General features: G+C 68.2%; 52 protein-coding genes and 1 tRNA gene (2 of these 53 cut by a window edge). 37 read left to right on the top strand and 16 right to left on the bottom strand.

Features of this window, described 5'->3' with window-relative positions; genetic code table 11:
* From ACVCL3_RS08670 to ACVCL3_RS08640, 7 genes are all read left to right on the top strand, one after another.
* A protein-coding gene (locus ACVCL3_RS08670) for an esterase/lipase family protein (protein WP_447101009.1) crosses the window boundary here: on the top strand, positions 1-667 show its 3' portion. Its footprint begins 833 nt before the window's first position; 667 of the gene's 1,500 nt are visible here — the last part of the coding sequence; its start codon lies beyond the left edge, outside the window; its stop codon occupies positions 665-667.
* A 60-nt stretch (positions 668-727) separates the two neighbouring features.
* Positions 728-1,711, top strand: a complete 984-nt coding sequence (gene dusA, locus ACVCL3_RS08665; protein ID WP_447101008.1) for a tRNA dihydrouridine(20/20a) synthase DusA — start codon at positions 728-730, stop codon at positions 1,709-1,711.
* Between the two features lie 81 nt (positions 1,712-1,792).
* Positions 1,793-2,104 (top strand): PepSY domain-containing protein, encoded by a 312-nt coding sequence (locus tag ACVCL3_RS08660; protein ID WP_298851460.1) that lies wholly within the window; start codon positions 1,793-1,795, stop codon positions 2,102-2,104.
* Between the two features lies 1 nt (position 2,105).
* Positions 2,106-2,798, top strand: a complete 693-nt coding sequence (locus ACVCL3_RS08655; RefSeq protein ID WP_136259750.1) for a response regulator transcription factor — start codon at positions 2,106-2,108, stop codon at positions 2,796-2,798.
* Positions 2,764-4,185, top strand: a complete 1,422-nt coding sequence (locus ACVCL3_RS08650; protein WP_395121329.1) for an ATP-binding protein — start codon at positions 2,764-2,766, stop codon at positions 4,183-4,185. Before ACVCL3_RS08655 ends, ACVCL3_RS08650 begins: the two co-directional genes overlap by 35 nt.
* Positions 4,186-4,293: 108 nt before the next feature.
* On the top strand, positions 4,294-4,686 hold the full coding sequence (locus ACVCL3_RS08645) for a hypothetical protein (protein WP_447101007.1): 393 nt from the start codon (positions 4,294-4,296) through the stop codon (positions 4,684-4,686).
* Positions 4,687-4,772: 86 nt separating this feature from the next.
* A complete protein-coding gene (locus ACVCL3_RS08640; RefSeq protein ID WP_447101511.1) occupies positions 4,773-7,511 on the top strand; it encodes a zeta toxin family protein in 2,739 nt (912 codons plus the stop codon).
* A 79-nt stretch (positions 7,512-7,590) separates the two neighbouring features.
* Here the strand turns inward: ACVCL3_RS08640 and ACVCL3_RS08635 are convergent, their stop codons facing one another.
* Together ACVCL3_RS08635 and ACVCL3_RS08630 are read right to left on the bottom strand one after the other, a co-directional pair.
* A complete protein-coding gene (locus tag ACVCL3_RS08635; protein WP_447097352.1) occupies positions 7,591-8,376 on the bottom strand; it encodes a M90 family metallopeptidase in 786 nt (261 codons plus the stop codon).
* Between the two features lie 12 nt (positions 8,377-8,388).
* A complete protein-coding gene (locus tag ACVCL3_RS08630) occupies positions 8,389-8,706 on the bottom strand; it encodes a hypothetical protein (RefSeq protein ID WP_447097351.1) in 318 nt (105 codons plus the stop codon).
* A gap of 197 nt (positions 8,707-8,903) precedes the next feature.
* Here ACVCL3_RS08630 and ACVCL3_RS08625 point away from each other — a divergent pair, with 197 nt between their 5' ends.
* The 12 genes from ACVCL3_RS08625 (at position 8,904) to ACVCL3_RS08570 (ending at position 19,044) form a co-directional block, all read left to right on the top strand.
* A complete protein-coding gene (locus tag ACVCL3_RS08625; protein WP_395116216.1) occupies positions 8,904-9,884 on the top strand; it encodes a biotin--[acetyl-CoA-carboxylase] ligase in 981 nt (326 codons plus the stop codon).
* Positions 9,881-10,642 (top strand): type III pantothenate kinase, encoded by a 762-nt coding sequence (locus tag ACVCL3_RS08620; protein ID WP_447101006.1) that lies wholly within the window; start codon positions 9,881-9,883, stop codon positions 10,640-10,642. The genes ACVCL3_RS08625 and ACVCL3_RS08620 overlap by 4 nt, the downstream gene beginning before the upstream one ends.
* Positions 10,643-10,674: 32 nt before the next feature.
* Complete coding sequence (locus tag ACVCL3_RS08615) at positions 10,675-11,334, top strand: SPOR domain-containing protein (RefSeq protein ID WP_447101005.1); 660 nt, start codon at positions 10,675-10,677, stop codon at positions 11,332-11,334.
* A 37-nt stretch (positions 11,335-11,371) separates the two neighbouring features.
* Positions 11,372-11,447, top strand: a tRNA-Thr gene (locus tag ACVCL3_RS08610).
* Positions 11,448-11,614: 167 nt separating this feature from the next.
* The gene (locus tag ACVCL3_RS08605; RefSeq protein ID WP_395116221.1) at positions 11,615-11,857 is read left to right on the top strand and encodes a hypothetical protein; all 243 of its coding nucleotides are present in this window, start codon (positions 11,615-11,617) and stop codon (positions 11,855-11,857) included.
* A 91-nt stretch (positions 11,858-11,948) separates the two neighbouring features.
* Positions 11,949-12,158 carry a hypothetical protein gene (locus tag ACVCL3_RS08600; RefSeq protein WP_447101004.1) on the top strand — a complete coding sequence of 70 codons (210 nt, stop codon included), beginning with the start codon at positions 11,949-11,951 and terminating at the stop codon, positions 12,156-12,158.
* Between the two features lie 487 nt (positions 12,159-12,645).
* On the top strand, positions 12,646-13,560 hold the full coding sequence (gene rocF / locus ACVCL3_RS08595) for an arginase (RefSeq protein WP_447097347.1): 915 nt from the start codon (positions 12,646-12,648) through the stop codon (positions 13,558-13,560).
* 106 nt (positions 13,561-13,666) lie between these two features.
* On the top strand, positions 13,667-15,028 hold the full coding sequence (locus ACVCL3_RS08590) for a tryptophan--tRNA ligase (protein ID WP_447097346.1): 1,362 nt from the start codon (positions 13,667-13,669) through the stop codon (positions 15,026-15,028).
* 57 nt (positions 15,029-15,085) lie between these two features.
* A complete protein-coding gene (locus ACVCL3_RS08585) occupies positions 15,086-15,409 on the top strand; it encodes a hypothetical protein (protein WP_447097345.1) in 324 nt (107 codons plus the stop codon).
* Between the two features lie 162 nt (positions 15,410-15,571).
* The gene (locus ACVCL3_RS08580) at positions 15,572-17,800 is read left to right on the top strand and encodes a DUF5916 domain-containing protein (RefSeq protein ID WP_447101003.1); all 2,229 of its coding nucleotides are present in this window, start codon (positions 15,572-15,574) and stop codon (positions 17,798-17,800) included.
* A 78-nt stretch (positions 17,801-17,878) separates the two neighbouring features.
* Complete coding sequence (locus tag ACVCL3_RS08575; protein ID WP_447097343.1) at positions 17,879-18,397, top strand: YgjP-like metallopeptidase domain-containing protein; 519 nt, start codon at positions 17,879-17,881, stop codon at positions 18,395-18,397.
* Positions 18,398-18,399: 2 nt separating this feature from the next.
* Positions 18,400-19,044 (top strand): DUF6348 family protein, encoded by a 645-nt coding sequence (locus ACVCL3_RS08570; protein ID WP_447101510.1) that lies wholly within the window; start codon positions 18,400-18,402, stop codon positions 19,042-19,044.
* Between the two features lie 88 nt (positions 19,045-19,132).
* On the opposite strand, the gene ACVCL3_RS08565 is transcribed toward ACVCL3_RS08570, so the two are convergent.
* From ACVCL3_RS08565 to pdhA, 4 genes are all read right to left on the bottom strand, one after another.
* Complete coding sequence (locus tag ACVCL3_RS08565; RefSeq protein WP_447101002.1) at positions 19,133-19,906, bottom strand: DUF2306 domain-containing protein; 774 nt, start codon at positions 19,904-19,906, stop codon at positions 19,133-19,135.
* A 471-nt stretch (positions 19,907-20,377) separates the two neighbouring features.
* On the bottom strand, positions 20,378-21,778 hold the full coding sequence (locus ACVCL3_RS08560) for a dihydrolipoamide acetyltransferase family protein (protein ID WP_395116243.1): 1,401 nt from the start codon (positions 21,776-21,778) through the stop codon (positions 20,378-20,380).
* Between the two features lie 111 nt (positions 21,779-21,889).
* Entirely contained in the window at positions 21,890-22,870 is a 981-nt protein-coding gene (locus tag ACVCL3_RS08555; protein ID WP_447097340.1) for an alpha-ketoacid dehydrogenase subunit beta, read from the bottom strand.
* Between the two features lie 3 nt (positions 22,871-22,873).
* Positions 22,874-23,959, bottom strand: coding sequence for a pyruvate dehydrogenase (acetyl-transferring) E1 component subunit alpha (gene pdhA, locus ACVCL3_RS08550; protein ID WP_395116247.1), 1,086 nt, complete (start codon positions 23,957-23,959; stop codon positions 22,874-22,876).
* Positions 23,960-24,291: 332 nt separating this feature from the next.
* Here pdhA and ACVCL3_RS08545 point away from each other — a divergent pair, with 332 nt between their 5' ends.
* Positions 24,292-25,140 carry a tryptophan 2,3-dioxygenase gene (locus tag ACVCL3_RS08545; RefSeq protein ID WP_395116249.1) on the top strand — a complete coding sequence of 283 codons (849 nt, stop codon included), beginning with the start codon at positions 24,292-24,294 and terminating at the stop codon, positions 25,138-25,140.
* Between the two features lie 14 nt (positions 25,141-25,154).
* Here ACVCL3_RS08545 and ACVCL3_RS08540 read toward each other — a convergent pair whose 3' ends face one another.
* Positions 25,155-25,862 carry an ArsR/SmtB family transcription factor gene (locus ACVCL3_RS08540; RefSeq protein ID WP_395116251.1) on the bottom strand — a complete coding sequence of 236 codons (708 nt, stop codon included), beginning with the start codon at positions 25,860-25,862 and terminating at the stop codon, positions 25,155-25,157.
* Positions 25,863-26,039: 177 nt separating this feature from the next.
* Between ACVCL3_RS08540 and ACVCL3_RS08535 the strand changes: the two genes are divergently transcribed.
* Together ACVCL3_RS08535 and ACVCL3_RS08530 are read left to right on the top strand one after the other, a co-directional pair.
* Complete coding sequence (locus tag ACVCL3_RS08535) at positions 26,040-27,542, top strand: peptide MFS transporter (protein ID WP_395116253.1); 1,503 nt, start codon at positions 26,040-26,042, stop codon at positions 27,540-27,542.
* 184 nt (positions 27,543-27,726) lie between these two features.
* The gene (locus ACVCL3_RS08530; RefSeq protein ID WP_447101001.1) at positions 27,727-29,235 is read left to right on the top strand and encodes a peptide MFS transporter; all 1,509 of its coding nucleotides are present in this window, start codon (positions 27,727-27,729) and stop codon (positions 29,233-29,235) included.
* A gap of 97 nt (positions 29,236-29,332) precedes the next feature.
* On the opposite strand, the gene ACVCL3_RS08525 is transcribed toward ACVCL3_RS08530, so the two are convergent.
* Entirely contained in the window at positions 29,333-29,794 is a 462-nt protein-coding gene (locus ACVCL3_RS08525; protein WP_395116257.1) for a MarR family winged helix-turn-helix transcriptional regulator, read from the bottom strand.
* A 107-nt stretch (positions 29,795-29,901) separates the two neighbouring features.
* Here ACVCL3_RS08525 and hppD point away from each other — a divergent pair, with 107 nt between their 5' ends.
* The 6 genes from hppD to ACVCL3_RS08495 all read left to right on the top strand — a co-directional run bounded on the left by hppD (position 29,902) and on the right by ACVCL3_RS08495 (position 36,373).
* Positions 29,902-30,996: a 4-hydroxyphenylpyruvate dioxygenase gene (gene hppD, locus ACVCL3_RS08520; RefSeq protein WP_447101000.1), complete on the top strand. Its 1,095-nt coding sequence runs from the start codon at positions 29,902-29,904 to the stop codon at positions 30,994-30,996.
* Positions 30,997-31,143: 147 nt separating this feature from the next.
* A complete protein-coding gene (locus ACVCL3_RS08515; protein ID WP_447100999.1) occupies positions 31,144-31,440 on the top strand; it encodes a GIY-YIG nuclease family protein in 297 nt (98 codons plus the stop codon).
* Between the two features lie 109 nt (positions 31,441-31,549).
* Positions 31,550-32,878 carry a homogentisate 1,2-dioxygenase gene (hmgA, locus tag ACVCL3_RS08510; RefSeq protein ID WP_395116263.1) on the top strand — a complete coding sequence of 443 codons (1,329 nt, stop codon included), beginning with the start codon at positions 31,550-31,552 and terminating at the stop codon, positions 32,876-32,878.
* 37 nt (positions 32,879-32,915) lie between these two features.
* Complete coding sequence (locus tag ACVCL3_RS08505; RefSeq protein WP_447097335.1) at positions 32,916-33,902, top strand: fumarylacetoacetate hydrolase family protein; 987 nt, start codon at positions 32,916-32,918, stop codon at positions 33,900-33,902.
* Between the two features lie 273 nt (positions 33,903-34,175).
* Entirely contained in the window at positions 34,176-35,576 is a 1,401-nt protein-coding gene (gene hemN, locus ACVCL3_RS08500) for an oxygen-independent coproporphyrinogen III oxidase (protein WP_395116267.1), read from the top strand.
* Positions 35,577-35,611: 35 nt separating this feature from the next.
* Positions 35,612-36,373, top strand: a complete 762-nt coding sequence (locus ACVCL3_RS08495; RefSeq protein WP_395116269.1) for a helix-turn-helix domain-containing protein — start codon at positions 35,612-35,614, stop codon at positions 36,371-36,373.
* A gap of 56 nt (positions 36,374-36,429) precedes the next feature.
* Here the strand turns inward: ACVCL3_RS08495 and ACVCL3_RS08490 are convergent, their stop codons facing one another.
* From ACVCL3_RS08490 to ACVCL3_RS08480, 3 genes are read right to left on the bottom strand one after another with little or no spacing between them, the layout of a single operon-like run.
* Positions 36,430-37,191, bottom strand: a complete 762-nt coding sequence (locus ACVCL3_RS08490) for a glycosyltransferase family 2 protein (protein ID WP_395116271.1) — start codon at positions 37,189-37,191, stop codon at positions 36,430-36,432.
* Positions 37,188-37,979, bottom strand: a complete 792-nt coding sequence (locus ACVCL3_RS08485; RefSeq protein ID WP_447100998.1) for a beta-ketoacyl synthase chain length factor — start codon at positions 37,977-37,979, stop codon at positions 37,188-37,190. The genes ACVCL3_RS08490 and ACVCL3_RS08485 overlap by 4 nt, the downstream gene beginning before the upstream one ends.
* On the bottom strand, positions 37,976-39,169 hold the full coding sequence (locus ACVCL3_RS08480; protein ID WP_395116275.1) for a beta-ketoacyl-[acyl-carrier-protein] synthase family protein: 1,194 nt from the start codon (positions 39,167-39,169) through the stop codon (positions 37,976-37,978). Before ACVCL3_RS08480 ends, ACVCL3_RS08485 begins: the two co-directional genes overlap by 4 nt.
* Before the next feature lie 154 nt (positions 39,170-39,323).
* Between ACVCL3_RS08480 and ACVCL3_RS08475 the strand changes: the two genes are divergently transcribed.
* Positions 39,324-40,007 (top strand): YdcF family protein, encoded by a 684-nt coding sequence (locus tag ACVCL3_RS08475; RefSeq protein WP_395116277.1) that lies wholly within the window; start codon positions 39,324-39,326, stop codon positions 40,005-40,007.
* Positions 40,008-40,102: 95 nt separating this feature from the next.
* The gene (hemF, locus tag ACVCL3_RS08470; protein ID WP_447100997.1) at positions 40,103-41,005 is read left to right on the top strand and encodes an oxygen-dependent coproporphyrinogen oxidase; all 903 of its coding nucleotides are present in this window, start codon (positions 40,103-40,105) and stop codon (positions 41,003-41,005) included.
* Between the two features lie 87 nt (positions 41,006-41,092).
* Here the strand turns inward: hemF and ACVCL3_RS08465 are convergent, their stop codons facing one another.
* Positions 41,093-41,749: a hypothetical protein gene (locus ACVCL3_RS08465; RefSeq protein ID WP_447097333.1), complete on the bottom strand. Its 657-nt coding sequence runs from the start codon at positions 41,747-41,749 to the stop codon at positions 41,093-41,095.
* A 142-nt stretch (positions 41,750-41,891) separates the two neighbouring features.
* Here ACVCL3_RS08465 and gpmA point away from each other — a divergent pair, with 142 nt between their 5' ends.
* Together gpmA and ACVCL3_RS08455 are read left to right on the top strand one after the other, a co-directional pair.
* Positions 41,892-42,635, top strand: a complete 744-nt coding sequence (gpmA, locus tag ACVCL3_RS08460; RefSeq protein WP_395116283.1) for a 2,3-diphosphoglycerate-dependent phosphoglycerate mutase — start codon at positions 41,892-41,894, stop codon at positions 42,633-42,635.
* Positions 42,636-42,732: 97 nt separating this feature from the next.
* On the top strand, positions 42,733-43,293 hold the full coding sequence (locus ACVCL3_RS08455) for a DUF1453 domain-containing protein (protein WP_447100996.1): 561 nt from the start codon (positions 42,733-42,735) through the stop codon (positions 43,291-43,293).
* A 19-nt stretch (positions 43,294-43,312) separates the two neighbouring features.
* Here the strand turns inward: ACVCL3_RS08455 and ACVCL3_RS08450 are convergent, their stop codons facing one another.
* The 3 genes from ACVCL3_RS08450 to ACVCL3_RS08440 all read right to left on the bottom strand — a co-directional run bounded on the left by ACVCL3_RS08450 (position 43,313) and on the right by ACVCL3_RS08440 (position 46,541).
* On the bottom strand, positions 43,313-44,629 hold the full coding sequence (locus ACVCL3_RS08450; RefSeq protein WP_447097331.1) for an amidohydrolase: 1,317 nt from the start codon (positions 44,627-44,629) through the stop codon (positions 43,313-43,315).
* A 95-nt stretch (positions 44,630-44,724) separates the two neighbouring features.
* The gene (zapE, locus tag ACVCL3_RS08445) at positions 44,725-45,843 is read right to left on the bottom strand and encodes a cell division protein ZapE (protein WP_447100995.1); all 1,119 of its coding nucleotides are present in this window, start codon (positions 45,841-45,843) and stop codon (positions 44,725-44,727) included.
* 8 nt (positions 45,844-45,851) lie between these two features.
* Positions 45,852-46,541: an alpha/beta hydrolase gene (locus ACVCL3_RS08440; RefSeq protein WP_395121331.1), complete on the bottom strand. Its 690-nt coding sequence runs from the start codon at positions 46,539-46,541 to the stop codon at positions 45,852-45,854.
* 42 nt (positions 46,542-46,583) lie between these two features.
* On the opposite strand from ACVCL3_RS08440, the gene ACVCL3_RS08435 reads away from it, so the two are divergent.
* Entirely contained in the window at positions 46,584-47,249 is a 666-nt protein-coding gene (locus tag ACVCL3_RS08435; protein WP_447100994.1) for an acyl carrier protein phosphodiesterase, read from the top strand.
* 188 nt (positions 47,250-47,437) lie between these two features.
* Here the strand turns inward: ACVCL3_RS08435 and ACVCL3_RS08430 are convergent, their stop codons facing one another.
* Positions 47,438-47,902, bottom strand: a complete 465-nt coding sequence (locus ACVCL3_RS08430; RefSeq protein WP_395121332.1) for a c-type cytochrome — start codon at positions 47,900-47,902, stop codon at positions 47,438-47,440.
* Between the two features lie 503 nt (positions 47,903-48,405).
* Here ACVCL3_RS08430 and ACVCL3_RS08425 point away from each other — a divergent pair.
* From ACVCL3_RS08425 to ACVCL3_RS08410, 4 genes are all read left to right on the top strand, one after another.
* Positions 48,406-49,623: an efflux RND transporter periplasmic adaptor subunit gene (locus ACVCL3_RS08425; RefSeq protein ID WP_395116293.1), complete on the top strand. Its 1,218-nt coding sequence runs from the start codon at positions 48,406-48,408 to the stop codon at positions 49,621-49,623.
* Positions 49,624-49,707: 84 nt separating this feature from the next.
* On the top strand, positions 49,708-52,947 hold the full coding sequence (locus tag ACVCL3_RS08420; RefSeq protein WP_447100993.1) for an efflux RND transporter permease subunit: 3,240 nt from the start codon (positions 49,708-49,710) through the stop codon (positions 52,945-52,947).
* Positions 52,948-53,107: 160 nt separating this feature from the next.
* Positions 53,108-56,245: an efflux RND transporter permease subunit gene (locus ACVCL3_RS08415; RefSeq protein WP_395116297.1), complete on the top strand. Its 3,138-nt coding sequence runs from the start codon at positions 53,108-53,110 to the stop codon at positions 56,243-56,245.
* Positions 56,246-56,321: 76 nt separating this feature from the next.
* Positions 56,322-56,613, top strand: partial view of a LysM peptidoglycan-binding domain-containing protein gene (locus ACVCL3_RS08410; RefSeq protein WP_447100992.1) — the 5' portion only. The gene runs 23 nt beyond the window's last position; 292 of the gene's 315 nt are visible here — the first part of the coding sequence; the start codon lies at positions 56,322-56,324; its stop codon lies off the right edge, out of view.

Below are 56,613 nucleotides of genomic sequence, written 5' to 3'. Positions count from 1 at the left end.
CAGCCACAGCGGCGTGTACGGCGTGGTCAATTCCGAGGAGGGCTACCAGAACCTGGTGCGCTTCCTGTTCGGCGACATGCGCGTGGACGGCACGCTGGAGGCCGACGCGCTGCCGCTGCCGGCCTCGGTGCAGAAAGCCAAGGACGACGGCAAGCAGGTGCGCGCCTCGTACTATTTCGAGGCCACCGTGGCGCCGCGCGGCACCAACAGCTACCGCCTGACCGAGCGCCGCCGCGACACCTTCAGCGCGGTGCTGCGCAGCTTCGACGAACTGCTGCGCCCGGGCAACGCCGGGCTGGACGCACCGCGCTCGCCGGTGCTGTTCTCGGCCTTCCTCGACACCAGCAAGATCACCTCCGGCAAGACCGTCGTGTTCAGCGTGGAGCTGACCGTATCGACCACCGGCTACACCATCGACAACAAACTGTGGCTGGACAAGCACGTCGAAGGCGAATACCTGTTCCGCGACACGCTGGTGGTGCGTGCCACGCAGACCGACGAAGGCTGGAACCTGCGCTACCTGCTCGTCGACGAGCAGTCCAGCGAGAGCCTGGGCACCCTGGTCGAGCCGCAGGACGACGGGGGTTACCTCATTCCGCTGTCGTCGCAGAAAGGCTTCCAGGGACGCTTGCGCCTGGCGGTGTCGATGACGCGCGGAAAGGCATAGCCGCCGCCATGCGGCCCGGCTGCCGCCGGTGCGGGCGGCGGCAGCACGTACACTACGCGCATGAACGATTCCGCCGCCGCCTCGCCGTGGCACTTCAGCGTCGCGCCCATGATGGACTGGACCGACCGCCACTGCCGCTACTTCCACCGGCTGCTGTCGCCGCGTGCGCGGCTGTACACCGAGATGGTGACCAGCGCCGCGCTGGTGCGCGGCAAGCAGCTGCGCCTGCTCGAACACAGCCAGCAGGAACATCCGCTGGCGTTGCAGCTGGGCGGCAGCGAGCCGCAGGAACTGGCACAGGCGGCGCGCTTCGGCGCCGAGGCCGGCTACGACGAGATCAACCTCAACGTCGGTTGCCCCTCCGACCGGGTGCAGTCGGGCCGCTTCGGCGCCTGCCTGATGCGCGAACCGGCCCTGGTCGGCGAGTGCGTGAAGGCGATGCGCGATGCGGTCGAGGTGCCGGTGACGGTGAAGTGCCGCATCGGCGTGGACGACCAGGATGACTACGCAGGCCTGCAGCACTTCACCGAGACCATGCTTGAGGCGGGCGTGCGCGTGCTGGTGGTGCACGCGCGCAAGGCCTGGCTCAAGGGCCTGTCGCCGAAGGAGAACCGCGAGATCCCGCCGCTGGACTACGAGCGCGTGTACCGGCTCAAGCGCGAGTTTCCCGAGCTCGTGGTGGTGGTCAACGGGGGCATCACCACGGTCGAGCAGGTGCGTACCCACCTGGCCCGGCTGGATGGGGTGATGCTGGGCCGTGCGGCATACCACGATCCGTACCTGCTGGCGCAGATCGAGCACGCGCTGCACGGCGAGCCGCTGCCTACCCGGGAAAGCGTGCTGCAGCGCCTGCGGCCCTACATCGAGGCCGAGCTGGCGCGCGGCACCGCGTTCAAGCACATCAGCCGCCACCTGCTGGGCCTTTACCAGAGCGAGCCTGGCGCGCGCGCATTCCGCCGCGCGCTCAGCGAGGGCGCGCATCTGCCCGGGGCAGGCTGGGCATTGCTCCAGCAGGCCATGGCGCCGTGCGCGGCGGCAGCGTGACAGGCGCGCCCCGTCCGGCCAGTATTCAGGCCTGACCTCTTAGGCTGGGCGTTCGCTCAACGCCGGACAGGATATTCACGCATGATCAGGTACAAGAGCATGCTGCTGGCCGCCCTGATCCCGTTCGGGGGCGTGGCGGCGGCGCAGACGGGCAAGCCGGCGGTGACGCTGGATCAGGCGGTGCTCCAGGTGCAGCAGGAAACCGGCGGCAAGGTATTGTCGGCGGAGTCGCGCGGGGTCGGCCGCCGGATGGAGTACCGCATCAAGGTGCTCACCCCGAACGGCCATGTGAAGGTGATGGCGATTTCCTCCGAAGCGAGCAAGAATCCGGGGTCGGCCCAGTCGACCAAGAACCCGCCCGGGCGGAATGCGGGCAGCAAGGAGAAACATTGATATGCGCATCCTGTTGGTGGAAGACGAGGCGCCGTTGCGCGAGACGCTGGCGGCCCGGCTGAAACGCGACGGCTTTGCCGTCGATGCGGCGCAGGACGGCGAAGAGGGCATCTATCTCGGCCGCGAGGTGCCATTCGACCTGGCCATCATCGACCTTGGCCTGCCCAAGATGTCGGGCATGGACCTGGTCAAGGCGTTGCGCGAGGCGGGCCAGCGCTACCCGATCCTGATCCTCACCGCGCGCGGCAGCTGGCAGGACAAGGTCGAGGGACTGAAGTACGGCGCCGACGACTACCTGGTCAAGCCGTTCCACGTCGAGGAGCTGCTGGCGCGCATCAACGCGCTGGTGCGCCGGGCCAGCGGCTGGTCCAAGCCGATCCTGGCCTGCGGGGTGATCAAGCTCGACACCACCGCGCAGACGGTGACGGTGGAGGGCAAGCTGGTCGACCTCACCAGCTACGAGTACAAGGTGCTCGAATACCTGATGCTGCACGCGGGCGAACTGGTCTCCAAGGCCGACCTCACCGAGCATATCTACCAGCAGGATTTCGACCGCGACTCCAACGTGCTGGAAGTCTTCATCGGCCGCCTGCGCCGCAAGCTCGATCCGGAAGGCACCCTGAAACCCATCGAGACGGTACGTGGACGCGGATACCGCTTTGCCATCCCGCGCACCGACGGCGACGACGAATGAGCCATCGCCCGCGCGCCGCCCGCTGTCGCTGGCGGCGCGCGCGGCGATCGCCACCGGATTCGTGCTGGCCGGCTTCCTCGGCCTGGTCGGCCTGACCCTGTCGCAGGCGAACAAGGAGCGTGCGCTGAGCGCGCTGCACGACCGCCTGCAGAACTTCGCGATCGCCTACATCACCAACTTCGACGTCAACCGCTACGGCCGCATCCTGTCGCCGGACACCTCGCCGGATCCGAATTTCTCGCGCCCGGGTTCCGGCCTCTACGCGGTGGCGGTGGGCGACAAGGACTTCCGCTGGGAGTCACCCTCCGCGATCGGCCGTGACTTCAGTTTCCTGGTGCCGCTGGAGCCGGGCGCCAGCCGCTTCGTCGGCCCGATCGACACGCGCATGGGTCGCCTCTACTACTACAGCTACGGCGTGGCCTGGGACACCGAGGCGGGCAAGTCGGTGCGCTTCACCGTGATGGTGGCGCAGACCGAGGATCAGCTCGAGGGCGGCAACATGGCCTACCGGCGCGCGCTGGTGATCTGGCTGTCGATCCTGGGCGTGATGCTGATGGTGCTCCAGCTATTGCTGCTGCGCTGGAGCCTCACCCCGCTGCGCAAGGTGGCCAGCGACATGAGCCGGGTCGAGCGCGGCGACAGCGAGCAGCTGGACAGCCAGTACCCGCTGGAACTGACCGGCCTGACCGAGCGCATCAACGCCTTCATCACCAACGAGCGCGAGCAGCGCACGCGCTACCGGCACACGCTGGCGGATCTCGCGCACAGCCTGAAGACGCCGCTGGCGGTAATTCGCTCGCAACTGGAATCCACCACCGGCGAGGTGCTGGCCGGACGCAGCACGGCGGTGCTCGATCAGGTGCGCCGGATGGACGAACTGGTCGCCTATCAACTGGCCCGCGCGGCCACCTCTGGCCGGCAGACTTTCGCCAGCGCGGTGCCGATCGCGGGCGCGGCCGAGGATCTGGTGCAGGGTCTGGAGAAGGTCTACGCGGCCAAGAACGTGTTGTGCGAGTTCGACATCGGCGAGGGCGCGGCGTTCTACGGCGAGCAAGGCGACCTGCTCGAACTGCTCGGCAACCTGCTGGAGAATGCCTTCAAGTGGGCCTCCCACCGCGTGTTGCTGGAGGTCAAGGCGCAACCGGAGCACGGGCGCAAGCGGCCGGGCCTCTACATCAGCGTGGAAGATGACGGCCCCGGCATCGCCGAGGACAAGATCGAGAAAGTCCTGCAGCGCGGCGTGCGCGGCGACGAGCGCGTGCAGGGCCACGGCATCGGCCTGTCGATCGTGCAGGACATCGTGCACGCCTACCAGGGCGAACTGGTGGTCGACCGCTCGCCGGAACTCGGCGGCGCACGCTTCAGCGTGCGGCTGGCGGCGAGCTGAGCCGCCGCGCCGGGCTGCCGGAAAGCTGGAGAATCTGACAGACCCGTCCCGGAATTCGCGGTAGGCTCGACGAACCGCCCAAGGCCTGGCGCAGGATGCCGGCGATGCGTGGCGCTTCCGATCGACACGACCGACAAGGACATCACGATGCCGAAACTGCCCCCGCCCCCGGTTCCGCAGCGTCTGCGGGAAATGCTCAAGGACTATCCGGGGCACATCGATCGACTGCAGGAGGTGCTGAACTATGTAGTCGAAACGTCCTCAGCGGGCGTTGGGCCGTTTGATCGTGCGATTTGGGTGCTCGAAAGCAGACTGGGAACCTTCATCGACGAAGCCGGCACCGAACTGCACGCCGCTGAAGCCAGTGGCGATGCGGAGGCGATCGCGAGGGCGGAAGCCAAGGAAAGCCTGATGCTGAGCGCCCGGTCGAGCAATGACGGTTTGTGCGACCTCAACGAGTTGTATGCGTACTTTGAGGCAAACAAGGGGGCGTTCCAGTGACCTCGTCCGAAGATCGCCTCGATCCGGGAACGCATGCGCGTGTTTTCGAGGAGCGCGTGGTTCCAAAGAGCAAGCTGCTGGAGAAGATGTCCCACGATCAACCCGAAGCCGTCATCTTGGGCGGGCAACCCGGTGCCGGCAAAGGCGGTTTGGCTCGGACTGCCAGAAATGAATTGTTGGGTGATGTGATCAACATCGATCCCGACGAACTGCGCGACTACCACCCCCGCGTCCGGGAGTTCCGCTCCGCCCATCCCTACACCTGGTCAAGTCACACGCAAGCCGACGCCGGCCAGTGGGCCGACGAGTTGCGCGAGGCGGCAGTGGCAGGGCGCAAGCACTTCATCTTCGATACTACGCTGAGCAACGGGTCATGGTCGGCCGAGCTGATCCGCGACCTGCAGGCCCAAGGCTACGACGTCGAGGTGCGGGTGGTGGCATCGCCCAAGCTGGAGAGCGAACTGGGCGTCGACAAACGGTTTCTGGACCAGCTCAATATCGACGGCTACGGTCGCCACGTCCCCGAAGGTGCGCGCGACGCGATCTACGACAAGGTGCCGGCGAGCCTGGACACGATCCACGCGGAAACGACCGCGCCCATCCGCCTCTTCGATCGCGAAGGCCGCGAGCTTTACGACAACCGCACCGATGCCCGCTCGCCGGGACAGGCGTTGATCGAGGCGCGCGAAGCGCGTCTGCACGATCCGGCGATCACCCGCAGCCTCAAACGCAGTTGGCAGGATCAGCGGCTGTGGCACGAGACGTTGCCCGAAGCGATCACCGACCACCCGAAGGTGGCACCGGACACGGCCCGACGCCTGTTGATCGAGCGCGATGCCTCCAGGGTGGTCGAGGGCGTCCAGGGCAACCTCTCCCGGATCACCCATGTGGACTACACCACCCGGGTCCACCCGAACGTCGTCAAGGGATTGGGCTTCGCCAGCGCCGCCGCCGTCGTCTGGGACGCCACGACCACCGCGCGCCACACGGCCACCCTGCTGCAGCAGGACAACCCGACGGGCGCCGCCTCGGCGGTCGAGCATTTCGGCTCGCGCAACCTGGGCATGCTCGGCGGCGCACTGCTGGGGGCGCAAGTCCTGGGCGCGGCGGGGATCGAGTCCGGCCCGCTGGATCTGATCGTCGCCGGCGTGGGAGGCATCGGCGGGGCGGTTGCCGGCGACAAGCTGGTCGACTGGCACGACCAGCACAAAATCCACAACCAGACCGATGCACAAGGCCGCCGCTGGCACCACGACCCGCAGCATCCGGAACATGGCTGGACGCGCGAGGTGCCCACCGGCGAGATCGGTTATGCGGCCAACCATCCGGTGGTCGGCTACGGCGTCATGCCCACGCCGGGCTGGCGCAGTGTCCGGGCCGATCCCGCGCTGGCTGCGCAACTCACGTTTCAAGCCAACAACACCGCGGTGGAACTGGCCCTGGCACACCCGGCCCCACCGCGCGATCCGTACACCCAGCCGGCCAGTGCGCAAGACACATCCAGCCGGCTTCCCGCGCCATGGCAGCGCGATGCCGCCTCGGGAGCGTGGTCGCGCACGGTCACCGACGCCGTACTGGAGCACGGCCTCAAGAGCACGCACGTGGAAACCGCCACGCCGTCACGCACCACCGCCCTGGATGCCGCCGCGCATGCCACCCTCGCCGACAATCTGGCGCACTCCCGCCGCGGCATCGCCGCGCGCTATCAGGCGATCTACGCGCAACGCGGCTGGCAACAGCTCGGCCCCCTGCCCGATGCGGTAACCGACGCACTGCATGCGCCCACGAACATCTTGGACGCCTCCGACGGCCATGCTTACACCCGCGACGCGCGGGGCCACTGGAGCACGCCGGGCCGGCTGTGGGGTCGGAACGCGGCCGAGGGCAACCTGCGCGCGGAGCTCGATGCCACCGCGCAGCTGATCTCCACGACGTTCGCCATGCACGCGGCAACCCACGCCACGCAACAAACGCCGGCGCACGCCGCCGTTCCACCCATCCCGCCGCACCTGCACGACTTCCGCCATCCCGGCCACCCTCTGCACGCGAGCTACGGCACCCTGCTGCAGCACGTGCACGCGATGGAAGAGCGAGTGCGGATGGCGCACGGCGAGCACAGCGAGCGGGCGGCAGCCGCGCTGCTGGACCGGCACAGCGCCGACCACCTGGGTCCGGCGGCGCGGGTCGAGCTGCACGGCGAAGGCAAGGCCATGGCGATGCATCTGGTCACCAACGAGCGCGCGCCCGGGAACACCTACCTTACCGTCGAGCGCCGCACCCCGGTCAGCGTGTTCGACGCGGTGGCCCGGTCAGTCGACGACGCCAGCCGCGACTGGTCGCGGCGCGAACTGCCGCATCTGTACCAGTCCCCAGTGCGAGTGGCCGAGACGCCGTCGCGCGATCCGTCGTTGCTCGAACCTTGCGACCTGCGCCGCCCGGACCACCCGCGCCATGCCGCATTCGTCAACATGCGCGAACACGTCGGTGCGGCCTATGCCCAGTACGGCATCGCGCGCAGCGCCGATCAGCTCGATCGCGCCACCGCGGCCGTCATGCTCGATCGGCCGGTACACGCTCGCCAGCCGGACCAGGTGCAGCTGTTGCCCGGTCCGCAGACCGGCCGCATCGGGCCGGACAGCGGCGTGCTGACCCGCGACTCCTCATCGTTCCTGCCCTGCACCACGACCACCCACGCCGCGGCCATGCAACAGCCACCGGAGGCGATGTTCCGGCAGCTCGACCAGCTGACCATGCTGCAGAGGCAACAGGCGCAGGTGCAACAGGCGCAGATGCCGATGCAGCCGGCGCAGGCGATGGGGTGGTAGGAACACTCGCTCGCGTGGATTGCAGCAGCGCGGTGCGGCTGTCATCCGGACAGCTGTGCAGCCATGCATGCCACTTCCCTCAGCGACGGCACCCGCCAGCGAGTTCCTCGCCGTCGGCGGGCGAGGGGCCGTAGAACGCGTGCAGCAGTTCGGCCACCGCCGGCTCGGTTTCGCGCAATACGGCTGGCTGCGAGTAGTGCAGCTCGCTGACCACGGCGAAATACTCGCCGGCGCTTTCGGTCGCGTAGTGGTCGATCGGCGCGTGGCCGGGGCCGGCGGCCAGCAGGCGGTCGTAGGCGCGCTGGAACTCCCCGATCCAGCGCCGCCGCGGAATCTCGCGCAATGGCGGCACGCCGTCGGGCGGGCCGTCGAGCATGTCCAGCTTGTGGGCCATCTCGTGCACGACCACGTTGTAGCCGTCCCACGGCTGCTCCAGGTCCAGTTGCACGTCGGCCAGGGACAGCACCAGCGGGCCATGCTCCCAGGCCTCGCCGATCAGCACCTCGTCGCTCTCGGTGACCACGCCGGTGTGGTCGTCATGGTGGCTGCGGCGCACCTTGAACTCGCCCGGGTAGATCAGCACGTCGCGCCAGCCGCGCAGGCTGGTCGCACCCTGCTGCAGCGCCGGCAGGCAGGCCTGCATGGCAATCAGCAATCGCCAGTAGTCGTCCAGTACCGCGCCGGCCAGCGCGTGAAAACGCTTGCGCGCCAGGAAGATGCCGGCGAGCTGGCGCAGTTGCAGTTGTCGCGCGGGGTCCAGCCGGCGCGCCAGCGGACAGGCCGCCAAGGCTCGCCGCCACAGCGGGTCGGCGATCGGTGCAGGTTCAAAGTGTGCCCGCAGGGATGTCCACCAACGGCGCGGCATGCCGCCGAACGCTTACTGGATCGACCCAGGCAGCAGCGATTGCCAACCCAGATGTGGCCGGGGCGCAGGGGCCGGTGCCGGCGAAGCCGCGCCGGAACGGTCGTTGCTGCTGCGCACGGCGCCGCTGGTGCTGCTGCTGCCGGGGCTGCTGTTCTCGCGGTTCATGCCCAGCACGTCGCCGGCGATGCCGTCTTCGCTATCGTGCGATGACGCGTTGCTTGCGGTTGGGCTGCCGCTGTCCACGCCCCGGCTATCGAGGCTGGCCGCTGCTGTCGCGCCGGCGAAGGCGAGGCACAGGATGCAAGCGATGATCCGGTGGGTGGCGCGCATGGCAGTGAAACTCCCCAGGCCGCAAGCGAAGAATCCGATCGTCGCAGAAACCGGGCGCTGCTGCCAGTGCAAGCGGCGGGCGCGCGTGCCGCAGTGCAGCGTGCGGCAGGCTAGAATGATTCGATGGTTCTTTTCTCCACCGTTCCCCTGCCTCGCGCTGCCCCCACGGCGCGCGCTGCCGCGCGCCGGGTTCGCTGATGCAGCCGCTGCAATTGCTGGCCTTGCTGGCTCCCGGCGCACCGCTTTCCGGCGCGGCGCTGGCCGAGCGCAGCGGGGTGACCCGGGCGGCGATCTGGAAGCAGGTCGAGGCACTGCGTGCGCGGGGCGTGCCGGTGCAGACCCGCGGCCGGGCCGGCTATTGCCTGCCGTGGCCACTGCAGATGCTCGACGCGCAGCGCATCCGCGCCGCCTTGCCGGCCGATGTCGCACGCACGCTGGGTACGCTGGAAGTGCACGACGAGCTCGACTCGACCTCCAGCGAACTGCAGCGGCGGCTTGCCGATGCAGCCGACCTTTGCGTGGTGCTGGCCGAATCGCAGAGTGCCGGGCGCGGCCGGCGCGGTCGCGACTGGCTGTCGCCGCCGGGGTTGAACATCTATCTCTCCTGCCTGAAACGATTCGGTGCGGGCTTCGCGGCGCTGGGCGGCCTGTCGCTGGCGATCGGCGTGATCGTGCTGCGCGCGCTGGATGAACTGGGCGTTGCCGGTGCGGGGCTGAAATGGCCGAACGATGTCTTGGCCAGCGACGGCAGCGGCAAGCTGGCGGGCATCCTGGTCGAGCTCAGCGGCGAATTCCAGGGGCCGTGTTCGGCGATCATCGGCATCGGACTCAACCTGCGCCTGACCCCGGCCCTGCAAGGCCAGGCCGGCCAGCCGGCCACCGACCTGGCCAGCCTGTGCGCGGGCGCGCCGCCGGATCGCAACCGCGTGGCCGCGGCGCTGATCGCTGCGTTGGCGCAAGGCCTGGCCGAGTTCGAGCGCGAAGGCTTCCACGCCTTCGCCGCCGACTATGCGCGCCACGACCTGCTGCGCGGCCGGCCGCTGCAACTCAGCGGAGCGCTCGGCACGTTCGACGCACTCGGCGCAGGCATCGACGCGCGCGGCGCCTTGCGGGTGCAACTGCCTGACGGAAGCGAGCGGCGCATCGACAGCGCCGACGTCACGGTGCGCCGCGCATGAGACTGCTGCTGGATCTGGGCAATTCGCGCCTGAAATGGGCGCTGCAGGGACCGTCGCCCGCATGGCTGGCGCAGGGCGTGCTGGAGTGGCGCGAGGATCTGGCCACGCTGCCGGATGCGGCGTGGGCGGGTTTTCCGCGATCGACCCAGGTGGTCGGCGCGTCGGTGGTCGACGACGCGCGCGAGCAGCGCGTTGCCGCCGTCCTGCGGCAGGCATTCGACAGCGCGCCCGAATGGCTGCGCACCCCGGCCAGCGCCTGTGGCGTACGCAATGCCTATGCCGAGCCACAACGGCTGGGCGTGGATCGCTTCCTCGCCATGGTTGCCGCGCATGCCACCCATCGCGAGCCGTGCGTGCTCGCCAGCGCCGGCACCGCGCTGGTGCTCGATGCGCTGGCCGCCGATGGCCGGCACCTGGGCGGGCTGATCGCGCCGGGCGTGCAGCTGATGCAGCGCTCGCTGCTCGACGCGACTGCGCTGGTGCGCCCGCAGCGACCCGGCGACATCCTGCAGCTGGCCGACAACACCGCCGATGCGGTGACCTCCGGCTGCTGGCAGGCCGCCGCCGCACTGATCGAGCGCTTCCATGCGCAGATGCGTCCGCGCCTGGGCGGCGAACCGGCGCTGATCCTCGACGGCGGCGATGCGCCGCGACTGGCGCCGTTGCTGTCGCTGCCCGTGCAAGTCGGCCAGGACAGCGTGTTGCGTGGCCTGGCATTGTGGGCGGATGCGCACATGCCGACGCCGGCCAGCCACTAGAATGAGTGGTTGGCGGTCTTGATGGGGGTTCGATGTTCCTGCGTCTGCTGTTTGTCCTGTTGAGCGCGCTGAATATCGCGGTCGGAGCATGGCTGCTGCTGGGCCAGCCCTACCGGCACGTCGGCGACGCCACCGACCCGGGCGTGGCGCCACTGCAACTGTTGTCGGAACTGCCCGCGGCGGAAGGCACGATCGCGGTGCCCGAAACGCCGGCCGCGGCCGTCGATGCCTCGCAAGGCTTTCGTTGCATGGCGCTGGGGCCGTTCGACACGCCGCAGGACCTGCGCAGCGCGCGCCAGGCGCTGGACCGGCACGTCGCGCGCATGCGCTCGCGCCAGCAACAGACCACCCAGCCCAGCGCGTGGTGGGTCTACCTGCCCGCCGCCGCCAGCCGTGCGCAGGCGCTGCAGACGGCCCGCCAGCTTGCCGCGAAAAACATCAACGACTATTTCGTGGTCGGCTCCGGCGACCAGGCCAACACGGTGTCGCTCGGCCTGTTCCGCGACCCGGCCAATGCGCGCAAGCGCCTGGACCAGGTGGCCGCCGCCGGCTTTCCCGCGCGCATGAGCGAGCGCAGCGAAAGCGTCCCGGAGTACTGGCTCGACCTCGCCATCGCCACCGCCCAACCCTTCGACTGGCGCCAGTACCTCGGCGCCAGCGACCTTGGCACGCACGACATCCGCTGCTTCTGAGCGAGCGCAGCGCCCCACTGCTAGAATCCCCGCCTGCGCCGGCATAGCTCAGTTGGTAGAGCAGCTGATTTGTAATCAGCAGGTCCCGGGTTCGATTCCTGGTGCCGGCACCATCCGCCTGCATGGCCGCCGCCGCGCCATCCGCCCGCGGCGCGCCGACTCCCCACAGCAACTGTAGGCCTGCGCTGACAGACCCGGCGCCAGGCCTCGACACATCCTTGGCAAGCTCCGGTGCGCCCCTGCGCGCATCGGTCTCTATTCTTCGGCCGAGGGGGCGCCCATGAGCGTGGTCCTGACCATCAAGGAAAGCCGCCACGGCCTGTGGCGCATCTGCAGCGGCCCGGACGTCCTGTTCGACCGCCTGCGCTTTGCCCATGCCATCCGCCTGGGCCGCGGCCTGGCCCGCGAGGAGCACGCCAGCTCCGGTACCGCCGCCCGCGTGGAGATGATCTGCAACGATTTCAGCATCCCGCTGGTGCAGTACGCCGAGGTACGCCGCTCCCCGATGACCGCCGTGTCCTGAGCCCAAAGCTTGGCGGTACGTTGCGGCGCGGCGTGCGTGCGTCGCGAAATTTGTTACGATCGCTTCAACGGCTACGCAGGGGTAGCCGGGAGTGATCGACATGCAAACACCGTATGTGCAGCCCGCCCTTTGGCGCGGCTTGCAGCTGTTTGCAGGGATGCTGTGGGGGAAACCGGCCAAACCAGCTACCGCGGGCGCGACAGCGCGTGCGGCGGGCGATCTGGTGACGTGGCGGGCCGGCGCGCGATCGCGCCGCGAGGATGAACTCGAACGCATGCGCGACGACGCACCTCTGACTTGACGGCGTCCCGACCCGGTTTCGGGCTCGTCGTTCCGGCGAAGGCAAGCTGTTGTCCGCAGCAGATCCGTCCTTGACGTCCACCGCGTCAAGGCGCAAGACGGGCGTTGCGTGGCCTACCTCGACACGCCCGCTTGCCCCTTCGTCGGTCCGGCGGAGGCTGGCATTGTCCTTCCGTCATGCCACCACACGGCGCGCGGGCCAGAGCGTGGCCATGGCAGCCCACGGGCCTCGGGTTCCGCTGTCGTCGCAGGCCACCCGCCCGTCATGGCGTGGTGGGCCATGCATCGCGCGTGACGCGGCCCCCACGACCTGATCCGTTAGACTTGCACCATGCGCGGCGGTTATCGCCGCGCATGCATTCTTGCGTCCACGACCGCGCACCATGTTTGCGCGATGTCCCGGTACAGCGCCATGGACGCCGCGTGATCCACCGTGCCGGTGCACCGCGTCAGCGTGCGCGCCGGACTCCACCGCAGGCAAGAACTTCATGAACACACAAACCGTTTCACTGATCGGCGTTCCCACCGACATCGGCGCCGGCCACCGTGGCGCCTCGATGGGGCCGGAAGCCATGCGCGTCGCCAACCTGGCCGCCAAACTCGAACAGCGCGGCCTGCAGGTAATCGACCGCGGCAACCTGCAGGGGCCGCTCAATCCGTGGCTGCCGCCGGTCGACGGCTATCGCCATCTCGACGAAGTGGCCGCATGGAATACGGCCGTCTATACGGCTGTTCGCCAGGAGCTTCAGTCCGGCCGCCTGCCGATCATGCTCGGCGGCGACCATTGCCTCGCCATCGGCTCGATCAGCGCGGTGGCCGACCACTGCCGTGAAACCGGCAAGCAGCTGCGCGTGCTGTGGCTCGACGCGCATTCGGATTTCAACACCGCCGAGGCGACGCCGTCGGGCAACATCCATGGCATGCCGGTGGCCTGCCTGTGCGGCCGCGGCCCCCGGGTGCTCACCCACATCGGCAGCGCCACCCCCGCGATCACCCCCGACGTGATCCGCCAGATCGGCATCCGCTCGGTCGACTACGGCGAAAAGCAGCTCGTGCGCGAAGCCAACGTGGGCATCTTCGACATGCGCCGGATCGACGAGGACGGCATGAAGCGGGTGATGGAGCAGGCACTGGAAGGCATGGACGACAACACCCACCTGCACGTCAGCTTCGACGTCGACTTCCTCGATCCCAGCATCGCGCCCGGTGTCGGCACCACTGTGCGCGGCGGCCCCGGTTATCGCGAGGCGCAGCTGTGCATGGAGATGATCTCCGACAGCGGCCGGATGGCCTCGCTCGACCTGGTCGAACTCAACCCCGCCTTCGACCGCCGCAACGCCACCGCCAAACTGGCAGTGGATCTGATCGAGTCGCTGTTCGGCAAATCCACGCTGATCCGCTGAGGCATTCATTGGTCGCGATCGCACTCAACCATCGCGTGACGCCCGCGGCCGGATTGCCTTGGCGGGGCGATGACGTAAACTGAAATCTTTACTTGCGCAGCGCAGCATGCAGACTCGAGTCCTTACCGGCATCACCACCACCGGCACCCCCCACTTGGGCAACTACGTCGGGGCGATCCGTCCCGCCGTCGCGGCCAGTCGACGGGCGGACGTGGACGCGTTCTACTTCATGGCCGATTACCACGCGTTGATCAAGAGCGACGACGCGGCGCGGATCGAGCGGTCGCGGCTGGAGATTGCGGCGAGCTGGCTGGCGGCGGGGCTCGATCCGGCGCGGGTGACGTTCTATCGGCAATCGGACATCCCGGAAATCCCCGAGCTGACCTGGTTCCTGACCTGCATCGCGTCCAAGGGCATGCTCAACCGCGCGCACGCATACAAGGCGGCGGTGGACAAGAACGCCGCGGCAGGCGAGGACGCCGACGCCGGCATCACCGCCGGCCTGTACATGTATCCGGTGCTGATGGCGGCCGACATCCTGGCGTTCGATGCGCACCAGGTGCCGGTGGGGCGCGACCAGATCCAGCACATCGAGATGGCGCGCGACCTCGGCCAGCGTTTCAACCATCTGCACGGGCGCGAATTCTTCGTGCTGCCCGAGGCGCTGATTGAGGAGCAGGTGGCCACGCTGCCGGGGCTCGACGGACGCAAGATGTCCAAGAGCTACGACAACACCATCCCGCTGTTCGCTGGCGGCAAGAAGCAGCTGCGCGAGGCGATCATGCGCATCGTCACGGATTCGCGCCTGCCCGGCGAGCCGAAGGACCCGGACAGCTGCGCGCTGTTCACCATCTTCCGCGCCTTTGCCAGCGAGACCGAAACGGCGGCATTCCGCCGCGCGTTGGAGGAGGGGCTCGGCTGGGGTGAAGCCAAGCAGGTGCTGTACGAGCGCATCGAAGCCGACGTGGCGCCGATGCGCGAGCGCTACGACACGCTGATGGCCGACCCGGCCGCGATCGAGGTGATCCTGCAGGAAGGCGCGCGCAAGGCGCGGGCGATCGCCACGCCGAAAGTGGCCGGCCTGCGCGAGGTGCTGGGTTTGCGTGCGATGCGCACGGCTGGCGCAGCGGCGGGCCCGGCGCGGCCGGCGAAGGTGCAGCGCGTCGCACGGCTGGCCAGTTTTCGCGACGACGACGGCCGCTTTCGTTTCCGCCTGTTCTCGGCCGAGGGCGAGGAGCTGCTGCTGTCGGTGCCGTTCGCCGACCCCAAGGCGGCGGGTGCAAGCCAGAAGCGCCTGAAGCAGTTGGGCGCCACCGCGGCCGTGGTGCAGGTGCGCGGCGCGAATCTGGTGCTGGAGATCGATGGCGAGGCCGTGGCGAGCACGCCGGATTATCCGGACGAAGCCGCGCGCGAGCAGGCGCTGACGCGCCTGCGGCTCGCGCTGGACCAGCTCGCGACGCAGGATTGAATGGCCGCGGTGCTCTCGCCGTTCCGACTCGCCGCCGCGCCCTGAAAGGAGATATCCGTGCGTTACCTGTCCATCCTGTTGCTGGCCCCCTGGCTGCTGGTGCTGTGCGTGATCTACTGGATCTGGCCGCGCAGCCTGCCGCGAACGGCGGGCCGGCGCACGTTCGACGTGCTGGTGCTGCTGCTGGCCGGCATCGCCACCGCGCTCGCCGCGCTTGCCGGTTTCGATTCGGCCGTGCTGCCGGAGCCGGGCGAATTCGGCCCGGTCAGCGGGTCGATCTGGCAGCAGGTGCTGCCCGCGTTGTGGGGCTACGGCGCATTTGCCGCGGTGATCGTGCCGGCGCTGGTGCTGCGCCAGTGGTGGTGGGGGCGCAAGCGCTGATCGTGTCCCGGCGCGGCGCGGGCCGCGCCCGCGTCATGCCCTTTGCATGACCAATGGCCGTCGAGGCATTCAAACCTTCGCGGCAAGCTGTGCATCTACCCCATGCCGAGCGCGCCGGTTCCACTGCGCCGCGCGGCATTCTCTCCCCGTGGATTCCCCGACATGCGCCTTGCATGCCTGTTGTTCCTGACCCTGGCCGCGGCCTCGGCGCCGGCGCTCGCCGTCGAGATTGACGGTCACATCCAGCCGGCCGAGTGGGCCGGCGCACGACACATCACCGATTTTCGCCAGACCCAGCCGCTCAACGGCCAGCCCGGCACGCTGCATACCGAGGCCTGGGTGCTGGCGACGCCGGAGGGGCTGGCGGTGGCGTTCCGCTGCGACCAGCCACCGGAGGTGCCGCGCACGCGCCAGCGCGTGCAGCGCGATTTCGACGACCAGGTGGACCGCGTCAACGTGATGGTCGACTTCAACGGCGACGGGCGCACCGGCTACGATTTCGTGGTCAGCTCGACCAACGGCATCAACGATGCGGTGATCACCAACGAGAGCCGGTTCAACAAGGACTGGGACGGCAGCTGGCAGCACGCGGTGAGCGAAGATGCGGCCGGCTGGAGCGTGGAGATCCTGATCCCCTGGTACACCGCGCCGATGCATGCGGCGAAGGACGGCCAGCGCACGCTCGGCATCTATCTCGATCGCGTCACCGGCTCCACCGGCGAACGCGACGCATGGCCGGTGGCCAGCTTCATGCGCCCGCGCTTCCTGTCCGAGTTCGAGCGGATCGAGGTGCCGCAGTACCACCAGTCGCTGTTTGCGATCACGCCGTATGCGTCGGGCCTGTACGACAACGTGCGCGGCCGCAGCCATTTCCAGCAGGGCGCCGACATCCTGTGGAAACCGAACGGCCAGTTCCAGCTGACCGCGGCGTTGAACCCGGATTTCGGCCAGGTCGAGAGCGACGACCTGGTGGTCAACTTCGGCGCCACCGAAACCTACGTCAGCGACAAGCGCCCGTTCTTCACCGAGAACCAGGGCATCTTCGATTTCAGCCTGCTCGACGACAACAGCCAGCTGGTCTACACGCGCCGCGTCGGTGGTCCTTCGGACGATGGCATGGGCGCGGCGGACATCGACGCCGCGGTGAAGCTCAACGGCAGCGTCGGCACCACCAGCTACGGCGTGCTGGCCGCCGACGAGGACGGTCAGGCCGGGCGCTTCTTCGGGGCCGCGCGGGTGACCCACGACTTCGGCACGCAGAGCCTGGGCATGCTGCTGACCCGCGTCGACCGGCCATGGCTGGATCGCGAGGCGACCGTGCTCGGCGTCGATCACCACTGGCAGCCCACCGCGCAGCTGACCATCGCCACCAACGTGGTGGCCAGCGACATCCTGCAATCGGGAACGCACACGCGCGATAGCGGCGGCACCGTCATCGCCGACCTGGAAATGGGCGACGGCTGGCGCCAGCAATGGCTGGGCATGCACTTCGGCGACCGGCTGCAGGTCAACGATTTCGGCTACCTCGAACGCAACAATTTCAACTACGCCCACTGGGAGGTGCGCAAGCGCTACGCCTCGCTGCCGGCGGACTCGGCCTACAGCTCGCACGACTGGCATTTTCGCATCGACGCGCTGGACAACGACCACGGCCTGCGCCTGCGGCGGCAATTGCGCATCCGCCGCACCAGCACGTTGCGCGACGGCACCACCGAGGATGCACAGCTCAACGTCAACACGGCCGGCTGGGACGACTTGCTGACGCGCGGGCATGGCGCGCTGTTCCTGCCGCCGTCGCTGGATTTCTTCTACGAGCGCATCAGTCCGCGCCACGGCGATTGGGCGTTCAAGCTGGATGCGGAGGTTTTCACCGGCGGCCTCGGCGGCAACCGGCAGGCCGCCTTCGACATCGAGTTCGTGCCCACCTACTTCATCAACGACGCCTTCAGCGTGTACGCCGGGCCGTCCTGGCAGCGCATTCCGGACTGGCTGGTCTGGCAGCACGACAACCTGATCGGCCGCTTCGACCAGCACACGCTGCAACTCGATGCCGGTTTCGACTGGGCCATCGACCCGCGCCAGGAACTGCGCGTGAAGCTGCAGGCGATCGGGCTGGACGCGCGCCTGCGCGGGGGCTACCGCGTCGGCGCCAGCGGCCGCGCCGAGGCCAGCGACGAGCCGATCGACGACTTCAACGTGCGCAACCTCGGCCTGCAGATCCGCTACCGCTACGAGCTGGCTCCGCTGTCCTACCTGTACGTGGTCTACGGCCGCGGCGGTTACGCGATGGATGGCCTGGCGCGCCACACGGGCGATGTCCTCGGCAACAGCTTTGCGTTGCGCGACGACGAGCAACTGCTGGTCAAGCTGAGTTACCGCTTCGACATGTAGCGGCGCGCGTCGTCGCATCCGCGCGACTTCCGTGGGCGCTCCACCCGGATCGAGGCGGCGCAGTGCGAGAATGGCCGCATGGTCGCGCTCAAGTATCTCCAGGCATACCCCGCCACGCTGCAGGGCAAGGTGCGCGCGCTGATTGCGCAGGAGCGCCTGGGCGAGCACCTGGCCAGGCGTTACCCGGCGCGCCACGACGTGCAGAGCGACAAGGCGCTGTATGCCTACGTGGCTGCCTTGAAACAGCAGCACATGAAGAATGCACCCGGCATCGACAAGGTGCTGTACGACGCCAGGCTCGACGTGCTGCGCAACGCGCTTGGCCTGCACACCGCGGTCTCGCGCGTGCAGGGCGGGCGGCTCAAGGCGAAAAAGGAGATCCGCGTGGCCAGCCTGTTCAAGGCCGCTGCGCCGGAGTTCCTGCAGATGATCGTGGTGCACGAACTGGCGCACCTGAAAGAGATGGAGCACAACAAGGCGTTCTACCAGCTGTGCACGCACATGTTGCCGGACTACCATCAGCTGGAGTTCGACCTGCGTGTCTACCTGACCTGGCGCGAGCTGCCGTCGAACGACACCACCCCCTCGCAGGCATGACGATGGACAGCGCGGCGTTGCAGAAATACCTGTTGCAGTTGTTCGAGCGCCACGACGTCGAGCTGGAAGCGGACGAGGACGGCTGGCTGGTCACCGACGGCGACTTTCCGGCGATCCGCGCTGCCTGGCATGCGGGTGCGGCGGGCGAGCCCGGCCGGCTCGACGTCGACGTGGTGCTGAGCGAGGAGCGCTACATCGAGGAGAGCTTCGCCGGAGCGGGCGGCGGCGACACCGGTTGCCGCGACGCGCTGCGCGCGTTCGAGCACGATGCGTTCCACCCGCTGCTGGCCGCGTGCTGGTACGTCACCGACGACCGCCGCATGCGCATTGCCGCGTGGGAGATCGGCGTGCGCACGTGGGACGTGTTCATCGGCCCGTTCAGTGCACGCGGCGCGGATGCCGCCAGCATGCCCACCGAGGCGCTGGCGTCGATCGAGGCGGCATTGAAGCGCGAAGCGCTCAGCCCCGAACTGCACTGGGTGCGCCTCGTGCACAGCCATGCCGCGGATGGCGATTCGCGCTGCGAGGCACTGCTCGACAACGAGCTGTGGACCGCCGGCACGCTGGCGCTCGCCAGCGTCGCATGGCCGCAAGCCGGCGACTACAGCGCGCGCTGTTTCCTGTTGCTGGACGTGCGCGATTATTGAACGGGCGCCACCCGCCGGGCACGCGCGAAGTCTTCCGGTTTGGGTGGTGAATCCCTGGCGGGCATGGCGCAGCGATAGCAAGCTGGCGCTACCGCAGATGCGGCAGCCACAGCATCATCGACGCGGCGAAGATGCCGGCCGCCGTCAGCAGCGTCGCGGCAAACAGGCTCGCGGCCATGGCCGTGCGTCCGCGCGACCCGCCTCGGTCCTGCGCGTGGAAGTAGAGCTGGAGCACGGCCAGCGGCAGCAGGTACTGGGCGAACGCGAGGGTGGTGAGCGCCGGCCCGGTGAACGTCTCCGGGTCGAAACCCGCCGGCCCCTGGTTCAGCAATATCCAGAACGTCAGGCCGATGCGGAAGAACCACACGCCGCTCACCGCCAGGAACAGGCGCAGCGCCCAGCGCCGATGCAGTGCGAAGCGACGGTCCATGGCGTGGCGCAACGCCATCGCCGCGCACAACAGGATCAGGATCGCGTTGATGCTGATCGCGACGTGCTGCCATGGGCCGCCCACCTTGGTTCCCGTCCATACCATCGCCAGGCCACCCACGCCCATCACGAACGCCGAGGCGAGATAGATGCGTCCGTTCCAGCGATGGAAACGCGGGAACCGCCGCCGCACGCCCGTCGCCAACTGAAGCAGGCCGCCGATGGTGATCAGCGCCGCGAAAGCCAGGTGCGCGGCCACCGCGGCGTTGTGCAGCGGATCTCCCGCCACGTGGGCGCGTGGAAAGATCCGGTTCCAGGCGTCGAATTGGCCGAGCAGCGCGGTGCGGCCGTAAAAGCCGAACAGGTACGTGACGAAGATCAGCTGGCCCAGTCCGGCCACCACGAACCAGCCCGTCGCCGCGGCCTGCAGCACGGATTTTCCGTGCGCAGGTGGTCGCGTGCCAGCGAAGGCCGCCGCCGGTGAATTGCGTATCCGTGGATCGGAGGCGCAAAGGCTGTCGCTGGCAGGCGTCGTCGCGTCGGGCGGAGGAGTCATCGGGCCGGTTCCGGAGTGCATTGCCCGGCAGTGTTGCCAGTGGCGGCATTGCCGGGAACACGTCAGGTGACGGACGGCGGTTTGAGGTTGCCGAGGCACGGTGGGAGACGACGGCGAGCGCTGCCGCCGACCGGTTTCCCCGCGCGCCGGCCTGCGCGCCCGAAGTCGGAGGGCAGCGCCTCGACTTCCTCGCCCTCAAGTGCGAACGGATCTGGATCGGGTACGGCGGTACTGCGCGTCGCCGGTAGCGCAGGATGTTGTCCGGGAACGGGCGGGCCGTGCCCGCCCGCGAGCGTGAAAGAAACAGGGCGCCCGCGGGCGCCCTGTTTTCTGCCGGGGGTCGCCCGCTCAGTTCGGCAGGGACAGATCGTCCAGCAGCGCCTTGAGGAAGCGGGCGGCTTCGCCGCCGGTGGCGGCGCGGTGGTCGAAGGTCAGGCTGATCGGCATGCGCCGGTGCACTTCGATGCCGCCCATCACCGCCACCACGTCGTGGCCGAGCTTGCCGGCGCCGATGATGGCGACGGTCGGCGGCACCACGACGGGCGTGGCGTAGCGGCCGGCGAACATGCCGAAGTTGCTCAGGCTGATGGTGTAGCCGGACAACTCGGAGGCCGGGATGGTGCGGTCCTCGACCTGCGTGCGCAGGCGCTTGATCGCGGTGCGGATGCCGGCCGCGTCGAGCATGTCGGCGTTGCGCAACGCCGGCACGAACAGGCCGTCGTCGGTGTCCACCGCGATGCCGATGTCCACCTGCGGGTGCAGCGTGCGGGTGAGGTTCTTGCCGTCGAACCACGCGTTCAGCGCCGGCACTGTCTTGCACGCGGCGACGATCGCGCGGATCAGGCGCGCGGTGATGTCCTGCTTGCCGATCCAGGCGTGCAGGTCGGCGTCGTCGACCAGGGTGGTCGGCACGACCTGCGCGTGGGCGTCGGCCATCACGCGGGCCATGTTGCGGCGCACGCCCTTCAACTGTTCCGGCTGGCCGCTGGCGGTGACGCTCGGCGGCGCGGTGCGCACCGGTTTGCCGGCCAGCGAGACCGGGCTGCGTTGCGGTTCCGGCCGCGGCAGTTCGGGCGCCAGATGGCGTCCGGCAGAGGCCGGCACAGCGCGTGCCGGCGCGGCACCGAGCGCGGCGGTGCCGTTCGCGGCGGCGTCCTTGACGTCCTTCATCGTGACCACGCCGCCGGCGCCGCTGGGGCGCACGCGGGAGAGGTCGACCTTGAGCTTCTTCGCCAGCGCGCGTACCGCCGGCACCGCCTTCACGCCGCCGATGCTGGCGGCCTGCTCGACGTGCACGGTGTTGCCGCTGACCATCGCGCCGACCACGGTGCCTTCGTCCTCGCGCTCCTTGCCGGTCTGCGCGATCTCGCCGCCTTCGTCCGAGGCGATCACCTGGTCGTCGGCGTCGTCCGGGTTCGGCGTGGGCGTGCCGACGCCGGCGGCCGGCTTTTTCGGGCCGTGGTGGTGGCCGGTGGCCTCGGCCTCGGCGCGCTGCTTGGCGTTCGGATCGGGCTCGAACTCGGCCAGCGCGGCGCCGGTCTCGATGATGTCGCCGGGTGCGCCATGCAGCTTGACGACCTTGCCGGTGTACGGCGAGGGCACGTCGACCACCGCCTTGGCGGTTTCCATCGAGCACAGCGGTGCGTCGAGCTTGATGGTGTCGCCCACCTTCACGTGCCACTCGACCACGGTCGCGTCGGGCAGGCCTTCGCCGAGGTCGGGGAGGTAGAACGTCTTGATGTCAGCCATTGGTTTTTCCGGGAATAGGGAATAGGGAATGGGGAATCGGAAGAGCGGGCGGGCATTGCGCTTTGGCTTTGCCCATTCCCTATTCTCTATTCCCGATTCCCGGCGGCAAGCTCAGCTTGCCGCCAACGTGCGCTTCGCCGCGTCGACGACGCGTTCCACGCTCGGCAGGTATTTCATTTCCAGGCGGAACAGCGGGATGTGGGTGTCGGGGCCGGTGACGCGTTCTACCGGGGCAAGCAGGTCGTACATGCATTCCTCGGCCAGGCGGGCGGCAATCTCGGCGCCGAAGCCGGCGGTCTTGGGGGCTTCGTGCACGATCACGCAGCGACCGGTCTTGGCCACCGACTCGGCGATGGTGTCGAAGTCCAGCGGGGTCAGCGTGGCCACGTCGATCACTTCGGCGCTGATGCCTTCGGCGGCCAGCGCGTCGGCCGCTTCGAGCGACTCCTTCACCTGCGCGCCCCACGTGACGATGGTGACGTCGCTGCCGTCGCGCAGCACGAAGCACACGTCCAGCGGCAGGGCTTCGCCATCGTCCGGCACCTCTTCCTTGTACTGGCGGTAGATGCGCTTGGGCTCGAAGAACATCACCGGATCGGGGTCGCGGATCGCGGCCAGCAGCAGGCCGTAGGCGCGCGCCGGGGAGGAGGGCAGCACCACGCGCAGGCCGGGGATATTGGTGAACAGGTGCTCGTTGGCCTCGGAGTGATGCTCCGGTGCGCGGATGCCGCCGCCCCACGGCGCACGCCACACGGCCGGCACGGTGAGGCGGCCGCGGGTGCGGTTGCGCATGCGTGCGGCATGGCAGGCGATCTGCTCCATCATCGGGTAGATGAAGCCCTCGAACTGCGCCTCGGCGACCGGCTTCATGCCCTGCACGGCGAGGCCGACGGTGACGCCGGCGATGGTGGTTTCGTCCAGCGGCGTGTCGAGCACGCGCAGTTCGCCGAATTTTTCCTGCAGGCCCTGGGTGGCGCGGAACACGCCGCCGTTGACGCCGACGTCTTCGCCCAGCACCACGACCGATTCGTCATGGGCCATTTCGTAGGCGAGCGCCTGGGTGACCGCTTCGATGAGAGTGATTTGTGCCATGGCTTAGTGGGCCTTCTGGTCAAGCGAGAGAACGTGGTCGCGCTGTTTTTCGAGGTCGGCGGGCAGCTCCGCGAAGGTGTAGTCGAACATCGCCGAGACCGGCTGGGTCCTGGTTTCCAGGTACGCGTTGACCTCGTTGTCCATCCACTCGTCGCATTCGGCCTTCCACGCCTCTTCCTTGGCGTCGTCCCACACTTTCTTCTTCACCAGCCAGTTGCGCAGGCGCTTCATCGGCTCCTTGGCCCAGGCCTCGTCGACCTCTTCCTTGCCGCGGTAGCGACGCGCGTCGTCGGCGGTGGTGTGGTCGCCCAGGCGATAGGTGACCAGTTCCAGCACGCTGCCGCCTTCGCCGTTGCGCGCGCGATCGAGTGCGTCCTCCATCGCCTTGCGCACCGCGATGATGTCGTTGCCGTCGACCTGGATGCAGAACAGGCCGGCCGCGATGCCCTTCTGTGCCAGCGTCGGCGCACCGGACTGGATCTTGCGCGGCACCGAGATCGCCCACTGGTTGTTGACGATCACCGCCACCAGCGGCAGGTTCTGCGCGCCGGCGATGTTGATCGCGCCGTAGAAATCGCCCTTGGACGAACCGCCGTCGCCGATGGTGCACACCGCCACGCGCTTCTCGCCGCGGATCTTGAACGCCAGCGCCGAGCCGGCCGCGTGCAGGCATTGCGTGGCGATCGGCACGCTCCACGCGAAGTCGTGGCGCGCCGGCTCCTTCTGGTAGTCGTTGCCGCGTTCGTCGCCCCCCCAGTACATGTAGACCTCGCGCGGCTGCACGCCGCGATACAGCTGCGCGCCGTATTCGCGGTAGCTCGGTGCGTAGACGTCTTCGGGCTTCATCGCGCTGCCGATGCCGACATGGGCAGCCTCGTGGCCGAGGCAGCTGGCGTAGGTGCCCAGCTTGCCGGTGCGCTGCAGCGCGATCGACTTGGCGTCGAACACGCGGGTGGACAGCATCAGCTTGTACAGCTCGACCATGTGGTCGAGGTCCTTGGCGAAGGCCGGGAGATCCTTGCGGACTTCCTTGCCTTCGGCATCGAGGTACTGCAGGTATTCGATTTCAAACTTGGCGGCGATGGTCACGACTCGCTCCGGAGTGAGTACAGAGGAAAACCTGGTGGCGCATGTCCCGCCGGTTGCGATCGGGCCGCAAACGACTGCGCAAGACCGCGCTTGATAACAGGCTGGCATGTTGCACTGCAAGGTACAGTGCAGCATGCGTGGCGGTATGGAAGGGCGGTTGCGGAGCCCGAAACCCCTGCAGGAGAGCACTCCGTGCGCGATGCTTCCGCGAATCCCGGATTCCGTTCCGGAAAGCATCGCGCACGGGGAGGGCTGCGCCTCTGTCCTGGATCAAGGTTCATGCGTCGCCCCAGCCGTTACCATGCCCGTTTCCGATGACACGACGGAACACCATGAGCGACAACCAGCGCGATCTCGAAGCGGGCATCCAGACCGACCTCAACGGACAGATCACCTACGGCGGCTACCTGCAGCTGGACACCTTGCTGTCGGCGCAGCAGCCGCTGAGCAATCCGCCGCATCACGACGAGATGCTGTTCATCGTGCAGCACCACGTGGCCGAGCTGTGGATGAAGCTGATGCTGCACGAGCTCACCGCCGCGGTGGCGCACCTGCAGCGCGATGACGTCGATGCCTGCCTGAAGATCCTGGCGCGGGTGAAGCAGGTGCAGCGCCAACTGTTCGAGCAATGGGCGGTGCTGGAGACGCTCACTCCGTCGGAATACCTGGAGTTCCGCGGCGTGCTGGGGCCATCGTCGGGTTTCCAGTCGCTGCAGTACCGCAAGATCGAGTTCACCTTGGGCAACAAGAATGCCGCGATGCTCAAGGTGTTCGCGCATGACCCGGTCGCGCAGGCCGGATTGCGTGCGGTGCTGGAGGCACCCAGCCTGTACGACGAGTTCCTGCGCTACCTGTCGCGCCGCGGCCATGCGGTGCCGGCCGAGCTGCTCGATCGCGACTGGACCCAGCCCTACCGCCGCAACGCGGGCCTGTTGCCGGTACTCAAGCGCATCTACGAGGGCCGTGCGGATTTCTGGCCGGAGTACCACCTGTGCGAGCAACTGGTGGACGTGGAGGAGAGCTTCCAGCTGTGGCGCTTCCGCCACATGAAGACGGTGGAGCGCATCATCGGCCATCGCCGCGGCACCGGCGGCTCGTCCGGGGTGAGTTTCCTGAAGAAGGCACTGGACCTGGAGTTTTTCCCCGAGTTGCTCGACGTGCGCACCGAACTCGGCGTCTGACGACGGCGACTCGCTCAGCCGGAAACGGCGTCGAGCGCGTCGGCGTCGATGCCGAACTCGCGCGCCAGCGCCGCCGCGCCCAGCGGGGTAGGTGTCAGTGCGCGGCTGCTCGGCCGCCGGCGCAGCCAGCCGACCCGATCGATCATGCCGTGCGCCAGATCGCGTCCCAGCGTGCCGCCGACGTGATGGCGGCGTTCGGTCCAGTCCAGGCATAGCCGGCCGCGCAAGGTGGCGGGGCTGTCGGCGGCCAGCAGGTCGAGCCGCTGCAGCGCGTCGCGTCCTGCCCGGCTGAGGCCGCAACCGTCGCCATCGAGTTGCAGCCAGCCGCGTTGCAGCAGCGATTCGCGCAACAGCACGCCGAGCTGGCCGGCCAGATGGTGGTAGCACAACCGCGCACGCCACAGCGACGGATCGCCCGGCCGCTGGCGCGGTGGCGGTCGTGGCATCAGGCTGGCCATCGCCTCCAGGGCGGCGGCCACGTCGGCATTGGCCAACCGGTAGTAGCGGTGGCGGCCCTGCGGCTCGACCGCGACGAAGCCCTCGGCGACCAGTCGCGCCAGGTGCGCGCTGGCAGTGGCGGCACTGATGCCGGCCAGTTGGGCCAGCTCGCCGGCAGGCAGGGCGACGCCATCCAGCAGGGCCGCGAGCATCGCGGCGCGGCTGGGTTCGGCCAGTGCGGCGGCGGGTTTGAACAGGTGTTCGGGCCAGACGGTTTTGCGCATGCCCGCAGTGTAAGTCGGCGGCCGCGGGGAGGTTTCGTCGCGCGACGAAGCATGGCGGTGGCGACGGTGCGCCGGCGTGCCGCGGGTTGACGGCGCGCCGTGGGCCGGTTACATCTTCGACGCAATATCTTGCGATCACGCCGGCCGCAGCTGGCGCATCACTCTCACGGAAACCCCATGACGACGAGCAACTCCACGGCCGCGCCGCTGCCGGAATACCCGCAACTGCTTGGCCACCCGCGACCGCTGTGGATGCTGTTCATGTCGGAGTTCTGGGAGCGCTTCGCGTTCTACGGCATGCGCTGGGCGCTCACGCTCTACATCGTGGCGCAGTTCTGGGACGGCAACGACGCCGGCCAGGCGGATGCCAGCCGCACCTACGGCGCGTACCTGGCGCTGGTCTACGCCACCGCGGTGTTCGGCGGCTACGTGGCCGACAAGATCCTCGGCTACCAGCGCTCGATCCTGCTCGGCGCGGTGGTGATGGCGGCCGGCCTGTTCATGATCATGCTGCCCAGCCACGAGGTGTTCATGCTGGGCCTGGCCACGATCATCGTCGGCAACGGCCTGTTCAAGCCGAACATCTCCTCGATGGTCGGCCAGCTCTACGCGCCGGGCGACTCGCGCCGCGACCGCGGCTTCACGCTGTTCTACATGGGCATCAACGCCGGTGCGCTGATTGCGCCGGTGCTGACCAGCATCCTGGCCAACAAGGTGTTCGGCACGCCCGGGCACCACAGCTACAACGTGGTGTTCGCCGCCTCCGGCGTGGGCATGCTGATCAGCCTGGTGTGGTTCTGGTTCGGCCGGCGCCAGCTCGGTCCGGTCGGCCGGCCCTCGCCGGAGATGGCCAACCCGATGCGCGTGGTGTACGTGGCGATCGGCGTGCTGGTGGCGATCCCGCTGGTGTACCTGCTGATGGATCGCGCCGGCGCGGTGGTGCTGCAGTGGCTGCTTACCGCGCTGTTCCTGGGCGTGGGCGTGATGCTGGTGATCGAGGCGATCCGCACCGGCCGCGTGCAGATCCAGCGGGTGATCGCGATGCTGATCATCTTCACCTTCAACGTGCTGTTCTGGATGTTCTTCGAACAGGCCGGCAGCTCGTTCAACTTCCTGGCGCAGCACATCGTGGATCGCGACCTGGGCGGCTGGATGTTCCCGATCGGCTGGTTCCAGTCGGTCAACCCGGTGGCGATCGTGCTGCTGGCGCCGCTGATCGCACTGGCCTGGGGCTGGCTGGACAAGCGGCGCATCGAGCCGTCGATCCCGCGCAAGTTCGGCCTGGGCCTGATCGGCAACGCGCTGGGTTTCGCGGTGCTGATGTATGCCTTGTCCAGCCTGGTCGGCGACAACGGCATGATTCCGCTGTGGACGCTGGTGCTGTGCTACGTGCTGCAGACCGCCGGCGAGTTGTGCCTGTCGCCGATCGGCCTGTCGATGGTGACCAAGTTGGCGCCGGTGCGGCTGGTCGGGCTGGGCATGGGCGGCTGGTTCCTGTCCACCGCGATCGGCAACAACCTGGCCGGCCTGTTCGCCGCCCACGTCAGCGGCGAGTCCGGCATGACCGTGGACTCGGCCCTCTCCGGCTACACCTCCGGCTTCTGGATCCTGCTCGGCGGCGGCGTGCTGCTGTTCCTGCTCGCGCCGCTGATCAACAAGCTGATGCACGGGGTTAGGTGAAGGCAGGGAATAGGGAGTAGGGAATAGGGAATGGTCAAAGCGGCAACGCGAAGCCTCGTCCCGCTCTTCCGATTCCCGATTCCCGATTCCCCACTCCCTGACTCTCAACCATTGACGCGACGCTTGGCGCCCGGTTACATCTGGGCGCTTGCGGCTGCCTCACGCATGCCGATGAAGGACTTGCATGAGCCAGACCGGTACCGTCGACGTCGTCCCGACGCCTGATTTCCCGCCATTGCTCGGGCATCCGCGACCGCTGTGGATGCTGTTCATGACCGAGTTCTGGGAGCGCTTCGCGTTCTACAGCGTGAGCTGGGCGCTGGCGTTGTACATCGTGGCCGAGTTCTACCACGGCGACAGTTCGGGCCAGGCCTGGGCCAGCGCGATCTTCGGTTCGTACACCGCACTGATCTATGGCACCGGCATCTTCGGCGGCTGGGTGGCGGACAAGTTGATCGGCTATCAGCGCACGATCCTGCTCGGTGCGGCGGTGATGGCGGCGGGACTGTTCGTGCTGGCGCTGCCCGACCGCGTGATGCTGCTGCTCGGGCTGGCGCTGGTGATCGTCGGCGACGGCCTGTTCAAGCCGAACATCTCCTCGATGGTGGGCCAGCTCTACGGCCGCGACGACCCGCGCCGCGACCGCGGCTTCACCCTGTTCTACATGGGCATCAATGCGGGCGCGCTGATTGCGCCGCTGCTTACCGGCTGGATGGCCGCGCAGTTCACCGCCACCCCGCTGGAGCAGAATTACCGGCTGGTGTTCATCACCGCCGGCGTGGGCATGCTGCTGAGCCTGCTGTGGTTCTGGTTCGGCCGGCGCCAGCTCAAGGGCGTGGGCCGGCCTGCGAACGGCGCGGAAAGCCGCTGGCGCGTGCTGTGGGTGGCGGCCGGCACGTTCGCCGCGGTGCCGGTGATGTACTGGCTGCTCTCGGGCATCGGCGCGCGCGGCCTGCAATGGGTGCTGGGTGCGCTGTTCGTGGTGGTGGCGGCGATGCTGCTGACGGAGGCGGCGCGGCACGGCCGGGTGCAGACCCGGCGGGTGATCGCGATGCTGATCATCTTCGCCTTCAACGTGCTGTTCTGGATGTTCTACTACCAGCTCGGCACCACCTTCAATTTCCTCGCCGAGAACCTGGTGGATCGCCGGCTGTTCGGCGGCTGGACCTTCCCGGTGGGCTGGTTCCAGTCGGTGAGCCCGCTGGCCATCATCGTGTTCGCGCCGCTGGTGGCGGCGGTGTGGGCGTGGCTGGACAGGCGTCGGCGCGAGCCCTCGATCCCGCGCAAGTTCGGCTTCGGCCTGGTCTTCAACGCGCTGGGTTTCCTGGTGCTGGTGTACGCACTGGGACAGCTGCTGGGCACCGACGGGCTGATCCCGTTCTGGCCGCTGGTGCTGTGCTACGTGATGCAGACCTTGGGCGAGCTGTGCCTGTCGCCGATCGGCCTGTCGATGGTGACCAAGCTGGCGCCGCCGAAGCTGGTGGGCTTCGCGATGGGCGGCTGGTTCCTGTCACTGGCGGTGGGCGGCAACCTGTCCGGCCTGTTCGGCAGCCGCATCACCGGCACCCACGGCCTCACCGCCAGCGCCGCACTCGACGGCTTCACTTTCAGCTTCTGGCTGCTGCTCGGCGCCGGCGTGCTGCTGCTCGCCATCGCGCCGCTGGTGAACCGGTTGATGCACGGGGTGCGTTGAGGCCGGGAATGGGGAATAGGGAATGGAGAATCGTCAAAGCTCACGCCGCGGCGCTGTGCTCTCCCATTCCCGATTCCCTATTCCCCATTCTCGGCCTTCAGGCCAGCAGCTTGTCCAGTATCCGCTCCAGCCACTGGCGCTCCTCGGCATCGAGTTTGGCCAGCACTTCACGTTCGCGGGCGCGGGCCATCGGGGCGACGTCGTCGTGGATGGCCCAGCCGGCGGCGCTGAGCTTGAGCACCGAGCGGCGCTTGTCGTTGTCGTGCACCGTGCGATCCACCCGGCCCGCGGCGACCAGGCGCGCCAGCGCGCGGCTCACCGCCACCTTGTCCATCGCCGTGCGCTCGGCCACCTCGCGCGCGGACAGCCCTTCGAAGCGGGCCAGCACCGCCATCACCCGCCATTCCGTCACCGAGAGATCGTGGCGGCTCTGGTAGTCGTCGGCGATCGTCTGGCTGATCGTGTTGGACAGGATCGACAGCCGGTAGGGCAGGAAGTGCTCCAGTTGCAACGGGGCGTGCTCGGCGCGGGCCGGCGTGCTCTTGTGGCGGAGGGACATGGACGGGTTCCTTGCAATTGGTTTCATTTGTAACTATAACGAAGGATTACCAGTGGTGATGGCACGCTCGTGGGCGGCCATCGTGCACCGACAATCAGGAGAGCGCCATGAACGCCCAGCCCAACCTTGGCATGCAGGTCAGCACCTTCGACAACCCGATGGGGATCGACGGCTTCGAATTCGTCGAGTTCGCCGCGCCCGCCGGTCGTGCCGGGGAGCTGCACGAACTGTTCAAGCGGATGGGCTTCGCGGCAGTGCTGAAACACAAGTCGCGGCCAATCACCGTCTACCGGCAGAACGGCGTGAACTTCCTGGTCAACGAGGACCCCGATTCCTTCGCCGCGGATTTCGCCAAGGCCCACGGCCCCAGCGCCTGCGGTTTCGGCATCCGCTTCCGCAAGCCCGGCGCGCAGGTGCTGCAGGCGGTGCTCGACAACGGCGGCGAGCAGGTCGGCCACAAGGAAGCCAGCAAGGCGGTCAACGCGGCGGTCATCAAGGGCATCGGCGACTGCATGCTGTACCTGGTCGACCGTTACGGCAACCTCGGCAGCATCTACGACGCCGACTACGTGGCGATCGCGGGGGCGGAGCAGAACCCGACCGGGTTCGGCCTCACCTTCATCGACCATCTCACCCACAACCTGTACTTCGGCAACATGCAGAAGTGGTCGGACTACTACGAGAAGCTGTTCAACTTCCGCGAAATCCGCTACTTCGATATCAAGGGCGCCAAGACCGGCCTGGTCTCCAAGGCGATGACCGCGCCGGACGGCGTCGTGCGCATCCCGCTGAACGAGTCGAACGACCCGAAGAGCCAGATCAACGAATACCTCGACGCCTACCACGGCGAAGGCATCCAGCACATCGCCTGCTTCACCGACGACATCTACGCCACGGTGGAGAAGATGCGCGCGTCCGGCGTGGAGTTCCTCGACACCCCCGACACCTATTTCGAGGTGATCGACGAGCGCATCCCCGGGCACGGCGAGGACGTGCCGCGGCTGGCGAAGAACAAGATCCTGATCGACGCCGACAAGGAAACGAAGAAGCGCCTGCTGCTGCAGATCTTCACCCAGAACTGCATCGGCCCGATCTTCTTCGAGATCATCCAGCGCAAGGGCAACGAGGGCTTCGGCGAGGGAAATTTCCAGGCGCTGTTCGAGAGTATCGAACGGGACCAGATGAAGCGCGGGGTTCTGTAGTCCCGGACTTGGGCGACCCTTCGACTTCGGCCCTTCGGGCCTACGCTCGGGGCGAGCGGATTGTCTGAACCGATCACCCTGAGCGTAGCCGCGCAGCGGCGAAGTCGAAGGGCACGCAAGCGACCAGACGGCAAGGAAGCCAGCGAAATGGAATTCACCCTGTACATCCTCGAATGCGCCGACGGCAGTTTCTACATCGGTCATACCGACGATCCGAGCAAACGACTGGCGCAGCATGACGAAGGCAAGGGCAGCGTCCACACCTCAAGCCGGCGCCCACTGAAATTGCTCCACACGGAAGGTTTTGAAACGCGTTACGAAGCCCTGGTCATGGAGCGCAAACTGAAAGGCTGGAGTCGTGCGAAGCTGACGTACATGGCAGGCGATTGGAAAAAGATTGGCGGCTTGGCCAAGGGCAAGCACCGGCATCAACGCTCGCCCTGAGTCGCTTCGACTCCGCTTGCTGCGCAAGCTACGCTCAGCGCGAACGGTACGGTGAGAACCGATCACCCTGAGCCCTTCGACAAGCTCAGGACAGGCGAAGTCGAAGGGCATGGCTACCTTGAACACGAAATTCGGAGCACCCGCAGTGAACCTGTCACCAGGCTACCAATCCGGCTTCGCCAACGAATTCGCCAGCGAGGCGATCAAGGGTGTGCTGCCCGTCGGCCAGAACTCGCCGCAGCGCGTGGCCCACGGCCTCTACGCCGAACAGCTCTCCGGCACCGCATTCACCGCGCCGCGCCACAGCAACCGGCGCAGCTGGTTGTATCGCATCCGCCCGGCGGCGGTGCATCAGCCGTTCCAGCCGCTGGCGCATGCCACCTTCCACAACCGTTTCGACGAGGCGCCGGCCACGCCGAACCAGTTGCGCTGGGATCCGCTGCCGCTGCCGGCGCAGCCGACGGATTTCATCGACGGCCTGGTCACCCTGGCCGGCAATGGCGGGCCGGCGGAGCAGGCGGGCATCGGCATCCATCTGTATGCGGCCAATCGCTCGATGCAGGGGCGGTTCTTCCACGACGCCGACGGTGAGCTGCTGATCGTGCCGCAACAGGGTCGGCTGCGGCTGGCCACCGAGCTGGGCGTGATCGAGCTGGAGCCGCAGGAGATCGCGGTGGTTCCGCGTGGCGTGCGCTTCCGCGTGGACCTGCTCGATGGCGAGGCGCGCGGTTACGTCTGCGAGAACTTCGGCGCGCTGCTGCGGCTGCCGGATCTCGGCCCGATCGGCTCCAATTGCCTGGCCAACGCGCGCGACTTCCTCACCCCGGTGGCAGCGTACGAGGACGTCGAGGGCGCGTTCGAACTGGTGGCGAAATTCCAGGGTGCGTTGTGGTCGGCGAAGATCGGCCATTCGCCGCTGGACGTGGTCGGCTGGCACGGCAATTACGCGCCGTACAAGTACGACCTGCGCCGTTTCAACACGATCGGCTCGATCAGCGTCGACCATCCCGATCCGTCGATCTTCACCGTGCTGACCTCGCCCAGCGACACCGCCGGCACGGCAAACGTGGATTTCGCGATCTTCCCGCCGCGCTGGCTGGTCGCGCAGCACACGTTCCGGCCGCCGTGGTTCCACCGCAACGTGGCCAGCGAGTTCATGGGCCTGATCACCGGTGTGTACGACGCCAAGGCCGAGGGCTTCGTGCCCGGCGGCGCCTCGCTGCACAACTGCATGAGCGCGCACGGCCCGGATGCGGCGACGTTCGAAAAGGCTTCGACTGCCGACCTGTCCAAGCCTGACGTCATCACCGCCACCATGGCCTTCATGTTCGAGACGCGCAAGGTGATCCGGCCCACGCAGCAGGCGCTGGACGCGCCGCAGTTGCAGCAGAACTATTACGCCTGCTGGCAGGGCATCGCGAAGCACTTCGCGCCGTGACGGCCATCCATCCACGAAGCACATACAAGGCGACACGATGAAACTCGGATCTCTCAAGGAAGGCGGCCGCGACGGCACGCTGATCGTGGTCAGCCGCGACCTCTCCCGCGCGGTGAAGGCCGACGCCATCGCGCCGACGCTGCAGGCGGCGCTGGACGACTGGTCGAACGCGGCGCCGCGGCTCAATGCGCTGTCCGAAGAGTTGAATGCCGGACATGCCGCTGGCGCCTTTGCGCTGGACGTCCACGCGCTGGCCTCGCCGCTGCCGCGCGCCTACGAGTTCGTCGACGGCTCGGCCTACCTGCCGCACGTGGAGCGCGTGCGCAAGGCGCGCGGCGCCGAGGTGCCGGCCTCGTTCTACACCGACCCGCTGATGTACCAGGCCACCAGCGCCGGCTTCCTCGGCCCGCGCGATCCGGTGGTGGTGCCCAGCGAGGATTTCGGCATCGACCTGGAAGCGGAAGTGATCGTGGTCACCGACGACGTGCCGATGGCGGCGACGCCGACGCAGGCGTCCGGACACATCCAGCTGGTGGGCCTGGTCAACGACGTCAGCCTGCGCGGACTGATTCCGGGCGAGCTGGCCAAGGGCTTCGGCTTCCTGCAGTCCAAGCCGCGCTCCGCGCTGTCGCCGGTGCTGGTGACGCCCGACGAACTGGGCGACGCCTGGCAGGGTGACAAGCTGCACCTGCCGATGCGCACCTGGCTCAACGGCGCCTGGTTCGGCGAGGCCGAGTGTGGCGTGGACATGCAGTTCTCCTTCGCCGAGCTGGTGGCCCACGTGGCGAAAACGCGTCCGCTCACCGCCGGCACCATCGTCGGCTCCGGCACCATCGCCAACCAGGACACCGGCAAGGGCGCCTCCTGCCTGGCCGAGCAGCGCACCGTGGAAACGCTGCGCGATGGCAAGCCGTCCACGCCGTTCCTCAAGTTTGGCGACCGCCTGAAGATCGACGTCACCGACGCCGCCGGCGCCTCGATCTTCGGCTCCATCGAGCAGCAGGTCGAACCGCTCAAGCGCTGAAAGGCCGGGAATGGGGAATAGGGAATAGGGAATAGGGAATAGAGCATCATGCCCGTCGACACGCCGCGCGAGCCAAGCGCTTCACCGAGGACGGGCGATGCCTGCGTGTGAAGCGTTTCGCCAGCGGGAGCACCTCGGCGTGCGTGTTTCCCCGATTCCCGATTCCCTATTCTCCATTCCCTGCATCAAAGACGCTGCGGCAGGTTGACGCGACTTCCGGCGGGTTGATCCGGATCAAGGCGGACGGGCAGGGGGGTGGACAGACTCGTCCCCATGGCCACTCCCATCGAACCTCCCGACTTCGACCCTGCGCTGATTGCCCGTTACGACGTGGCCGGTCCGCGTTACACCAGCTATCCGACGGCGCCGCAGTTCAAGACTGAATTCGACGAAACCGTGCTGCGCGGCGTGATCCGGGCGTCCAACGAGGAGCCGATCCCGCGCCCGCTCTCGCTGTACGTGCACGTGCCGTTCTGCATGAGCCCGTGCTTCTACTGCGGCTGCAACCGCATCATCACGCGCGACCACAGTCAGGCCGATCGCTACCTCGAGCGGCTGTACCGCGAGATCGAGCTGATCGCGCCGTTGTTCGACCGCGACCGTCCGGTGCGCCAGCTGCACTTCGGCGGCGGCACGCCCAACTTCCTCGACATCCGCCAGATGGGCGAACTGCTGGAATCGCTGGCGCGGCATTTCAGCTTCAGCCGCGCGGCGGATCGCGAATTCGGCATCGAGATCGACCCGCGCTTCGCCGACGGTGCCTATGTGCACGGCCTGGGCGAGCTGGGTTTCAACCGCATGTCGGTGGGCATCCAGGATTTCGACCCGGCGGTGCAGGAAGCAGTCAACCGCATCCAGAGTTTCGAGCAAACCCGCGAGGTGCTCGAGGCGGCGCGCAAGTCGTGGTTCCGCTCGACCAGCGTGGATCTGATCTACGGCCTGCCGCTGCAGACCGTCGAGGGCTTCAGCCGCACGCTGGAGCAGGTGGTGTCGCTCGACCCGGATCGCGTGGCCGTCTACGGCTACGCGCACCTGCCGGAGATGTTCAAGGCGCAGCGGCAAATCGCCGCAGCCGACCTGCCCGACGCCGCCACGCGGCTGGCCCTGTTCGGCCGCGCGGTGGCGCAGCTGTCGGCGGCGGGTTACGTCTATGTCGGCATGGACCATTTCGCCAAGGCCACCGACGAACTGGTGCTGGCGCAGCGCGCCGGCACGCTGCAACGCAATTTCCAGGGCTATTCGACCCACGGCCACTGCGACATCGTGGGGCTGGGCGTCAGCGCGATCGGCCGCATCGGCGACAGCTACAGCCAGAACGCGCGCGACCTGATGGGCTATTACGGGGCGCTGGACGCTGGCCGGCTGCCGGTGGCGCGCGGGCTGGAGCTGGACGAGGACGACCTGATCCGGCGCGAGCTGATCGGCGAGCTGATGTGCCACGGGGTGGTCGACAAGCAGCAGTTCGGTGCGCGCCATCGGCTGCTGTTCGACGAATATTTCGTGCGCGCGCGCGAACGCCTCGCGCCGCTGGTGGCCGACGGTTTGGTGGAAGACGACGCGCGCGAGGTGCGGGTGACCTCGCGGGGCCGTCTGCTGTTGCGTATCATCGCCATGTGCTTTGACGCCTATCTCGACGACAAGGCACAGGCGGCGCGCTATTCGCGCGTGATCTGATCCACGCAGCTCCGACCAGGCAACCCGATCGCATCATGGATTCCAAGCACCCGGCAGGGCGCCTGCCCGAGCCGCCCAATCCGATTGCCGACGACGGCGACGAGGCGCACTTCTGCGGTACCTGTGCGTTCTCCAGTGCCTGCATCGCTGCGGGCTACAACAAGCCCGAGCTGGCGCAGTTGCAATGCCTGGTCGAGCATGTCGGGCCGTTCCGTGCCGGCGAGCACATCTTCCGCACCGGCGATCCGTTCCGCGCGATCTTCGCGGTGCGCAGCGGCACGGTCAAAACCCGCATGGTGGACAAGGAGGGCCGCGAGCAGGTGCTGGGTTTCTACCTGCCCGGCGAGGTGATCGGCCTCAACGCGATCTACCCCGAGCATTTCCCGTGCGACGCGGTGGCGCTGGATACCTCGTTCTTCTGCCGTTTCTCCTTCCCCGCGATGAGCGCGCTGGCCTCGCGCATCCCGGCGGTGCAGAAGCACCTGTTTCGCCTGTTGAGCAAGGAACTGGGCAGCGCCAGCCTGCTGGCCGGCGACCACAGCGCGGACGAGCGCATGGCGGCGTTCCTGATGGATCTCGCCGGACGCTATGCCGCGCGCGGTTTCTCCGCCACGCGCTTCCACCTCAGCATGTCGCGCGGCGACATCGCCAACTACCTGCGCTTGGCCGCCGAAACGGTGAGCCGCGTGCTGAGCCGCTTCCGCAGCCAGAACCTGATCCGCATCGAGGGTCGCGAACTGGAGCTGCTCAACCCCGATGCCCTGCGCCAGCTCGGCCAGGCGCTGCTGCCGGACTGAGTTCCAAGGTGTTCTGACCAGGTCGTCGTTCCAGCGAGGACTTGGCCATGGTGTCTCTAAGCTGCCGGCACGGCTTCCTCGATCACTCGCGGACGCGCGCGCGAGCGGCGATAGCTGGCGATGATGTCGCCGTAGTGGATCACCCGGCCGATCGTGTAGGTGGTGATGCGGGTGACGTCGCGCACCGGTTTCAGGTGGCTGGGGCGGAACGTGCCGTGGTAGCGCGAGGCGATCGGCACCGAGACGATGCCGAGTTTCTTCTCGCGCGAGGCGGCGATCAGGATGGCGGCCTCGAACACGAAGTTCTCCGCGGCCAGGTCGACCAGTTCCAGTGCCTCGCGCGGATACCAGCGCTGGCCGCTCTGGGTGTCGGCCACCGGTTGGGCGCAGGCCCACGAGATGCCCCAGTCGGCGACCGCGTTGGCCCGGCGACGGCCCTTCGGTTGCTGCGCCTTGTCCAGCAGCCGCGCGCCGATCACGATGTGTTGCGGGTAGCGCGCGGCGGCGGCGACGATGCGCGGGATGTCGCTGGCCAGGTGCTGGCCGTCGCCGTCCATCGTCAGTACCGCGTCGTAGCCCAGGCGCAGCGCCTCGCGGAAGCCCCGGCGCAGCGCCTCGCCCTTGCCGCAGCGTTGTTCGTGGCGCAGCAGGGTTACCGGCAGGCTGGCAGCGATATCCGGCGTGCGATCGTCCGAGCCGTCGTCGATCACGATCACCGGCGCCTCCAGCGCGAGCACGGATTCGATCACTGCGCGGATCGCCGCCTCCTCGTTGAGACAGGGGATCAGGACGCACCAGCGTGCGGTGGATGTATTCACGCGACCTTCTCCATGGCGATCTGCAATCCCAGCGTGGGGGCAGCGGCCAGCCGGCATGATCCCGCATTACTGGCCAGCACGGCGAGCAGGGCGAGGCTGCGGGCCGATGGATTGCCCCGGCACCAACCGGCCAGTGGCTCGGGCAGGGCATCGTCGGGCTGCGGCGGGGCCAGCTGCAGGTCGAGCCGGGCCAGCGTGGCCGCGCCCGCCGCAGGGGCCAGCACCAGCGCGCAGGCGAAAGGCTGGTCGCAGTCGGTGACTTCGGCCAGTGGCCAGCTGCCGGCGCCGTCGCTGCACACCAGCAACACCGCGCGTTGCTCGGTCAGCACCTGGCTGGCCGCTTCGAGCAGGCCGGCACCGAAGCTGGCTGCCTGCGCGGCGATCGCGGTGGACGGCGCGTGGCAGCCGGTGGCGATGGTCCAGTAGCCGACGGCGGCGTTGTGCACCGAGTTGTGGAAGCGGATCGGCGACAGCTCGGCCGGCGCATGGGCGAGCGTGGCGCACATGTAATCGGTGATCGTCTGGTCACCGTGCGAGGAGGCGAACACGCACGCCAGCGTGGCGGCGTCGCAGCCGCTCATCGCGACCGCCTGTCCGGCCGCCTCGATCGCCAGCAGCACGCTGGCCGGTGCGCGCCGGCGCTCGTTCGGCGGCAGCGTGGCGGCAGTGGGGCGCGCCGGCGGCGGCGCTGGCGTCTGTCCGGCGAGCAGGCTGCGCAATGCGGCGAAGTCGGCCAGCTGCGGCGACCACAGGCCGATGCCTTCGACGTAGACGCGCAAGTCGCTCATGCGACGAACCCCGCGCGGGCGAAGGCCAGGCAGGCATTGTTGCCGCCGAAGCCGAACGAGTTGCTGAGTGCCACGTCGATGCGCTGCTGCTCGTTGTGCCAGGCGAACTGCGCGCCGCAGACCGGGTCGGGCGTGTCGCCGCCGAGGTTGCCGGGCACCAGGTCGTGTTCGATCGCCTGCAGCGCCATGGTCGCCTCGACGATGCCTGCGGCACCCAGCGTGTGGCCGGTGAAACCCTTGGTGGAGCTGGCCCGCGTGGTAGCCGGGAAGGCGCGCGCGACCAGCGCCGCTTCCACTTCGTCGTTCTTCTGGCTGGCGGTGCCGTGCAGGTTGATGTAGCCGACCTGCGCAGGATCGAGCCCGGCGCGCGCCAGCGCGTCGTTCAGTGCCAGCTCCGCACCGAGTCCTTGCGGGTGCGGCGTGGACATGTGGTGCGCGTCGCTGGATTCGCCGTAGCCCAGCAGGCGGGGTGCATCGGGTGCGGTGTCGATGCGCTCCAGCAGCGCGAAGCCGGCGGCCTCGCCGATCGAGATGCCGTTGCGCGCCGCGTCGAACGGCCGGCACGGCTCGGGCGAGACCAGTTCCAGCGCGTTGAAACCGAACAGCACGCTGTCGCACAAGGTGTCCACGCCGCCGACCACGGCCGCGTCGATCAGGCCCAGCCGCAGCATCCGCTCGGCGCTGGCGAACACCTTGGCGCTGGACGAGCAGGCGGTGGAGACGGTCAGGCACGGCCCTTCCAGTGCCAGCGCCGCGGCCACGAAGGCGGCCAGCGAATGCGGCGCGTGGATCGCCGGGCGCAGCATGTCGTCGGGAAAACCGCCGTCGGCGTCGAGCCGCCGATACGCCTCCTCGGTGGCGCCGATGCTGGCGGTGGAGGTGCCCAGCAGCAAGGCGACGCGGCCGGCGCCGTAGCGCGCGCGCGCGGCGCGCACGCGGTCGAGGAAGCCGTCCTGATTCAGGCCGAGCCAGGCCAGCCGGTTGTTGCGGCAATCCCATGACGCGAGCGCGGCGGGCAGCGCGGCGGTTTCCAGGCCATCGACGCGGCCGATCCAGCATGTCAGCGGCGCACTGCTGAAATCGTTCGGACGCAGGCCGCTGCGCTCGCCGCGCAACGCGTCGAGCTGGGCGTCGAGCCCGTGGCCGAGTGCCGACGTGGCGGTGTGCGCGGTGACCGCGAGAGGTGTCATCACATGAGGCATCGCGAAAGCCTAGCGGTCGCCCTGCAGCTTGCCTAGCCTGCGACCATCGGCGGAGTCCGATCGTGGCCAGCACGGCATGAAGATGCCGCGAACGTCGTACACCGTTAAGCTGTCGCGTCTCCCGCACCGACGATGCCTTGGCGTGTCCGCCCCGCGAAAACCCTCGAAATACCTGCGCGACGCCGACGTGCTGCATGCGGCAGTGGTCACCGGGCTGGTCGTGGTGCTGAGTGCCGGCCTGGTCTGGCTCGGCTATCTGGTCCATGTATGGCGCATCGCCACGCGCAGCCCGCTGTCGCCGCCGCGACGGATGACCGTGCTGGTGTTCGGCCGCCGGCTGGAACATGACGCGCCCGGCCATGATTACCGGCAGCGCCTGCAGCGCGCGCTGGTCCTGGCACGGCAGCAACAGACCGATCATCTGCTGCTGCTCGGCGGTTGCAGCGGCAGCGAGCTGAGCGAGGCCGCTGCCGGCGAGGCCTGGTTGCGCCAGCACGAGCTGACCGGCGACGTGCGCGTGGAGCTCGAACAGGATTCGATCGACTCGCTGGAGAACCTGCGCCATGCGCGCCGGCTGCTGCTGGAACGAGGCCACCTGCCGCCGGTGGCGCTGGTGACCAGCCGCTACCACCTTGCGCGCTGTCTGCTGCTGGCGCAGCGGCTCGGCTTCGACAGCATTGCCGTGGCGGCGGAACCGACGCTGCCGCGGCATGCGCGCTACCTCGGCCGGCTCGTGCTGGAAGCGGGCTACCTGATGTGGATCGACATCGGCATGCGCTGGGCGCGGTTGATCGGGCATGCGCGCATGGCCGCACGCATCAGTTGAATTGTGCCGGATCAGGCCGGCGCGGCGCTGCACCGCAGCCGGTCGCGCACGGCTGCTTGCTAAGCTTGGCGCCATCGAATCTTTCGGGCCAGACGATGAGTGCACAAGCCGACCTTGCCGAAACCTTCCTGCGCGAACTGCAGGACCGCATCTGCGCGGCGATCGAGCAGGCCGACGGCGGCGCACGCTTCGTCGAGGATGCGTGGACCCGCGCGGCGGGCGGTGGCGGGCGCACCCGCGTGCTGCGCGATGGCGCGGTGTTCGAGCAGGCCGGGGTGAATTTCTCGCGCGTGCATGGGCATCAGCTGCCACCCAGCGCCACCGCGCACCGGCCCGAGCTGGCCGGCGGCAGCTTCGTCGCCACCGGCGTGTCGCTGGTGCTGCATCCGAAGAACCCGCACGTGCCGACCACGCATGCCAACGTGCGCTACTTCGAGGCCAGCAAGGAAGGCGTGGAGCCGGTGTGGTGGTTCGGCGGCGGCTTCGACCTCACCCCGTTCTACCCGGTGGACGAGGACGTGCGCCATTGGCATACCGTGGCGCGCGACCTGTGCGAACCGTATGGCCCGGACGTGTATCCGCGCTACAAGCAATGGTGCGACGAGTACTTCTACCTGAAGCACCGCGACGAAACGCGCGGCGTGGGCGGGCTGTTCTACGACGACATGAACGAGGGCGGCTTCGAGCGCTGCTTCGCGTTCACCCGTGACGTCGGCCAGGGTTTCCTCGATGCCTATCTGCCGATCGTCGAACGGCGCAAGGCCACGCCGTACGGCGAGCGCGAGCGCGAGTTCCAGCTGTACCGGCGCGGTCGCTACGTGGAGTTCAACCTGGTCTACGACCGCGGCACCTTGTTCGGCCTGCAGTCCGGCGGCCGCACCGAATCGATCCTGATGAGCCTGCCGCCGCGCGTGCGCTTCGAGTATGCGTACCAGCCGGAAGCCGGCTCCGCCGAGGCGAAGCTCGCCGACTACCTGAAGCCGCGCGACTGGGTCTGACGCAGCCGCGCGTAGGGCGGGCACCGCCCGCCGATGCCCGTTAGCATGTCGCGACCGCGGCGGGCATTGCCCGCCCTACGATCTGACCTACGGAGTGGCCCCGCTGAATTTCTCCACTGTTGCCCCCTTCACCGGGCCGATCGTGGCGCTGTCGCTGACTTTCAGTTCCACCTCGCGGCGGAACTCCAGCGTGCCCTGCACCACGGCGTGCGGGCCGATCACCACCACCGGCTTGCGGCTGTTGAAGTTGAACCAGCCGTTCTGCTTGTCGATCAGGATGCCGCCTTCGACGCGCGAGTTTTCGCCCACGCTGATGTCGCCGCTCACCGTGGCCAGACCGCCGGCGACGTGGGCGGCATCCAGCACGATGGCGCCGTTGACGTTGCCCAGCTTGCCGCCGACCTCGGCGCCGCGCGCCAGGCGGATGCTGCCGTTGACCGCGCTCACGTCACCACTGACCTTGCTGGCTTCGCCCAGCGTGATCGAGCCGTTGACGGTGTCCACCGCGGTGGCCTGGGCGCGGTCGCCGAGCTCCACCGCGCCGTTGACCGTGCCGGCCTTGCGCACGGTGGCGCCATCGCCGACATGGACCGCGCCGTTGACCGAGCTGACGTCGCCGGCCTGTTGGCCCGCCTCGACGCGTACCGCGCCGTTGACCTTGTCGATGTCGCCGTCGCGGGCCACTGCCAGGGCAGGCAGCAAGGCGAACGTGCACAGGAGAAGAATGGTCGAGATGCGATGCATGGCAGGCTCCGTGGTCGGTGGGAGTCTCTAGGATGCCGCCGCCGCGGCAAAGGTTTGTCATGACCTGTGGCAGGGTGCGGATTTGACGCTGCCGGGGCCGCACTGCACCATTCGCGGTTCATCCCGTTTGCTGAGCGCACCCATGCACAAGCTCGTCCTGATCCGCCACGGCCAATCGCAGTGGAACCTCGACAACCGCTTCAGCGGCTGGGCCGACGTCGACCTCACCGAGCAGGGCAGGGCGGAGGCGCGCGAAGCGGGCCGCCTGCTGACCGAAGGCGGCTACAGCTTCGACGTGGCGCACACCTCGGTGCTCAAGCGGGCCGTGCGCACGCTGTGGGGCGTGCAGGACGAGATGGGCCTGATGTGGCTGCCGGTGGTCACCGACTGGCGCCTCAACGAGCGTCACTACGGCGGCCTCACCGGCCTGAACAAGGCCGAGACCGCGGCGAAGTACGGCGAGGAGCAGGTGAAGATCTGGCGGCGCAGCTACGACGTGCCGCCGCCGCCGCTGGAGCGCGCCGCGAACGAGTCGGTGCACGATCCGCGCTACGCGAAGCTCGACCCGAAGGACATCCCCGATACCGAGTGCCTGAAGGACACCGTGGCGCGCGTGCTGCCGTACTGGCACCAGGTGCTGGCGCCGGCGATCAAGGCGGGCCAGCGCGTGCTGGTCGCCGCGCACGGCAACTCGCTGCGCGCGCTGGTGAAATATCTGGACGGCATCTCCGACGAGGCGATCGTCGAGCTCAACATCCCCAACGGCGTGCCGCTGGTGTATGAATTCGACGACGAACTGAAGCCGTTGCGCCATTACTACCTGGGCGACGCCGAGGCGATCGCGGCGAAGATGGCCGCGGTGGCCAACCAGGGCAAGGCGAAGTAGCCGGGATTCGGGCTTCGCCAGGAGCAAAATCGCCGGCAGCCGGTGCGGGTGCCTTCCCGAACCCCGGCCCCCAGTCCCTCATCCACCGGACCACGCCATGCCCGCCCATCTGACCAGTTACCTGATCATGCTGCCGCTGCTGGCCTGGATCGTGTGGCGGCGGGTCAGCCGGCAGTTCGGCCGCCAGCCGATCCGGCGCAAGCGGATGATCGCCCGCATCGTGATCTTCGCGGTCATCGGTGGCCTGCTGGCGCTGAGCGGTTTCCATCACCTGGCGTTGGCCGAAGGGTTGCTCGGCGGGGTGCTGATCGGCGCCGCGATCGGCCTGTTCGGCCTGCGGCTGACCCGCTTCGAGGTCGATCCGGCCAAGGGCGACTGCTACGTGCCCAATCCGTGGATCGGCGCCCTGCTCACCGTGTTGCTGCTCGGGCGCCTGGGCTGGCGGTTGATGGTGGTATGGCCGCAGCTGCAGCACGCGCAGGCGGCGGCAGACGCGGGCACCTCGATGCAGCCGATGGGCTACGCGTCCAGCCCGTTGACCATGCTGGTGATCGGCCTGCTGGTCGGTTACTACATCGCCTATTACAGCGGCGTGCTGGTGCACCATCGGCGCTTCCTGCGCGCGCATCCTGCGGCGGCGGCCGCTCGAGCGGAGTGATCCGGGGCGGCCCGGCGCTTCACGGCCCCGCGGCTCCCAGATAGTCCAGGCTTGCCTGCAGCATCGACTGCATGCCGACCTTCAGGGCGCCCTCGTCGAGGAAGAATTTCGGCGAATGGTTGGCCGGCGCGGTCGCGGCATCCTGGCCTTTCGGCGTGGCGCCGACGAAGAAATACACGCTGGGGACCGCCTCGGCGAACAGCGCGAAATCCTCCGACGCCATCCACGGTTTCGCCTCGCGCACCTGCGCTGCGCCGTTGATGCGCACCAGGCTGGCGCGCACGTCTGCCGCCAGCTTGTCGTCATTCACCAGCACCGGGTTGCTGAGCAGGGGAATCTGCTCGTCCACCGTGGCGCCATGCGCGGCGGCGACGTTTTCGGCGATGCGCTTGAGGCCGTCCAGCGCCTGCTTCCGCATGGCGGGGTCGAAGGTGCGCAGCGTGCCTTGCAACTCCACCTGGTCGGGCACGATGTTGTAGCGCGCGCCGCCATCGACGATGCCGAAACTGAGCACTGCCGGAAGCTTGCTGATGTCGAGCTGGCGGCTGACGATGGTCTGCGACGCGCTGATGATCTCCGCCGCGGTGACGATCGGATCGATTCCGTTCCACGGCATGGCACCGTGGGTCTGGCGCCCGTGCACGACCAGCTTGAACCAGTCCGAGCCGGCCATGGTCGGCCCCGGCCGCACCGAGACGGTGCCCACGTTGAGCGAGCTGACCACGTGCATGCCGAACATCGCATCCGGCTTGTAGTCGCGGAACATGCCTTCCTTCAACATCAGCTCGGCGCCACCTTCCTCGCCGGCCGGTGCGCCTTCCTCCGCCGGCTGGAACACGAACAGCACCGAGCCGTGCAGTTGCCTTTTCATGCCGGCAAGCGCCTGCGCGATGCCCAGCAGCATCGCCGTGTGCGCGTCATGGCCGCAGGCGTGCATCACGCCGGTCTCCTTGCCGCGGTACTCGCCCTTCGCCTTCGAGGCGAAGGGCAGGTCGACCTCTTCGGTCACGGGCAGCGCATCCATGTCTGCGCGCAGCGCCAGGCGCGGCCCGGGCAAATCCCCCTTCAACAGCGCGACCACGCCGGTGTGGGCGATCCCCGCATGCACTTCCAATCCCAGCTTCTTCAACTCCCTGGCCACGAGCGCCGAGGTGCGCACCTCGCGGTTGCTCAGTTCCGGGTGCTGGTGGATATCGCGCCGCCACGCGGTGACCTGCGGCAGCTCCTGCTGCACCATGGCCTCTACCTGACGGGTCGGCGTCTGGCGGGTGTCGGCGGCGTGCAGCGGCGAGGCGACCAGGGCGGCAAGCGCCAGGGCGAAGGCGGTGCGATGCATGGCTGTCTCCATGGCGGGGGTCGCTCGATGCTAGCGCCTGGACAGGCTGGTGCCTACGTGATGGCCGGCCTCTGCGCCGCGCAGGCGCCGCCGGCTCATTCGGGCCGATGCTCCAGCGCGAGGTATTCCTCGCTCTGCATCTCGATCAGGCGCGATTCGGTGCGGCCGAATTCGGCGCGCAGGCGCTCGCCGTCGTAGAGCTCGGTGATCGGCGCGGCGGCGGAAAGCACCAGCTTCACGCGCCGGTCGTAGAACTCGTCGACCAGTTGCACGAAGCGTTTCGCCGCGTCCTCGCTGTAGATGGTGAACTGCGGCACGTTGGCGACGATCACCGCCGGGCCGGCCTTGGCCAGCGCGATGTAGTCGGCCACGGCGCGCGGGCCCTCGCACAGCGCGGCGAACTGGAACCACAGGATGGTCTCGGCGCGCTTGTGGAACGGGATGTCGCGGCCGTTGATGCGCAGCATGCCGTCGAGTTCGATCGCGCCACTGGCCTGGCTGGCGAAGATGCGCTCCAGTGCGCGATGCGACTCGGCGCCCGGCGGGGTGAGGTAGACCGGCGCCTGGGTCAGCGCGCGCAGGCGCCAGTCATGCGCGGAAACCATCTCGACCACGTGGCAGTGCTGCTCGATCAGCGCGATCGCGGGCAGGAATCGGGCGCGCTGCAGGCCGTCCTTGTACAGGTTCGCCGGCGCGGTATTTGAGGTGGTGACCAGGCTCACCCCGCGCTCGAACAATGCGTCGAGCAGGTTGGCCAGGATCATCGCGTCGCCGATGTCGTTGACCAGGAACTCGTCCAGGCACAGCACGCGGCAGCGTCCGGCAATGCCGGCAGCGACCTCCACCAGCGGGCTCTGCCGCTCGCCCAGTGCGCGCAGGCTGTCGTGCACCTCGCCCATGAAGCGGTGGAAATGCCGCCGCAGCACCACGCCGTGCGGCAGGCTGGCGGCGAACAGGTCCATCAGGAACGTCTTGCCGCGACCCACGCTGCCCCACAGGTACAGTCCGGGCACGGCCGGCGGCGGCTCGTTGCCCAGCAGCGATTTCAGCCGGCCGAACAGGCCGCCTTCGCCGGCAGGTTCCGCGCACAGTGCCGCATGCATGCGGTCGAACTCGGCCAGCAGCGCCAGCTGGGCGGGGTCGGACTCCCAGCGATGGGCGGCCACGCCTTCGGCATAACGCACGCTGGGCGCGAGCAAAAACGTTTCGGTCATGGAGGGGGTCAGGCCTGGCGTGTCGGCGGCAGCCAGTCGCGCACGGCGTGCTTGATCGCGCCGCGCAGATCCATCAGCCGGCGATGGAAGAAGTGGCTGGTATCGGGCATGCGCACCAGTTCGGGCGGGTGTTCCAGGCTGTCGAGCCAGTCGAACACCGCCTGCGGTTCGACCACCTCGTCGGCCTCGCCCTGCACGACCAGCCAGGGGCAGGTCGGCGGCGTGATCGCATCGAGCCCGTAACGGCCCGCCGGCGGCGCGATGCTGATCAGCGCATCGGCGTGCAGCGGCGCCGCCTGGGCGATGCTCACGCCGCTGCCGAACGAGAAACCGGCCAGCCACAGCGCATCGTCGGGTCGCACGCGACGCACCCAGGCGACCACGGCGGCGAGATCGTCGCGCTCGCCGCGGCCCTTGTCGAAACTTCCCTCGGAACTGCCCGCCCCGCGGAAGTTGAAGCGTACGGTATCCAGCCCCGACTCGCGCAGCGCGCGTTCGACCATGGTCACCACCTTGTTGTGCATGCTGCCGCCTTCGCTGGTCAGCGGGTGGCAGATCACCGCCACGCCTCGGCGCGCGCCGTCAGGCTCGGCGATGTCGGTGACGGTTTCCAGCTTGCCGACCGGGCCGGTCAGCACGAAACTGGCGGCGACATCCGGAAAGCCGGCAGGGTCGGCAGGGAACGAGGCAGGTTTCATGCCCACGATGATAACCGCGACGCCGCGCTGCCGCCCGCGGCAATGAACCATCTGGCGCATGCGCTGCTGGCCGGCGATGACGAGGCGCTGCAACTGGGCGGCCTGCTCGGCGACTTCGTGCGCGGCCAGCCCGATCCGGCGCAGTTCCCGCCACGGGTGATCCGCGGCATCCGCCTGCACCGCGCCATCGACGGCTACACCGACGCCCACCCCGCCGTGCTGGCCGCCAAGGCGCAGCTGCCGCCGCCGTATCGCCGCTACGCCGGCATCCTGCTGGACATGTGGTTCGATCACTTGCTGGCCCGGGAATTTCCACGCTGGAGCGCACAGCCGCTGGAGGACTACTCGCTCGGCCTGCGTGGACTGCTGCGGCGGCGCGATGCCTTGCTGACGCCTGCGTTGCGGCGGTTCCGCAGTTACATGGAAGCCAACGACTTGCCTGGCGGCTACGCCGACCGAGCAGTGCTGGGGCGGGCGCTGGTCGGGATCGGGCAACGATTGACGCGAGCCAATCCGCTGGATACCGCGCTGCCGGTACTGGTGGCGCGGCAGGAGGAGTTGCAGCGGCGGTTCGAAGTGTTTTTTCCGGAGTTGCGGGGGTTTGTGGCGGGGTGGATGGAGGGGCAGGGTGATGGGGGTGTGGGAGCGAAACCTGGTTTCCTTCTCCCCTCGGGAGAAGGTGCCCGAAGGGCGGATGAGGGTGCGTGAGGAGTGTGATGGTTCATGCTGCGTCGAACGCTCAAGGCCCTTCACCCGCGAGTACGCACAGGGCCGGGAACCCTCTCCCCAACCCTCTCACCCGCAAGGGGACTCCCTTTGGTCGCCGGAGGGAGAGGGGGCGAACGAAAACGCCGCCCGGAGGGCGGCGTTTATCTTGAACTTCATTGAAGCCGAAATTACTTCGCCTGATCGACGATCCAGTGCACGGCGGCGGTGACCTGCTCGTCGGTGAGCGCGGGATTGCCGCCCTTGGGCGGCATGAAATTGCCGTCGGGGCCGTGGTAGCCCTCGATCGCATGCTTGACCAGCACGTCGATGCCCTGCTTGATGCGTGGGCCCCACATGGCCTTGTCGCCGAGCTTCGGCGCGCCGGCGATGCCGGCCGTATGGCAACTGGTGCACAGGTGGTCGTAGATTTCCTTGCCGTCGGTGGTGCCGCCGTAGGCCACCTGGGAGGCGGCGGCCTTGGCGGCCTGGTCGGCGGCGGCCTGCATGGCGGCACGGCCGGTGTCGCCGGCATAGACGGCGCCGGCGGGGGCGAGCCGTGCGGCGACCGTGGCCGGGTGGTTCGGATTGGTTTCCTTGGGCTCGCTGTTGTTGATCGCCAGCGCGGACAACACAAGGATCACGGTAAGAACCATCAGCGCGCCGATGGTCAGCGAGAACTGACGCAGGAAGCCCTGGTCGGATTTGCTAAGGGGACCGCTCACGCACGTACTCCTGTCAGTGGGCGGGCTTGGACCGCCTTGTTGCCTTACCGTCACGCCGGAATCGCGAAACCGCCGCAGCCGCCAGGGTCGAAAACCTCGATGCACCCCAACCCCTGCTGCCGGTGTCCGGATCGCGCCCTCGGGGGCGCACTGGCGACCAGTCCGGTATTATAAACGAAGCGCCCGACAAGTTTCAGGGTGACCGATCGGGTGTATGCCGATGCGGTGCCCGGAACGTTGTGCACACGGCCCGGTCCCATGTGCGGCGGGGCGCAAAACCCTGCCATCGGTCATGCCCCACCCCTGTCGACCGGCATTGTTCAAAGCGGTTGCCGTCCACCTATGCTTTGTCCATGGGGGCGCGTCTGCCCACGTGGTGCCTGCGGCAGCGGCCTTCCCCGGTTGCTCGCCCCGGTTCAATCCAGGAGTTCCACATGTCGCGTTTTTGGAAGATCGCGTTGATCGTGCTGGCGGTGGTCGTGATCGCCGTGGTCGGCATCCGCATGTTGCACAAGCCGGGCGATGGCGCGGCGAAGGGCGCCAACGGCAAGGGCGGCGACGCGCCGCCGGTGCCGGTGACCGTGGTGCCGGTGGTCAAGCAGAACGTGCCGGTGTACCTGACGGCGCTGGGCACGGTGCAGGCGCTCAACACGGTAACGGTGATCCCGCAGGTGTCCGGGCGGCTGCTCAGCATCGAGTTCACCGAAGGACAGCCGGTGAAACAGGGCCAGGTGCTGGCGCGCATCGACCCGCGCACCTTCCAGGCCAACTATGACCAGGCGGTCAGCCGGCGCAAGCAGGATCAATCCCTGCTGGCCACGGCGCGCAGCAACTACCAGCGCTCGCAGGACCCCAAGTACAGCCAGTACGTGGCCAAGATCGACCAGGTCACCCAGAAGAACACCGTGGCCCAGTACGAGGCGGCCGTGGCGGCCGACGAGGCCGCGATCCGCGACGCCAAGGTGCAGCTCGACTACACCGAGATCCGCTCGCCGATCGACGGCCTGGCCGGTATCCGCGCGGTGGACCCGGGCAACGTGGTGACCACCTCCAGTGCGATCGTCACGCTGACCCAGCTGCACCCGATCAACGTGATGTTTACCTTGCCGGAGCAGAACCTGGACATGGTGCGCAGCGCGGCGCAGGGCGGCAAGCCACTGGAGGTCACCGCGCTCGATCGCGTCGACGCCCATCCGATCGCCAGCGGCGGCGTGCTCAAGGTGATCGACAACCAGATCGACACCAGCACCGGCACGTTCCGCCTGAAGTCGGAGTTTTCCAACGAGCACGACGAGTTGTGGCCGGGCCAGTTCGTCAACGTGCGGCTGCTGGTGAACACCGTCGACGGCGGCCTGGTGATCCCCTCGCAGGGCGTGCAGCGCGGGCCGGACGGCGATTATGTCTACCTCGTGCAGGGCGACAACACGGTCAAGATGCAGTCGATCGTGGTGGCCGGCGAAGTCGGCGACAGCCACGTGATGGTCGGCAGCGGGCTCAAGGTCGGCGACAAGGTGGTGACCGAAGGCCAGTTCCGGCTCAAGCCCGGCAGCAAGGTCAACCCGCTCAAGCCGGGCGAAGTGCCGGCCGCGCCCACCGCGGCGGAATTGCAGAAGTCCAGGCAGGACAACAAGGGTGGCCGCGGTCGTCACTGATGTCCGCGTGAGCCCGCGGCGTTGCCGCGGGCTGGCGCGCGTCTCGAACGCGGCAACTGCCGCCCCACTTCGTCACGGATAGTCATGGGCTTCTCCACCCTCTTCATTCGCCGCCCGATCGCCACTTCGCTGCTGATGGTGGCGGTGCTGCTGCTCGGTATCCTGGGCTTCCGCCAGTTGCCGGTGTCGGCGCTGCCGGAGATCGAGGCGCCCAGCCTGGTGGTGACCACGCAGTATCCGGGTGCCAGCGCCACCACCATGGCGACGCTGATCACCACGCCGCTGGAGCGCAACCTGGGGCAGATTTCCGGGCTCAGCATGATGAGTTCGGACTCGTCCGCGGGCCTGTCGACGATCGTGCTGCAGTTCAACATGGGCCGCGACATCGACATCGCCGCGCAGGACGTGCAGGCGGCAATCAACCAGGCCAAGGGCACGCTGCCGGGCAACCTGCCGTATCCGCCGGTGTACAACCGGGTCAATCCGGCCGATGCGCCGATCCTCACCCTGGCGCTGCAGTCGGACAGCCGCCCGCTGCGCGACGTCAACGACCTGGCCGACTCGATCCTGGCGCAGAAGCTGTCGCAGGTGCAGGGCGTGGGCCTGGTCTCGATCGCCGGCAACGTGCGCCCGGCCGTGCGCATCCAGGTCAACCCGGCGCAACTGGCCAATCTCGGCCTGACCATGGAGGACGTGCGCAGCGCACTGACCCAGGCCAACGTCAACGCGCCCAAGGGCACGCTGAACGGCAAGACGCAGAGCTACTCGATCGGCACCAACGACCAGTTGGCCGATGCCGAGCAGTACAAGAGCACCATCATCAGCTACCGCGGCAACGCGCCGGTGCGGCTGTCCGACGTGGCCAGGGTGGTCGACGGCGTGGAGAACGACCAGCTCGCCGCGTGGGCCAACGGCAAGCCGGCGGTACTGCTGGACGTGCGCCGCCAGCCCGGCGCCAACATCGTGCAGACGGTGGAGCAGATCCGCCGCATCCTGCCCGAGCTGCGCAACGCGCTGCCGGCCGACGTGCACCTGGACGTGTTCGCCGACCGCACGGTGACCATCCGCGCCTCGGTGCACGACGTGGAGTTCACCCTGATCCTCACCGTGTTCCTGGTGGTGGGCGTGATCTTCGTGTTCCTGCGCCGGCTGTGGGCCACCATCATTCCGGCCACCGCGGTGCCGCTGTCGCTGCTGGGCACGTTCGGCGTGATGAGTTTCACCGGCATGTCGCTGGACAATCTCTCGCTGATGGCGCTGACGGTGGCCACCGGCTTCGTGGTCGACGATGCGATCGTGATGATCGAAAACATCGTGCGCTACATCGAACAGGGCAAGAGCGGCAAGGAGGCGGCCGAGATCGGCGCGAAGGAGATCGGCTTCACCGTGCTGTCGCTGACCGTGTCGCTGGTGGCGGTGTTCCTGCCGCTGCTGCTGATGCCCGGTGTCACCGGCCGGTTGTTCCACGAGTTCGCCTGGGTGCTGACCATCGCGGTGAGCATCTCGATGCTGGTCTCGCTGACGCTGACGCCGATGATGTGCGCCTACCTGCTCAAGCCCCACCAGCTGCCGGAAGGCGACGACGCGCACGAGCGCCACGCCGCCGCCGGCAGGCGCACCGTGTGGGCGCGCACCGTGCACGTGTACGAGAATTCGCTGGACTGGGTGCTCGACCACCAGCGCCTGACCATGCTGGTGGCCGGCGCCGCGGTGGTGCTGACCGTGTTCCTGTACATCGCCATCCCCAAGGGCCTGCTGCCCGAGCAGGACACCGGCCTGATCACCGGCGTGGTGCAGGCCGACGACAACATTGCGTTTCCGGCGATGGAGCAGCGCACCAAGGCAGTGGCCGAGGCGTTGCGCAAGGACCCGGCGGTGGCCGGCGTGGCGGCGTTCATCGGCGCCGGCACGATCAACCCCACCTTGAACCAGGGCCAGCTCAGCATCGTGCTGAAGGATCGCGGCGACCGCGACGGCTTGGACAAGCTGCTGCCGCGGCTGCAGCAGAGCGTGGCCGACATCCCCGGCGTGGCGCTGTACCTGAAACCGGTGCAGGACGTGACCCTGGACAGCACCGTGTCGGCCACCGAATACCAGTACGCGCTGTCCCAGGTGGACTCCGCCGAGCTGGCCAAGTACGCCGACCAGATGACCCGCGCCATGCGCCAGCGGCCGGAGCTGGCGGACGTCAGCAACAACCTGGCCGACCGCGGCAACGCGCTCAAGCTGACCATCGATCGCGAGAAGGCCAGCCGCATGGGCGTGCCGGTGCAGACCATCGACGACACCTTGTACGACGCCTTTGGCCAGCGCCAGATCTCCACCATCTTCACCCAGCTCAACCAGTACCGCGTGGTGCTGGAGGTGGCGCCGGAGTTCCGCAACAGCAGCGACCTGCTCAACAAGCTCACCGTGCGCGGCAACGGCTCCGGCGCGCTGACCGGCAGCAACGCCACCAGCTTCGGCCAGGTGAAGTCGAGCAACTCGGCCACCCCCAGCGGCATCGGCAACACCGGCAACATCGGCATCGCGCTGGGCGGCGGCGGCACCATCCCGCTGTCCTCGCTGGCCAGCGCCGAAATCACCAGCGCGCCGCTGGTGGTCAGCCACCAGCAGCAGCTGCCGGCGGTGACGCTGTCGTTCAACGTGGCGCCGGGCTATTCGCTGTCCGACGCGGTGTCGGCGATCCACCAGATCAACGCGGAGCTGAACTTCCCGCCGCAGGTGCGCGGCCAGTTCATCGGCAAGGCCGCCGAGTTCAACTCCTCGCTGGGCGACGAGGTGCTGTTGCTGCTGGCCGCGATCGTGGTGATCTACATCGTGCTGGGCGTGCTGTACGAGAGCTACATCCACCCGCTGACGATCATCTCCACCCTGCCGCCGGCCGGCGTGGGCGCGCTGCTGGCACTGATGATGTTCGGCATGAGCCTGTCGGTGGACGGCATCGTGGGCATCGTGCTCTTGATCGGCATCGTCAAGAAGAACGCGATCATGATGATCGACTTCGCGATCGAGGCGCGCCGCACCGGCCTCAACGCGCATGACGCGATCCGCCGCGCCTGCCTGCTGCGCTTCCGCCCGATCATGATGACCACCGCGGCGGCGATGCTCGGCGCCTTGCCGCTGGCGCTGGGCACCGGCATCGGCTCGGAGCTGCGCCGGCCGCTGGGCGTGTCGATCGTCGGCGGCCTGCTGCTGTCGCAGCTGGTGACGCTGTACACCACGCCGGTGATCTACCTGTACATGGAGCGTTTCTCCGACTGGCTCGCCGCACGCCGGGAACGGCGTGCGCTGGAACACGCGCGGGCCGATCGCACGACGTGATCCGATCGCTTGCCGCCTGCCCCTGCCCGCGCGACGCCGGCAGGGGTTTTTCCTTTTCGCGTCCCGATCAACCGTTTTGCCGCTGGTGCGTTGAGGGTGGGATGATCCGCCTGGATCCCGCCCGGCATCGTGCCGCCTGCACCACGGTCGTGTTTCCCGCATGAATGTCTCCGGCTCCTTCATCCGCCGTCCGATCGGCACCAGCTTGCTCGCGATCGGCCTGTTCGTCGGCGGCATGATCTGCTACTTCCTGCTCGGCGTGTCGGCGCTGCCGAACATGCAGTTCCCGGCGATCTTCGTGCAGGCCAGCCAGGCCGGCGCCGACGCCAGCACCATGGCCTCCACCGTGGCCGCGCCGCTGGAACGGCACCTGGGCCAGGTCCCCGGCATCGAGACGATGCGCTCGTCCAGTTCGGAAGGGCGCACCTTCGTCTTCATGATGTTCCGCAACGGCACCGACCTGGGTTCGGCCGCGCGCGACGTGCAGGCGGCGATCAACGCGGCCGCGCCGGACCTGCCCAGCGGCCTCAACGGCGCGCCCAGCTACCAGAAGGCCAATCCCAACGACGACCCGGTGATCGCCTTCGCGCTGACCTCCGACACGCAGGCCGCGGGCGATCTCTACAACGTCGCCGACACCTTGCTGGCGCAGCGCCTGCGCCAGTTGCCGGGTGTCTCGTCGGTGGAGATCGCCGGCGCCTCGACCCCGGCGATCCGCGTCGACGTGAACCTGCGCGCGCTCAACGCGATGGGCCTGTCGCCGGACCAGCTGCGCAACGCCTTGCGCGCGGCCAACGTGACCTCGCCGGAAGGCTTCCTCAGCGACGGCAAGACGCGCATGGCGGTGGCCGCCACCACCTCGCTGCACAGCGCCGCGGACTTCGCGAAACTGGTGGTGGCCAGCCACGATGGCACGCCGGTGCGCCTCGCCGACGTGGCGAACGTCTACGCCGGTACCGAGGACGCCTACCAGGCGGCGTGGTTCGGCGGCCAGCCGGCGGTGCTGATGTACGTGTACAAGAAGGCCGACGCCAACGTCATCTCCACCGTGGACCTGGTCAAGGCACAACTGCCGGCGCTGCGCACGTTCCTGCAGCCAGGCACCCGGCTCACCCCGTTCTTCGACGGCACGCCAACCATCCGCGCCTCGCTGCATGAGGTACAGGCGACCTTGCTGATCTCGCTGGCGATGGTGGTGCTGACCATGGCGCTGTTCCTGCGTCGTCTCGCACCCACGCTGATCGCCGCGGTGGCGGTGCCGCTGTCGCTGGCCGGTGCGTTCGTGGCGATGTACATCCTCGACTACACGCTCAACAACCTCACCCTGCTGGCGCTGGTGATCGCGATCGGGTTCGTGGTGGACGACGCGATCGTGGTGATCGAGAACATCATTCGCCACATCGACGACGGCATGACGCGCATGCAGGCCACCCTGGCCGGCGCGCGCGAGATCGGCTTCACCATCGTCTCGATCACCGCCTCGCTGGTGGCGGTGTTCATCCCGCTGCTGTTCGCCGGCGGCATCACCGGCATGTTCATGCACGAGTTCGCGGTGACCCTGGTGGCGGCGATCGTGGTGTCGGCCGCGGTGTCGCTGACGCTCACGCCGGCGCTGTGCGGGCGTTTCCTCGGCGGCCATCGCGCACGCGAGGCCAGCGCCGGGCCCGCGCGCAGCCACGTGCTGGACCGCTTCCACGCCCGCATGCTCGGCGTGTACCGGCGGGCGCTGGATTTCTCGCTGCGCCACGTGCTGGCCTTCTCGCTGACGCCCCTGGTGCTGATCGTCGCCACGTTCTACCTGTTCACCGTGGTCAAGACCGGTCTGTTCCCGCAGCAGGACACCGGCCTGATCTGGGGCCGCGCCACCTCCAGCGCCACGGTATCGTTCGACGAGAGCCGGCAGCGGCTGGAGCGGCTCACCGCGATGCTGCTGGCCGACCCGGACGTGGCCACGGTGGGCACGCGCCTGGGCAGCAGCCGCCAGGGTGCCAGCGGCTCGTTCAACATCGACCTCAAGACGCGCAGCGAAGGGCGCACCGACGACACCTTCACCGTGCTGGCCCGGTTGAGCGCCAAGGCCGCGAAGTATCCCGACCTGCACCTGCGCCTGCGCGCCGTGCAGGACCTGCCCAGCGGCGGTGGCGGCGGCACCAGCCAGGGCGCGCAATACCAGGTCTCGCTGCAGGGCAACGACCTCGCCACGCTGCAACTGTGGCTGCCGCGATTGGTGGCCGAGCTGAAGAAGAACCCGCTGCTGCGCGACGTCGGCAGCGACGTGGAGGAGGGCGGCCTGCGCCAGAACATCGTGATCGATCGCGACACCGCGGCGCGGCTCGGGGTGTCCATCGGCGCCATCGACGGCGCGCTTTACGACGCCTTCGGCCAGCGCCAGGTGTCGACCATCTACTCGGACATCAACCAGTACAGCGTGGTGGTCAACGCGCTGCCCGCGCAGACCGCCACGCCGGACGCGCTCAATCGCGTATACGTGAAATCGAACCAGGGCCAGATGGTGCCGATCACCGCGTTCGCCCGCCAGGAATCCGGCCTGGCGCCGTCGCAGATCACCCACCAGAACCAGTTCACCACGATGGACCTGAGCTTCAACCTCGCGCCCGGGGTGAGCATGGGCCAGGCGATGCAGGTGATCCAGGCCACCGTGGGCAACATGCGCATGCCCGGCGACATCAAGCTCAACATGGGCGGGGATTTCCGCCGCTTCCAGGAATCGCAGAGTGGCATGCTGTGGCTGGTGCTGGCCGCGATCGTCACCGTCTACATCGTGCTTGGCATGCTGTACGAGAGCCTGATCCACCCCGTCACCATCCTTTCTACGCTGCCGGCGGCAGGTGTCGGCGCGTTGCTGGCACTGTGGCTGACCGACACCGAGTTGTCGGTGGTGGCGCAGATCGCGCTGGTGCTGTTGATCGGCATCGTCAAGAAGAACGCGATCATGATGATCGACTTCGCCCTGGTCGCCCAGCGCGAACACCACAAGCCGCCGCTGGAGGCCGTGCGCGAAGCCTGCCTGGTGCGCTTCCGCCCGATCATGATGACCACCATGGTCGCCATCCTCGCCGCCCTGCCCATCGCCATCGGCCTCGGCGAAGGCAGCGAACTGCGCCGCCCGCTCGGCATCGCCCTGATCGGCGGCCTGCTGATTTCGCAAAGCCTCACCCTGCTCAGTACCCCAGCGCTGTACGTGGTGTTCTCCTGCCTGGCCGAGCGGCGCAAGGCGTGGAGCGCGCGCCGGCGCGAGCGCAAGCTGGCACGGCGGCAACGCCTGGCCGAGGTGTGAGCGGCGCGCTTCGTGGCAGGAGCATGAACGTTGGGACACCCGCGCTCACGGGGCGTTGATCGCGCAGCCGTTACCCATGGCGCTTGGCATCGGATCGGAGATCGGCATGAGCGAGCGGACTGACCCGCGCGAAGAAGTGCGCCGCCAGGCGGCGCGGATGTCGCCGGCGACCAAGGCGGATTTCACCGACACCGCATCACACGTGAGCGATGCGGTGGACGGGACCCGCATCTACGAGGTCGCCGCCGGCGACGATCTGCAGGGCATCGCCCGTCGCTTCTACGGCAATGCCGACGGCTGGCGGCGGATCCTGGACGAGAACCGCGGTCTCATCGCGGATCCCGGTCGGCTCGCGGTAGGACAGATGC

It is taken from the genome of Rhodanobacter sp. UC4437_H4 (genome assembly GCF_052978425.1).
This window is presented reverse-complemented; position numbering and strand designations above follow the sequence as displayed.

Coding starts and splice junctions, on each gene's coding strand:
- dusA (WP_447101008.1), top strand. CDS start 728: ATGAACGATTCCGCCGCCGCCTCGCCGTGGCACTTCAGCGTCGCGCCC.
- ACVCL3_RS08660 (WP_298851460.1), top strand. CDS start 1,793: ATGATCAGGTACAAGAGCATGCTGCTGGCCGCCCTGATCCCGTTCGGG.
- ACVCL3_RS08655 (WP_136259750.1), top strand. CDS start 2,106: ATGCGCATCCTGTTGGTGGAAGACGAGGCGCCGTTGCGCGAGACGCTG.
- ACVCL3_RS08640 (WP_447101511.1), top strand. CDS start 4,773: ATGTCCCACGATCAACCCGAAGCCGTCATCTTGGGCGGGCAACCCGGT.
- ACVCL3_RS08635 (WP_447097352.1), bottom strand. CDS start 8,376: ATGCCGCGCCGTTGGTGGACATCCCTGCGGGCACACTTTGAACCTGCA.
- ACVCL3_RS08630 (WP_447097351.1), bottom strand. CDS start 8,706: ATGCGCGCCACCCACCGGATCATCGCTTGCATCCTGTGCCTCGCCTTC.
- ACVCL3_RS08625 (WP_395116216.1), top strand. CDS start 8,904: ATGCAGCCGCTGCAATTGCTGGCCTTGCTGGCTCCCGGCGCACCGCTT.
- ACVCL3_RS08620 (WP_447101006.1), top strand. CDS start 9,881: ATGAGACTGCTGCTGGATCTGGGCAATTCGCGCCTGAAATGGGCGCTG.
- ACVCL3_RS08615 (WP_447101005.1), top strand. CDS start 10,675: ATGTTCCTGCGTCTGCTGTTTGTCCTGTTGAGCGCGCTGAATATCGCG.
- ACVCL3_RS08605 (WP_395116221.1), top strand. CDS start 11,615: ATGAGCGTGGTCCTGACCATCAAGGAAAGCCGCCACGGCCTGTGGCGC.
- rocF (WP_447097347.1), top strand. CDS start 12,646: ATGAACACACAAACCGTTTCACTGATCGGCGTTCCCACCGACATCGGC.
- ACVCL3_RS08590 (WP_447097346.1), top strand. CDS start 13,667: ATGCAGACTCGAGTCCTTACCGGCATCACCACCACCGGCACCCCCCAC.
- ACVCL3_RS08580 (WP_447101003.1), top strand. CDS start 15,572: ATGCGCCTTGCATGCCTGTTGTTCCTGACCCTGGCCGCGGCCTCGGCG.
- ACVCL3_RS08575 (WP_447097343.1), top strand. CDS start 17,879: ATGGTCGCGCTCAAGTATCTCCAGGCATACCCCGCCACGCTGCAGGGC.
- ACVCL3_RS08570 (WP_447101510.1), top strand. CDS start 18,400: ATGGACAGCGCGGCGTTGCAGAAATACCTGTTGCAGTTGTTCGAGCGC.
- ACVCL3_RS08560 (WP_395116243.1), bottom strand. CDS start 21,778: ATGGCTGACATCAAGACGTTCTACCTCCCCGACCTCGGCGAAGGCCTG.
- ACVCL3_RS08555 (WP_447097340.1), bottom strand. CDS start 22,870: ATGGCACAAATCACTCTCATCGAAGCGGTCACCCAGGCGCTCGCCTAC.
- ACVCL3_RS08545 (WP_395116249.1), top strand. CDS start 24,292: ATGAGCGACAACCAGCGCGATCTCGAAGCGGGCATCCAGACCGACCTC.
- ACVCL3_RS08540 (WP_395116251.1), bottom strand. CDS start 25,862: ATGCGCAAAACCGTCTGGCCCGAACACCTGTTCAAACCCGCCGCCGCA.
- ACVCL3_RS08535 (WP_395116253.1), top strand. CDS start 26,040: ATGACGACGAGCAACTCCACGGCCGCGCCGCTGCCGGAATACCCGCAA.
- ACVCL3_RS08530 (WP_447101001.1), top strand. CDS start 27,727: ATGAGCCAGACCGGTACCGTCGACGTCGTCCCGACGCCTGATTTCCCG.
- ACVCL3_RS08525 (WP_395116257.1), bottom strand. CDS start 29,794: ATGTCCCTCCGCCACAAGAGCACGCCGGCCCGCGCCGAGCACGCCCCG.
- hppD (WP_447101000.1), top strand. CDS start 29,902: ATGAACGCCCAGCCCAACCTTGGCATGCAGGTCAGCACCTTCGACAAC.
- ACVCL3_RS08515 (WP_447100999.1), top strand. CDS start 31,144: ATGGAATTCACCCTGTACATCCTCGAATGCGCCGACGGCAGTTTCTAC.
- hmgA (WP_395116263.1), top strand. CDS start 31,550: ATGGCTACCTTGAACACGAAATTCGGAGCACCCGCAGTGAACCTGTCA.
- ACVCL3_RS08505 (WP_447097335.1), top strand. CDS start 32,916: ATGAAACTCGGATCTCTCAAGGAAGGCGGCCGCGACGGCACGCTGATC.
- hemN (WP_395116267.1), top strand. CDS start 34,176: ATGGCCACTCCCATCGAACCTCCCGACTTCGACCCTGCGCTGATTGCC.
- ACVCL3_RS08495 (WP_395116269.1), top strand. CDS start 35,612: ATGGATTCCAAGCACCCGGCAGGGCGCCTGCCCGAGCCGCCCAATCCG.
- ACVCL3_RS08485 (WP_447100998.1), bottom strand. CDS start 37,979: ATGAGCGACTTGCGCGTCTACGTCGAAGGCATCGGCCTGTGGTCGCCG.
- ACVCL3_RS08480 (WP_395116275.1), bottom strand. CDS start 39,169: ATGACACCTCTCGCGGTCACCGCGCACACCGCCACGTCGGCACTCGGC.
- hemF (WP_447100997.1), top strand. CDS start 40,103: ATGAGTGCACAAGCCGACCTTGCCGAAACCTTCCTGCGCGAACTGCAG.
- ACVCL3_RS08465 (WP_447097333.1), bottom strand. CDS start 41,749: ATGCATCGCATCTCGACCATTCTTCTCCTGTGCACGTTCGCCTTGCTG.
- gpmA (WP_395116283.1), top strand. CDS start 41,892: ATGCACAAGCTCGTCCTGATCCGCCACGGCCAATCGCAGTGGAACCTC.
- ACVCL3_RS08455 (WP_447100996.1), top strand. CDS start 42,733: ATGCCCGCCCATCTGACCAGTTACCTGATCATGCTGCCGCTGCTGGCC.
- ACVCL3_RS08450 (WP_447097331.1), bottom strand. CDS start 44,629: ATGCATCGCACCGCCTTCGCCCTGGCGCTTGCCGCCCTGGTCGCCTCG.
- zapE (WP_447100995.1), bottom strand. CDS start 45,843: ATGACCGAAACGTTTTTGCTCGCGCCCAGCGTGCGTTATGCCGAAGGC.
- ACVCL3_RS08440 (WP_395121331.1), bottom strand. CDS start 46,541: ATGAAACCTGCCTCGTTCCCTGCCGACCCTGCCGGCTTTCCGGATGTC.
- ACVCL3_RS08435 (WP_447100994.1), top strand. CDS start 46,584: ATGAACCATCTGGCGCATGCGCTGCTGGCCGGCGATGACGAGGCGCTG.
- ACVCL3_RS08430 (WP_395121332.1), bottom strand. CDS start 47,902: ATGGTTCTTACCGTGATCCTTGTGTTGTCCGCGCTGGCGATCAACAAC.
- ACVCL3_RS08425 (WP_395116293.1), top strand. CDS start 48,406: ATGTCGCGTTTTTGGAAGATCGCGTTGATCGTGCTGGCGGTGGTCGTG.
- ACVCL3_RS08420 (WP_447100993.1), top strand. CDS start 49,708: ATGGGCTTCTCCACCCTCTTCATTCGCCGCCCGATCGCCACTTCGCTG.
- ACVCL3_RS08415 (WP_395116297.1), top strand. CDS start 53,108: ATGAATGTCTCCGGCTCCTTCATCCGCCGTCCGATCGGCACCAGCTTG.